At 47.4% G+C, this 57,671-nt stretch carries 57 protein-coding genes and 1 riboswitch (2 of these 58 only partly in view); of the genes, 8 read left to right on the top strand and 49 right to left on the bottom strand.

The window, feature by feature from the left end; genetic code table 11:
- The 5 genes from recA to A4V09_RS03885 all read right to left on the bottom strand — a co-directional run.
- Positions 1–509, bottom strand: the 5' portion of a protein-coding gene (gene recA / locus A4V09_RS03905; protein WP_065541189.1) for a recombinase RecA. Its footprint begins 625 nt before the window's first position; the window shows 509 of its 1,134 coding nt (coding positions 1–509); its start codon is at positions 507–509; the stop codon falls past the left edge of the window.
- Positions 510–871: 362 nt separating this feature from the next.
- Positions 872–1,129 (bottom strand): spore coat protein, encoded by a 258-nt coding sequence (locus A4V09_RS03900; RefSeq protein WP_065541188.1) that lies wholly within the window; start codon positions 1,127–1,129, stop codon positions 872–874.
- A 13-nt stretch (positions 1,130–1,142) separates the two neighbouring features.
- Positions 1,143–1,328: a hypothetical protein gene (locus A4V09_RS03895; protein WP_065541187.1), complete on the bottom strand. Its 186-nt coding sequence runs from the start codon at positions 1,326–1,328 to the stop codon at positions 1,143–1,145.
- Positions 1,329–1,414: 86 nt separating this feature from the next.
- The gene (locus A4V09_RS03890; protein ID WP_065541186.1) at positions 1,415–3,415 is read right to left on the bottom strand and encodes an FtsX-like permease family protein; all 2,001 of its coding nucleotides are present in this window, start codon (positions 3,413–3,415) and stop codon (positions 1,415–1,417) included.
- Positions 3,405–4,172, bottom strand: a complete 768-nt coding sequence (locus A4V09_RS03885) for an ABC transporter ATP-binding protein (protein ID WP_065544624.1) — start codon at positions 4,170–4,172, stop codon at positions 3,405–3,407. Before A4V09_RS03885 ends, A4V09_RS03890 begins: the two co-directional genes overlap by 11 nt.
- A gap of 443 nt (positions 4,173–4,615) precedes the next feature.
- Between A4V09_RS03885 and A4V09_RS03880 the strand changes: the two genes are divergently transcribed.
- Complete coding sequence (locus A4V09_RS03880; RefSeq protein ID WP_065541185.1) at positions 4,616–6,580, top strand: sodium-translocating pyrophosphatase; 1,965 nt, start codon at positions 4,616–4,618, stop codon at positions 6,578–6,580.
- Between the two features lie 62 nt (positions 6,581–6,642).
- Here A4V09_RS03880 and A4V09_RS03875 read toward each other — a convergent pair whose 3' ends face one another.
- From A4V09_RS03875 to A4V09_RS26675, 15 genes are all read right to left on the bottom strand, one after another.
- Positions 6,643–7,659 (bottom strand): sensor histidine kinase, encoded by a 1,017-nt coding sequence (locus A4V09_RS03875; RefSeq protein WP_065541184.1) that lies wholly within the window; start codon positions 7,657–7,659, stop codon positions 6,643–6,645.
- Entirely contained in the window at positions 7,656–8,324 is a 669-nt protein-coding gene (locus A4V09_RS03870; protein WP_065541183.1) for a response regulator transcription factor, read from the bottom strand. The genes A4V09_RS03875 and A4V09_RS03870 overlap by 4 nt, the downstream gene beginning before the upstream one ends.
- Positions 8,325–9,242: 918 nt before the next feature.
- Entirely contained in the window at positions 9,243–10,688 is a 1,446-nt protein-coding gene (glgA, locus tag A4V09_RS03860; RefSeq protein WP_065541182.1) for a glycogen synthase GlgA, read from the bottom strand.
- Between the two features lie 146 nt (positions 10,689–10,834).
- Positions 10,835–11,629, bottom strand: coding sequence for a sporulation transcription factor Spo0A (spo0A, locus tag A4V09_RS03855; RefSeq protein ID WP_033141185.1), 795 nt, complete (start codon positions 11,627–11,629; stop codon positions 10,835–10,837).
- Between the two features lie 199 nt (positions 11,630–11,828).
- On the bottom strand, positions 11,829–13,049 hold the full coding sequence (spoIVB, locus tag A4V09_RS03850) for a SpoIVB peptidase (RefSeq protein WP_456297841.1): 1,221 nt from the start codon (positions 13,047–13,049) through the stop codon (positions 11,829–11,831).
- A gap of 64 nt (positions 13,050–13,113) precedes the next feature.
- A complete protein-coding gene (recN, locus tag A4V09_RS03845) occupies positions 13,114–14,799 on the bottom strand; it encodes a DNA repair protein RecN (protein WP_065541181.1) in 1,686 nt (561 codons plus the stop codon).
- A 5-nt stretch (positions 14,800–14,804) separates the two neighbouring features.
- Positions 14,805–15,275, bottom strand: coding sequence for an arginine repressor (gene argR, locus A4V09_RS03840; RefSeq protein WP_065541180.1), 471 nt, complete (start codon positions 15,273–15,275; stop codon positions 14,805–14,807).
- Positions 15,276–15,360: 85 nt separating this feature from the next.
- Positions 15,361–16,221 (bottom strand): NAD(+)/NADH kinase, encoded by an 861-nt coding sequence (locus tag A4V09_RS03835; RefSeq protein ID WP_065541179.1) that lies wholly within the window; start codon positions 16,219–16,221, stop codon positions 15,361–15,363.
- A 4-nt stretch (positions 16,222–16,225) separates the two neighbouring features.
- Positions 16,226–17,035, bottom strand: a complete 810-nt coding sequence (locus A4V09_RS03830) for a TlyA family RNA methyltransferase (RefSeq protein WP_065541178.1) — start codon at positions 17,033–17,035, stop codon at positions 16,226–16,228.
- A complete protein-coding gene (dxs, locus tag A4V09_RS03825; RefSeq protein ID WP_065541177.1) occupies positions 17,032–18,894 on the bottom strand; it encodes a 1-deoxy-D-xylulose-5-phosphate synthase in 1,863 nt (620 codons plus the stop codon). The genes A4V09_RS03830 and dxs overlap by 4 nt, the downstream gene beginning before the upstream one ends.
- A gap of 14 nt (positions 18,895–18,908) precedes the next feature.
- Positions 18,909–19,811: a polyprenyl synthetase family protein gene (locus tag A4V09_RS03820; protein ID WP_065541176.1), complete on the bottom strand. Its 903-nt coding sequence runs from the start codon at positions 19,809–19,811 to the stop codon at positions 18,909–18,911.
- Positions 19,801–20,022 (bottom strand): exodeoxyribonuclease VII small subunit, encoded by a 222-nt coding sequence (gene xseB / locus A4V09_RS03815; RefSeq protein ID WP_065541175.1) that lies wholly within the window; start codon positions 20,020–20,022, stop codon positions 19,801–19,803. The genes A4V09_RS03820 and xseB overlap by 11 nt, the downstream gene beginning before the upstream one ends.
- A 22-nt stretch (positions 20,023–20,044) precedes the next feature.
- The gene (xseA, locus tag A4V09_RS03810; RefSeq protein ID WP_065541174.1) at positions 20,045–21,340 is read right to left on the bottom strand and encodes an exodeoxyribonuclease VII large subunit; all 1,296 of its coding nucleotides are present in this window, start codon (positions 21,338–21,340) and stop codon (positions 20,045–20,047) included.
- The gene (gene nusB, locus A4V09_RS03805; RefSeq protein WP_065541173.1) at positions 21,337–21,744 is read right to left on the bottom strand and encodes a transcription antitermination factor NusB; all 408 of its coding nucleotides are present in this window, start codon (positions 21,742–21,744) and stop codon (positions 21,337–21,339) included. The genes xseA and nusB overlap by 4 nt, the downstream gene beginning before the upstream one ends.
- 2 nt (positions 21,745–21,746) lie before the next feature.
- A complete protein-coding gene (locus A4V09_RS26675; protein ID WP_408606831.1) occupies positions 21,747–21,854 on the bottom strand; it encodes a DUF6783 domain-containing protein in 108 nt (35 codons plus the stop codon).
- Between the two features lies 1 nt (position 21,855).
- Between A4V09_RS26675 and A4V09_RS26670 the strand changes: the two genes are divergently transcribed.
- The gene (locus A4V09_RS26670) at positions 21,856–21,951 is read left to right on the top strand and encodes a DUF6783 domain-containing protein (RefSeq protein ID WP_369858233.1); all 96 of its coding nucleotides are present in this window, start codon (positions 21,856–21,858) and stop codon (positions 21,949–21,951) included.
- 92 nt (positions 21,952–22,043) lie between these two features.
- Here A4V09_RS26670 and A4V09_RS03795 read toward each other — a convergent pair whose 3' ends face one another.
- From A4V09_RS03795 to spoIIIAA, 11 genes are all read right to left on the bottom strand, one after another.
- Positions 22,044–22,424: an Asp23/Gls24 family envelope stress response protein gene (locus tag A4V09_RS03795; protein ID WP_065541172.1), complete on the bottom strand. Its 381-nt coding sequence runs from the start codon at positions 22,422–22,424 to the stop codon at positions 22,044–22,046.
- A 261-nt stretch (positions 22,425–22,685) separates the two neighbouring features.
- Positions 22,686–23,225 (bottom strand): M48 family metallopeptidase, encoded by a 540-nt coding sequence (locus tag A4V09_RS03790; protein WP_065541171.1) that lies wholly within the window; start codon positions 23,223–23,225, stop codon positions 22,686–22,688.
- A 241-nt stretch (positions 23,226–23,466) separates the two neighbouring features.
- A complete protein-coding gene (locus A4V09_RS03785) occupies positions 23,467–25,059 on the bottom strand; it encodes a peptide chain release factor 3 (protein ID WP_065541170.1) in 1,593 nt (530 codons plus the stop codon).
- A gap of 223 nt (positions 25,060–25,282) precedes the next feature.
- Positions 25,283–26,068: a SpoIIIAH-like family protein gene (locus A4V09_RS03780; RefSeq protein WP_065541169.1), complete on the bottom strand. Its 786-nt coding sequence runs from the start codon at positions 26,066–26,068 to the stop codon at positions 25,283–25,285.
- A 60-nt stretch (positions 26,069–26,128) separates the two neighbouring features.
- Positions 26,129–26,614, bottom strand: a complete 486-nt coding sequence (locus tag A4V09_RS03775; RefSeq protein ID WP_065541168.1) for a SpoIIIAG-related protein — start codon at positions 26,612–26,614, stop codon at positions 26,129–26,131.
- Positions 26,611–26,964 carry a stage III sporulation protein AF gene (locus tag A4V09_RS03770; RefSeq protein WP_065541167.1) on the bottom strand — a complete coding sequence of 118 codons (354 nt, stop codon included), beginning with the start codon at positions 26,962–26,964 and terminating at the stop codon, positions 26,611–26,613. Before A4V09_RS03770 ends, A4V09_RS03775 begins: the two co-directional genes overlap by 4 nt.
- A gap of 30 nt (positions 26,965–26,994) precedes the next feature.
- Positions 26,995–28,479, bottom strand: a complete 1,485-nt coding sequence (locus A4V09_RS03765; RefSeq protein WP_065541166.1) for a stage III sporulation protein AE — start codon at positions 28,477–28,479, stop codon at positions 26,995–26,997.
- Positions 28,476–28,862 (bottom strand): stage III sporulation AC/AD family protein, encoded by a 387-nt coding sequence (locus A4V09_RS03760; RefSeq protein WP_065541165.1) that lies wholly within the window; start codon positions 28,860–28,862, stop codon positions 28,476–28,478. The genes A4V09_RS03765 and A4V09_RS03760 overlap by 4 nt, the downstream gene beginning before the upstream one ends.
- A 19-nt stretch (positions 28,863–28,881) precedes the next feature.
- Positions 28,882–29,076, bottom strand: a complete 195-nt coding sequence (gene spoIIIAC, locus A4V09_RS03755; protein ID WP_026255597.1) for a stage III sporulation protein AC — start codon at positions 29,074–29,076, stop codon at positions 28,882–28,884.
- A gap of 78 nt (positions 29,077–29,154) precedes the next feature.
- Positions 29,155–29,673, bottom strand: coding sequence for a stage III sporulation protein AB (locus A4V09_RS03750; RefSeq protein ID WP_065541164.1), 519 nt, complete (start codon positions 29,671–29,673; stop codon positions 29,155–29,157).
- On the bottom strand, positions 29,667–30,638 hold the full coding sequence (spoIIIAA, locus tag A4V09_RS03745) for a stage III sporulation protein AA (RefSeq protein ID WP_065541163.1): 972 nt from the start codon (positions 30,636–30,638) through the stop codon (positions 29,667–29,669). Before spoIIIAA ends, A4V09_RS03750 begins: the two co-directional genes overlap by 7 nt.
- 203 nt (positions 30,639–30,841) lie before the next feature.
- Here spoIIIAA and A4V09_RS03740 point away from each other — a divergent pair, with 203 nt between their 5' ends.
- A complete protein-coding gene (locus tag A4V09_RS03740; protein ID WP_065541162.1) occupies positions 30,842–31,402 on the top strand; it encodes an HD domain-containing protein in 561 nt (186 codons plus the stop codon).
- A 394-nt stretch (positions 31,403–31,796) separates the two neighbouring features.
- On the opposite strand, the gene A4V09_RS03735 is transcribed toward A4V09_RS03740, so the two are convergent.
- On the bottom strand, positions 31,797–33,740 hold the full coding sequence (locus A4V09_RS03735; protein WP_065541161.1) for a glycoside hydrolase family 127 protein: 1,944 nt from the start codon (positions 33,738–33,740) through the stop codon (positions 31,797–31,799).
- Positions 33,741–33,988: 248 nt separating this feature from the next.
- Between A4V09_RS03735 and A4V09_RS03730 the strand changes: the two genes are divergently transcribed.
- Positions 33,989–34,888, top strand: a complete 900-nt coding sequence (locus tag A4V09_RS03730; protein WP_162291100.1) for an AraC family transcriptional regulator — start codon at positions 33,989–33,991, stop codon at positions 34,886–34,888.
- Between the two features lie 396 nt (positions 34,889–35,284).
- On the opposite strand, the gene A4V09_RS03720 is transcribed toward A4V09_RS03730, so the two are convergent.
- Positions 35,285–35,695, bottom strand: coding sequence for a MerR family transcriptional regulator (locus A4V09_RS03720; protein ID WP_065544622.1), 411 nt, complete (start codon positions 35,693–35,695; stop codon positions 35,285–35,287).
- A 208-nt stretch (positions 35,696–35,903) separates the two neighbouring features.
- Between A4V09_RS03720 and A4V09_RS03715 the strand changes: the two genes are divergently transcribed.
- Positions 35,904–36,890 (top strand): aldo/keto reductase, encoded by a 987-nt coding sequence (locus A4V09_RS03715; RefSeq protein WP_065541158.1) that lies wholly within the window; start codon positions 35,904–35,906, stop codon positions 36,888–36,890.
- A gap of 186 nt (positions 36,891–37,076) precedes the next feature.
- On the opposite strand, the gene A4V09_RS03710 is transcribed toward A4V09_RS03715, so the two are convergent.
- The 8 genes from A4V09_RS03710 to A4V09_RS03675 form a co-directional block, all read right to left on the bottom strand.
- Positions 37,077–37,676 carry a 4'-phosphopantetheinyl transferase family protein gene (locus A4V09_RS03710; RefSeq protein WP_065541157.1) on the bottom strand — a complete coding sequence of 200 codons (600 nt, stop codon included), beginning with the start codon at positions 37,674–37,676 and terminating at the stop codon, positions 37,077–37,079.
- Positions 37,677–37,678: 2 nt separating this feature from the next.
- On the bottom strand, positions 37,679–39,547 hold the full coding sequence (locus tag A4V09_RS03705) for an ATP-dependent helicase (RefSeq protein WP_065541156.1): 1,869 nt from the start codon (positions 39,545–39,547) through the stop codon (positions 37,679–37,681).
- 46 nt (positions 39,548–39,593) lie between these two features.
- Complete coding sequence (gltX, locus tag A4V09_RS03700) at positions 39,594–41,054, bottom strand: glutamate--tRNA ligase (protein WP_065541155.1); 1,461 nt, start codon at positions 41,052–41,054, stop codon at positions 39,594–39,596.
- 111 nt (positions 41,055–41,165) lie between these two features.
- The gene (locus A4V09_RS03695) at positions 41,166–41,426 is read right to left on the bottom strand and encodes a hypothetical protein (RefSeq protein ID WP_065541154.1); all 261 of its coding nucleotides are present in this window, start codon (positions 41,424–41,426) and stop codon (positions 41,166–41,168) included.
- A 133-nt stretch (positions 41,427–41,559) separates the two neighbouring features.
- Positions 41,560–42,192, bottom strand: coding sequence for a YesL family protein (locus tag A4V09_RS03690; RefSeq protein WP_065541153.1), 633 nt, complete (start codon positions 42,190–42,192; stop codon positions 41,560–41,562).
- 24 nt (positions 42,193–42,216) lie between these two features.
- The gene (locus A4V09_RS03685; RefSeq protein ID WP_065541152.1) at positions 42,217–43,050 is read right to left on the bottom strand and encodes a carbohydrate ABC transporter permease; all 834 of its coding nucleotides are present in this window, start codon (positions 43,048–43,050) and stop codon (positions 42,217–42,219) included.
- Positions 43,051–43,065: 15 nt separating this feature from the next.
- Positions 43,066–43,959 carry a carbohydrate ABC transporter permease gene (locus tag A4V09_RS03680; protein WP_084043774.1) on the bottom strand — a complete coding sequence of 298 codons (894 nt, stop codon included), beginning with the start codon at positions 43,957–43,959 and terminating at the stop codon, positions 43,066–43,068.
- Positions 43,960–44,097: 138 nt separating this feature from the next.
- Positions 44,098–45,456, bottom strand: coding sequence for an ABC transporter substrate-binding protein (locus tag A4V09_RS03675; RefSeq protein WP_065541151.1), 1,359 nt, complete (start codon positions 45,454–45,456; stop codon positions 44,098–44,100).
- Between the two features lie 282 nt (positions 45,457–45,738).
- Between A4V09_RS03675 and A4V09_RS03670 the strand changes: the two genes are divergently transcribed.
- Positions 45,739–46,182 (top strand): AraC family ligand binding domain-containing protein, encoded by a 444-nt coding sequence (locus A4V09_RS03670; RefSeq protein WP_198168569.1) that lies wholly within the window; start codon positions 45,739–45,741, stop codon positions 46,180–46,182.
- Positions 46,142–46,639 carry an AraC family transcriptional regulator gene (locus tag A4V09_RS03665; RefSeq protein WP_157123445.1) on the top strand — a complete coding sequence of 166 codons (498 nt, stop codon included), beginning with the start codon at positions 46,142–46,144 and terminating at the stop codon, positions 46,637–46,639. Before A4V09_RS03670 ends, A4V09_RS03665 begins: the two co-directional genes overlap by 41 nt.
- A gap of 51 nt (positions 46,640–46,690) precedes the next feature.
- Here the strand turns inward: A4V09_RS03665 and xdhC are convergent, their stop codons facing one another.
- The 8 genes from xdhC to A4V09_RS03625 all read right to left on the bottom strand — a co-directional run bounded on the left by xdhC (position 46,691) and on the right by A4V09_RS03625 (position 57,417).
- Positions 46,691–47,185, bottom strand: coding sequence for a xanthine dehydrogenase subunit XdhC (gene xdhC, locus A4V09_RS03660; RefSeq protein ID WP_065541150.1), 495 nt, complete (start codon positions 47,183–47,185; stop codon positions 46,691–46,693).
- Positions 47,178–48,071 (bottom strand): xanthine dehydrogenase subunit XdhB, encoded by an 894-nt coding sequence (gene xdhB / locus A4V09_RS03655; RefSeq protein ID WP_065541149.1) that lies wholly within the window; start codon positions 48,069–48,071, stop codon positions 47,178–47,180. The genes xdhC and xdhB overlap by 8 nt, the downstream gene beginning before the upstream one ends.
- Positions 48,064–50,466, bottom strand: coding sequence for a xanthine dehydrogenase subunit XdhA (gene xdhA / locus A4V09_RS03650; RefSeq protein WP_065541148.1), 2,403 nt, complete (start codon positions 50,464–50,466; stop codon positions 48,064–48,066). The genes xdhB and xdhA overlap by 8 nt, the downstream gene beginning before the upstream one ends.
- A 60-nt stretch (positions 50,467–50,526) precedes the next feature.
- Complete coding sequence (locus A4V09_RS03645; RefSeq protein WP_065541147.1) at positions 50,527–51,819, bottom strand: amidohydrolase family protein; 1,293 nt, start codon at positions 51,817–51,819, stop codon at positions 50,527–50,529.
- Positions 51,820–51,889: 70 nt separating this feature from the next.
- A riboswitch (purine riboswitch) is annotated at positions 51,890–51,987 on the bottom strand.
- 71 nt (positions 51,988–52,058) lie between these two features.
- Complete coding sequence (locus A4V09_RS03640; protein WP_065541146.1) at positions 52,059–53,240, bottom strand: trimethylamine corrinoid protein 2; 1,182 nt, start codon at positions 53,238–53,240, stop codon at positions 52,059–52,061.
- Between the two features lie 27 nt (positions 53,241–53,267).
- Positions 53,268–55,697, bottom strand: a complete 2,430-nt coding sequence (locus tag A4V09_RS03635; RefSeq protein WP_065541145.1) for a glycoside hydrolase family 31 protein — start codon at positions 55,695–55,697, stop codon at positions 53,268–53,270.
- A 14-nt stretch (positions 55,698–55,711) separates the two neighbouring features.
- Positions 55,712–56,545: a carbohydrate ABC transporter permease gene (locus tag A4V09_RS03630; RefSeq protein WP_084043423.1), complete on the bottom strand. Its 834-nt coding sequence runs from the start codon at positions 56,543–56,545 to the stop codon at positions 55,712–55,714.
- Complete coding sequence (locus tag A4V09_RS03625) at positions 56,542–57,417, bottom strand: carbohydrate ABC transporter permease (RefSeq protein WP_065541144.1); 876 nt, start codon at positions 57,415–57,417, stop codon at positions 56,542–56,544. Before A4V09_RS03625 ends, A4V09_RS03630 begins: the two co-directional genes overlap by 4 nt.
- Positions 57,418–57,582: 165 nt before the next feature.
- Between A4V09_RS03625 and A4V09_RS03620 the strand changes: the two genes are divergently transcribed.
- Positions 57,583–57,671: the beginning of a cache domain-containing sensor histidine kinase gene (locus tag A4V09_RS03620; protein ID WP_065541143.1), read on the top strand. It continues 1,720 nt past the right edge of the window; 89 of the gene's 1,809 nt are visible here — the first part of the coding sequence; the start codon lies at positions 57,583–57,585; its stop codon lies beyond the right edge, outside the window.

Below are 57,671 nucleotides of genomic sequence, written 5' to 3'. Positions count from 1 at the left end.
CGCGCCTGGAGGCCCACATGGGAATCTCCCATATCACCTTCAATCTCCGCCCTTGGAACCAGAGCTGCAACAGAGTCCACGATCACAATATCCACAGCGCCGGAGCGTACCATGGTCTCTGTAATCTCCAGAGCCTGCTCACCGTTATCCGGCTGGGAGATATAAAGATTGTCCACATCCACACCGATATGTCTGGCATATACAGGGTCCAAAGCGTGCTCCGCATCAATAAAGCCTGCGATTCCGCCCCTCTTCTGCACCTCTGCCACCATATGCAGCGCCACTGTGGTCTTACCACTGGATTCCGGTCCGTAGACTTCCACTACTCTTCCTCTGGGGATACCGCCCAGTCCCAGGGCAATATCAAGGCTCAGGGAGCCTGTTGGTACAGTCTCCACATTCATATGTAAAGAGGAATCGCCCAGTTTCATAACAGAGCCTTTACCAAACTGCTTTTCAATCTGACCCAAAGCCGCGTCCAGGGCTTTTAATTTATCTTCTTTGACCATTTGTTATCTCCTTTATTTGATTGATCTCATGATTTCTTCTTCTGTCATACTCACGAACTTATGTTCGTATTACTGTTATCATAATAGTACACTTTTTCTTCCTTGTCAACTGTTATTTTCCTGCCTGCAATACGCATCACATCCTTTCTGCGCGTTCTTTTTTAAATGGGGATACCGGCGCAGCGGAATGCTGCTTGAATAGATAAAAAGGCAGAACTGCCCTTGACGGTATGTGTTAAGTATGTAGCATCCGGCCGGATTTGTCAAGAAAAAAGGACACCGGATAAGCACCCGATGCCCTTTGCCGTTACACGAGCCGCTGTCCTGGAACCGCAGCCTTTGCTATTCTGTCAATTGGCCTTTTACTGAGCAGATAACTGTGTCAGTACATTCTTTACATGGCTGACCTCTTCCGGAGTCGCTTTTGCAGCAGGAACGTAATAGCTTTTTGCTCTTGCGATCTGATAAATCTCTTCCTGTGACATTTCTGCCTGGTTTCTCATCTGTTTTAAAGTCTGTTTTAACTGAGCATTTTCTGTCTGAGGAATCATTGCACCGTAATGTCCCAGTTCACCGTTGATACCTACCAGGGTATCTGATACCATTGTCTTATCTGTCATCTCTTCTTACCTCCTACTGTAAAAACTGCATAAGCTGCTGTTTGCTTTCCATTGCTGACTGTGCAGCTTTCTGGAAGAACTGTTTCACCTGGGGATCCTGTGCCTCGTGTGCATAATCCTGCATTTTGCAGTGGCTGGTCTCAAATCCGCCGATCAAATGGCGCAGATTCTGTAAGTCAAGTACTGAAAGTTCTGTCATGACATTTTCCTCCTATTTCTGTTTTGGTGGTTCTAACACCGTTTTGTCTACAGAAATAGTATGGCTGGACAAGGTTTTTCTTATTCTCATTTCCCCTGAATAATTCGTTTGCTGCCCAGATATGTGGTCAGAAAATAACCGCCGTAAATCACAAGCAGGATCAGCGCTGTGGTGAAGATGGAACCAAAACGGTTGACTTCTCCCACTGTTATCATCATGATTCTGACAAACTGCAGGCCAAAAATGGAATGCACCACAGCAAGGCTTAAAGGCATCAGGAAGAATATTCCAATTTGTTTGAAAAGGGAGCGGTTAATCATTCTCTCATCCGCACCAATCTTCCGCAGCACCTCATACCGGTCCCTGTTATCAGAACTCTCGGAAAGTTCTTTCAGAGCCAGTATGGCTGCCCCTGAGATAAGGAATATAATACCCAGATAGATGGCTACAAAAGTGACGATCGTGGAAAGTCCCATACTTGCAGACACAATATCTGTCCTGGTGTTGCTGTAAATCCCCAGTTCCCTAGGAACCGCGTTCATTTTAGTGTCCGCGTCCTCCACACCTTTTTTGTCCTGTCTGGCATAATCGGCTGCCAGAAATCCCCTGTTCCTCCACTCTTCTTTCACAGCGTGGTCAGGAAACACATAAATGCCCGGATTTATACGGTTTGTCATCATCTGTAGAAATCCATCCTGGCATTCCCTGTATTTCGGCCAATAGGATATACCATCTAATTGGATCTTCTCTCCTTTTTTCAGCATTTTATCTCTCTGTATCTTTACATCATCCATATTGCACAGGACCAGATATTCGTCATCCTTCAGGTCATACTGGGCATTCCCGTAGAGCTTTGCCAGCCGGTTGTAATCAGACAGCCGGACTATATCCTCCTCCAGCTCAGCACTCAAAAACATAAATTTTTTTGAAACTTCTGACATATTCTCCCCAAGGGTCAGGCCCATAGTAAGCTGCCCGGTACTGTAAATTCCCATTTCCACATAATCATCCTGCAATACATGCAGATCAAAACCTGCATCCTGCAGTTTATCTGTAACAGGAGTCCCGGCGCTCTCCCCGCTTGGGGGCAGATATTCCACATCTACATCCACCGGTGTCAGTTCCATTAAGGATTCCCGGAAAGAATGGTTGATCCCCAGTCCGCTTGACAGGACTGTAATGGTCATAAAAAGCATAATGCATATGATCGTCATGGCAACTACTGTAGTGTTGACCTTGCTGTTGATCTGCCTGAGGACAAAAGCATTCAAACCCTTCAGATAGTATTTTCTGTTTCTTTGCATCATATGCAGAAGGAAGCCTGACAGGGACCAGAAAAAAAGGAACGTCGCCAGACAGCCCAGCGCAATAATGATCCCGTACATACCTGTATCCAGTTTAGTGGGAATACAGGCCACCAGATAGTAAAGGACACCCAAAAGCGCTACAGAAAAAAGAAACAATACCATGCAGACCGCAGGCTTTTTCATCTTAATCTGTTCTGCCTTCTTTCCTGCGGATAGAAGGTCTATCAGGCTGCATTTTGAGATGCTGATGGTATTGAATACCAGCACTGCCAGATACATAAGTCCAAAATATAAAATTGTTTTGAAAAATGCCGTTTTGGAGAATACGAAGACATAAGACTCCATATCCACCTCAAACATCTTTACCACCAGCACAGACATAAACTGTGCCCCCAGTACACCTATAAACAGTCCCACTGCCAGAGACAGAAGGCCGATGAGAAAAGTTTCCCCCACAAGGATCCTGGATATCTGTCCTTTCCCCATTCCCAGTGTCATGTACACACCAAATTCTTTTTTCCTTCTTCTGATCAGAAAATTGTTAGCATAAACGATCAAAAAGGCCAGGATACAGGAGACAAATACAGAGATGCCGCTCAGCATGGTAACCATAAGTGAAATGATCTCCTTTTTGGAGGACGTCAAATCCGTCATAGCCTGCTGGGAATCCAGTGAATTAAACACATAGAATATAGCAACCCCCAGGATCAGTGTTATAAAATAAATGGCATAATCCTTCAAACTCTTTCTGATATTCTTAACCGAAAGTTTAAATAACATCGTTCAGCTCACCTCCCAGGAGAGTAACTACCTCAATGATACGGTTAAAAAACTCTTTTCTGGTATCCCGCCCCTTCACCAGTTCATTAAACAATTTTCCGTCTTTGATGAAGAGGATCCGGCTGGCATAACTGGCGGTGAACGCATCGTGCGTGACCATGAGGATCGTGGCTGCCATCTGCTGGTTTAAATACTGAAAGTTCTCCAAAAGCATTCTGGCTGATTTGGAATCCAAGGCACCGGTTGGCTCATCCGCCATAACCATCTGCGGATTGGTTATCATGGCCCTTGCACAGGCCACACGCTGCTTCTGTCCTCCTGACATCTGATATGGATATTTCTCTAATATGTCTTCAATTCCCAGCTTGTCTGCAATCTCTTTTACTGACTTATGGATCTTAGCCGGGCTGAAGCGCTGGATACTGAGGGCCAGGGAAATATTTTCATAGGCTGTCAGTGTATCCAGAAGATTAAAATCCTGAAAAATAAAACCAAGCGCCTCTCTCCTGAACTGATTAAGATGGTTTCCTTTAAGTCTTGTTACGTCTATATCATTGACAATGATCTTTCCGCTTGTCACACGGTCTATGGTAGAGACACAATTCAGCAGCGTTGTCTTCCCGCTTCCCGAGGCTCCCATGATTCCCACAAATTCCCCTTCCTCCACGGAAAAACTGATTCCGTCCAGGGCTTTTGTCAGATTACTTTTATTTCCATAATATTTTTCCACATTTGCTACTTCTAATACTGTATTCATAATGACAGCTCCTTCCTTGTTCAATGATCCGTAACTGTTCAGTCCCTTCACAGTCACAGGCAGAATCCATGCAGACTCTCCTTCGGCGATGGGATTTTTGCCTAACTGCGAAACGCTTTCTTACGGTCAGCGCAGTGAATGCACGAACCTGCTGAATAATTAGGATGATATTATTATACAGCCATTTAAAGATCCATCCCATTGATTTAACTTACATTTATCTTGCAGATTTGTAAGGTTTCCCAAACATTATCAGTAAAAATTAGCGGATCACCGAAAAATTTCTCATTTTTTTAAGCTTTTTTATGTATTTTATACATATTTGTTATATAATGATATTATAAAAACTTATTTGTGACAGGACGTACGTCCGCGCCGGGTGAAACTCCTCCGCACCCCTGCACAGCCAAATGTCCTCACAGGGAAAGGAAGGGAATTATATTATGGAACAACTGCTTTATCTTGTCCCTGTTATAGGGATGCTGGGACTACTCTTTGCCTTCTTTCTGACCTGCACCATAAAAAAACAGCAGGCCGGGAATGACAGGATGAAGGAGATTGCCTCCTATATTCATGAGGGGGCACAGGCTTTTTTAATGGCTGAGTACCGGATACTGGTTATTTTCGTTGTGGTCTTTTTCCTGATACTGGGGATTGCACTGAAAAGCTGGATGACAGCCGCCGCTTTTCTTATGGGAGCGCTTTTCTCCTCCATATCAGGTTACTGCGGCATGCAGGTGGCCACAAAAGCAAATGTGCGCACAGCCGGTGCTGCAAAGGAATCCGGCATGAAACAGGCACTCTCCGTTGCTTTTTCAGGTGGTTCTGTGATGGGAATGTGTGTGACCGGCCTGGGACTTCTGGGCGTCAGCCTTGTATATCTAGTGACAAAGGACGCAGGCATCATCTCCGGTTTTGGCCTGGGAGCCTCCTCCATCGCCCTCTTCGCCCGTGTAGGCGGCGGTATCTATACAAAAGCTGCGGATGTGGGTGCTGACCTGGTTGGAAAGGTGGAGGCCGGTATTCCTGAGGATGATCCCAGAAATCCGGCTGTTATTGCCGATAATGTAGGGGATAATGTAGGAGATGTGGCAGGTATGGGGGCCGATTTGTTTGAATCCTATGTAGGTTCTCTGGTGTCTGCCATCACGCTGGGTCTTATTTATTTTAAAGGCTCCGGCGCGGTGTTCCCGATGGTACTGGCAGGCGTGGGGATCCTGGCCTCCATGGCCGGAACCTTCCTGGTAAAAGCCAGCAGCAGTACAGACCCGGGTAAGGCGCTGAAAGTGGGGACCTATGGTTCCAGTGTGATCGTCCTGGCCCTTTCCCTTGTGTTAAGCCATATGTTCTTTGGTGATTTTAAAGCGGCTATTGCCATGATCAGCGGACTGATCGTTGGACTGCTGATCGGTATCTCGACAGAATACTATACTTCCGGTGACTATAAACCGGTGCAGAAAATTGCCGCCCAGTCTGAGACAGGAGCAGCGACCACTATCATCAGCGGTCTGTCTGTAGGAATGCGTTCCACCATGCTTCCCATTCTTTTTATTGCAGTGGGCATACTGGCTGCCTATCATTTCAGCGGATTGTACGGCATCGCGCTCTCAGCGGTAGGGATGCTATCCACCGCAGGTATCACCATTGCCATTGATGCTTACGGACCTATTGCAGATAATGCTGGTGGTATCGCGGAGATGGCAGGGCTGGAGGAATCTGTGCGGAATATTACAGATAAGCTGGATTCTGTGGGCAATACCACGGCTGCCATGGGCAAAGGTTTTGCCATAGGCTCCGCAGCGCTCACAGCTCTGGCGCTGTTTGTCTCTTACGCGGAAGCGGTAAAGCTGGATACCATTGATATTTTGAACCCACAGGTTATTGTCGGACTGCTTATCGGCGGTATGCTGCCGTTTTTGTTCTCCGCCCTGACTATGGACTCAGTTTCCAAGGCTGCGAATAAGATGATCGAGGAAGTGCGGAGACAGTTTAAGACCATTCCGGGCATTATGGAAGGGACAGGGAAGCCGGATTATTCTTCCTGTGTGCAGATATCCACACAGGCGGCTTTGAGAGAAATGATGGTTCCCGGCATTATGGCTGTGGCAGCTCCGCTGCTTGTGGGGCTGGTCCTTGGGCCGGCAGCACTGGGCGGGCTATTGGCAGGAGCACTGGTTACCGGTGTGTTAATGGCTGTATTTATGGCAAATTCCGGCGGGGCCTGGGATAATGCCAAGAAGTTTATTGAAGAAGGCGCCCACGGGGGCAAGGGCAGCGAAGCGCATAAAGCAGCGGTTGTTGGTGATACGGTGGGCGATCCCTTTAAGGATACTTCCGGGCCTTCCATCAATATACTGATCAAATTGATGACAATTGTGGCGGTGGTATTTACACCTCTGTTCCTTTGATGTGATCAAAAACAATAAAATATGGGCGGGCCGCTTTGGCGGTTCCGCCCTATTCCGGTCTCTCACTCCAGAAAACTGGTCATGCTTCCCTTGGGAAAGTCTATGAACACTTCACATCCTTCTCCCTCCCTGGAAGTGAGATAAATCCTGTGTCCCATTTTTTCACAGAGTTTTTTGCAGAGATAGAGGCCTATGCCTGTGGACTTTTTACCGGAACGGCCATTAGATCCTGTAAATCCCTTTTCAAAAATACGGCCCTGATCCATGGCAGGAATCCCCATCCCGTTGTCTCTCATACAGAGGATAACCTTTTCCTTTTCTGTAACTGCATACCACTCAATTACCGTTCTGCCTTCTCTCCGGTATTTTATGCTGTTAGCTAATATCTGATTCAGAATATAGGCCAGCCACTTGCTGTCCGAATACACAGATGCGTCTAAATCATGAAGATCAATCATGAATTTTCCTTTTATGAGAGCTTTCTTATTTTTTCGTATCACTTCACGGGCCAATTCTTCCAGGTTCAGTTTTTTCAGAATATAATCCTTTTCCACATAATTGCTCCTGGCATAAAAAAGGGCCTGTTCTGTGAAGTCATCTATTTTGTCAAGTTCCTCCGTAAGGCTGTCACTATAGCTGTCCCTGTTGTTTTCCAGAATCATTTTCCCGGTGGCAATGGGAAGCTTTACTTCATGGACCCACAGTTCGATATATTCTTTATACTCATCGCTCTTGCGCCTATACTCCCCCACGCGCCAGTTCATGGATTCCATCATTTCCTGAAGTGTTTCATACAAAAATCTTCCCTCCAAAAAACCCGGGCTTTCAAGCAGCTCCGGAAGGAGGTATTTCTGGTCCAGATGTGCCAGATGATTCTCCACTGTTTTGTAAAAACTGCGCTTTCTCATATAATCTGTACACCATACAACAAACCAAATACTGACAAATGCGCATCCCACCAACAGCAGGTAAAAGCCGGGAATCATGACCAGCACCCCAAAGAGGAGGATCACGGTCAGCACTGCCAGCAGCAGGGTAAACTGCAGCCAGCGCTCTTTTAAATATTCTCTCAGACTCATTCCAACAGATACCCCTGCCCTCTCTTGGTGTGGATGACACCCTTCTGCCCAATGGATTCCAGTTTTGCCCTAAGCCTGGTAATGTTCACGGTCAGGGTATTGTCATCCACAAACAGTTCACTGTCCCAAAGGTCATTGATCATCACATCCCTGGACACAATTTTTCCCTTATTTTTTGCAAGACAGTACAGGATCCTGCTCTCATTTTTCGTCAGGTCTGCCTCCTTGTCCCCAGCTTTTGCCACTCCCCGTGAAATGTCCAAAATAAAGTCACCGCAGGATATCTCTTCTGACTCCTGCAGTACTCCCTGGCTCCTCTTCAGCACTGCCTCCACATGGGCCAGCAGGATCTGGGGATTAAAGGGCTTTGCTATAAAATCATCTGCCCCGTAATTGAGACAGAGAAGTTCATTCATCTCTGTGTTCTGGCTGGTGATGATAAGAATGGGTATGGGGGAGTACTTTCTTATCTCTTTGCAGATATACTTTCCGTCTGCCTCAGGCAGGGAGAGGTCCAGAAGCAGGATTTGGCCCCCTGCACTACAAATCTCTTCCACTGCATGTTTGTAGTCCGTGATCTCTTCTGTCTCATACCCGTGCATTTTGAAAAACAGTGCCAGTTCAGTGCGCAGTTTATCATCATCTTCCGTCAAAAGAACTTTCATTTCTATAATCCACCTTTCTGCGAAAGGCACCGATAGGGTTATGAAACCCTTCATCTGCTTTCCGCTTTCTAAATCTATTTTCCTTCTGATATTATTCACTTATAAGACTGACACACTACAGAACACGTGGAGGTGAGTGGCGGGGCTGTATAGCGGTGACCTGGCATTTCTATATGTTGTCGGTCATCCGTTAAGGCATCAATGAATGGCGCATACCGTAGCCCGTAAACTTATCTCTTCCAAAGTCGACTCGATTTTGCCGGATGACCAGTCACTGTCAGTTTTATAACAATTAATCTTCAGGAGGTTATTTTGTGTCGTTTGAAATTCTTAAAAACAACTGCTGCGGACCTGATGTCCACAAAACATGGATCTTTGCCTGTATTGGTATTACTGATTCCCACAGTCGTACAGAGTATAAGCAAGCTCGCTTTTCCTCCTTTTCCAAGGGATTACAGCAGTTATGTCACTGGCTTCTGTCATTGCCATCTGTCGTATGCTCCTGACCGCTATCTGGCACATACTTACAGATTTAAAACCTTATACATCAGAAGGCTTTCTTGAACAACGTCTTTGAACGAATCAAAAGTCTTGCCTACTTCACAGGCACTTAATCTGCTTAAACAACGAGGAGTTCTTGGGTAACCTCTACTTCTTTGTTTCAATTTACCTTTTTTCTGTAATACCAGTACAGCGCTGCACAAGTAATACAATAATCTGCCCCCGCTATCCACAACAAGTGCACGCCTGCAAAGACAGCCGTAGTGCCAACTACGCCGTGGCTTCGCAGGCGCACACCTGACGCGGATATCAGCTGTTTACTGCAGGACTTATGCAACGCCGTACTAGAAAACCGGACACAGCCTCTGCCGTATCCGGTTCATTCTCAATTTTATACCAGAACTTATAAGTTCCCTGTCATGATCCAATCAGCCAGTTGTACATTTCCTCATACTGGTTCGCAGAATTGGACCAGGAATAATCCTTGGCCATTGCGCGGTCAATCAATTTGTTCCACTCGCGCTTCTTATCGTAGTATACAGACTCTGCATAGCGAATCATACTGAGCATCTCATTGGCACTGTAATTCGTAAAGCTGAAGCCTGTTCCTGTACTTTCAAATTCATTATATGGTTCTACTGTGTCTTTTAAACCGCCTGTCTCACGCACGATGGGAATGGTTCCATAGCGAAGGCTCATCAGCTGGCTCAAGCCGCAGGGCTCAAACAGCGACGGCATCAGGAACGCATCACATGATGCATAGATTCTGTGAGACAATGCATTGTCATAGAAAATATTGGCGGACACCTTGCCTTGATATTTCCATGCAAAATGGCGGAACATATTCTCATATCGTTCTTCACCAGTTCCCAGCACTACAAGCTGGATCGCATCCTGGCACAGCTCATCCATTACATAAGCGATCAAATCAAGGCCCTTCTGGTCTGTCAGACGTGACACGATACCGATCATCATAGCCTTTGGATCCTGGTTCAGACCCAGTTCGCTCTGCAGAGCTGTCTTGTTCTTTACTTTTTCTTTGCGGAATGTCTTCGCATTGTAATTCTTCGCAATCATACGGTCAGTTTCGGGGTTGTATTCATCATAGTCGATTCCATTTACGATACCGCGCAGGTCATGGGCGCGGGCACGAAGCAGTCCGTCCAGTTTTTCTCCGTAAAATTCTGTCTTGATCTCTTCTGCATAGGTATTACTCACAGTTGTTATGGCATCCGCATACACCAGTCCGCCTTTTAAGAGGTTGCCGTCCTTATATGACTCCAGCTTGTCAGGGGTAAAATAATATGCCGGAAGTCCGGTCAGCTCTCGGATCGTCTTAATATCCCAGGTACCCTGAAACTTCAAATTATGTATGGTCATGATTGTCTTAATTCCCTGATAAAAGGTACCTTCCTGGAACCTGTCTTTTAAATATACCGGTATCAGTCCTGTCTGCCAGTCATGGCAGTGGATCACATCGGGCCTGAAATCGATCACCGGTAGAATGGATAGCGCGGCTTTTGAGAAAAATGCAAATTTCTCAATGTCAAAACGGATATCACCATATGGCTGGTATCCTGAAAAATAGTATTCGTTATCAATGAAATAGAACTGAACACCGTCATATTCCATCTGCATGATGCCCACATATTCTCTGCGGTAGCCTATGTCCATATAAAAATGTGTAACATACTGAAGCTGGTTCTTAAACTCTTCCTTCATGCACATGTATTTGGGGATAATCACCCGCACATCAAAATAATTTTTATCAAAGCACTTGGGCAGCGCGCCGACAACGTCAGCCAGCCCTCCTGTTTTAATAAACGGTACGGCCTCTGAAGCCACAAACAATATCTTCTTCACTGAAATACCCTCCTTCAGTCAGGCAACTCCAAACAAACCTCCCAAGTCTGCCATGCCTGCATATTTTAGACAGTATCTCAACCTGCCTATTATAATGATTATACCCTATTTTCAGTGCAATGAAAAGTGCTTTTTGCGGCGGCTTTTTATTTCTTGTATTCTAATCTGATTTTATCTGCAATTAAGGCAATAAATTCTGAATTGGTTGGTTTGCCTTTTCCTGTGCTCACGGTATAGCCAAACAGCTCGTCTATGGTATCCATTTTCCCTCTGCTCCAGGCCACCTCAATAGCGTGTCGGATTGCCCGTTCTACGCGGCTGGGTGTTGTCTGGTGTTTTTTGGCTATGGTCGGATATAAGATCTTGGTAATGGAATTGAGCATTTCCATGTCATTGACAGAGAGAATAATTGCGTCTCTTAGGTACTGATAGCCCTTGATATGTGCCGGAACACCAATCTCATGGATGATGTTTGTCACATCTGCTTCCAGATTTCTCTCGAAATAAGTACCCTTATCCTCATATGCATTGACTTTGCGCAGTTCCTTCACTCTTGTGTCCCTGGACTGCCTGATGTGCTTGATGCGGGACAGCAGCATCTTGTTGTCAAACGGTTTCATAATATAATAATTGGCCCCCAGATTAAAGGCATCTTCTGTGATCTGTTCCTGCCCAACAGCGGATACTACAATAAAAGCGGGATGTTTTTTCAGGTTGCCGTCCCTACCGACACGTTCCATCACGCTTAAACCGTCCACTTTCGGCATTATGATATCTAAAAGTACAACGTCTGGTTCTTTTTCTCTGATTATATCGTATATATCGGCGCCATTGTTGGCATGACCTACCAATTCCAGCTCTTTATCTTCATTGATGAGATTCCCCAGTAAATCCAACATTTTCTCATTATCATCTGCTATAGCGACATTTAACTTTTCCATAACTCGTCCTCCATGTCATGTTGCTCTTTTTCTTCAGTAAATGACGGGCGCCCTGTTGAATCGTCATTTCTGAAGACTACTTGTATTATATTATCAGTTGTTTTCATAATCAAGCTAAATCATCTTACAACTTTCACCGTATTGCGCCACATTCATCATTTTTTCGACATTCAACCTGATTTTGCAGATATTTTTTTGCCTAATCTTCCAGCATTTTTTCAATAAAAATGCCGTAGCCTTTGGTAGAATCCTGTACAAAAACATGTGTCACAGCGCCAATCAGTTTTCCGTTCTGAACAATAGGACTTCCGCTCATGCCCTGAACGATCCCTCCGGTTGCTGCAAGCAGTTCCGGATCGGTCACCTGTATGGCAAAGGCTTTGTTTGTGTCCGCCTGGTCTCTGTAAATATCCGTGATATTTACCTGATATGCCTTTACCCCGCCTTCCAAATCTGCCAGAATCTGCGCCTCCCCGGTCTCTACCTCCTGTTTGTAGCCCACTTCCATGGAAGTCAGGGGAAGCTTATACATGCATCCCTCACTGACAGAGCCGAATATGCCTTTTTCCGTATTGCTGTCAATGGTTCCTATCTTTTTGCTGTCTTCATAGTCAATGTAACCTGAAAGTTCACCAGGATTACCTTTTGTCCCTTTTAATACAGATACGATCTGTGCCTGATACAGCTCCCCGCCTGATATATCGAGAAGTTCCCCTGTGTCCGTATCACTGATCCCATGGCCCAGCGCACCATAACTGCCGTCCTCCTCCACATAAGTCATAGTCCCGATTCCCTGGGTATTGTCCCTTACCCAGATTCCCAGCTTATACTCCTGGTCTTCACCTAACACCGGATCAATGGAGATAGGCACTTCCTCCTCCCCGCGTCTTACAAGAAGTGTCACTGGTTTTCCCTCACAGTCATGAATCTTGGAAATCAAATCTTTTTTGGAAGAAACAGCTTCCCCATCCACCTGCAGGATGTAATCCCCTGATTTGGCAATGTTAGCGGCCGGTTCACAGGGAATTCCGTCACTGCCTATGATTTCCCCTGTATCCACGATCAAAACACCCTGTGTGTCCATATAAAGGCCTATGGGCATACCGCATACAGATACCCACTTGTCCTCCACAGTCTCCACTTTCACATCCTTCAGCGGAACTACTCCAAGCAGGCTGCAGGGAATCCGGTAGGTGCCGCTGTCCGCCACGTTCAGGGTGTCCGGATAAGTGACCAGAGGATTATCCAGCATTTTGCTGATCCCATCCTCATTTCCTGAACGGACATACAAGTTGTCCGGTATGGAGTCTTTAACCTCCTTATATCCCATTGTGCCGGCTGCAATAATATCTGCTATTAAGAATACGAAAAGAAGGCGCCGATAATTACGCTTTTTCGACAAAAAATCACATCCTTTCATAATTTTTTTAAAAAAGAAAAAAGGATACACTCTTGTGTACCCTTTTTAGTATGTGATGATTCATCTATTTCAATCTTGTATTTTTTTGTTGACGTGCCAAATCTTTCATTTCAGAAGCATTGGATAATACGGCGTCCGTGATCCTGTCACCGCCCAGCATCCTTGCAAGTTCTCTTACAGACTCCTGCCTGCCGAGCTTCTGTATCCTGGTCCGTGTGCCCATATTTTCCACATTTTTTTCAATCAGAAAATGAAAATCCGCCTGGGCCGCGATCTGGGGCAGATGGGTGATGCACAATACCTGATGCTGCCTTCCGATGACCGCCATCTTTTCTGACACCTTCCAGGCTGTTCTTCCGCTGATCCCCGTGTCAATCTCATCGAAGATCAGAGTCTCCTTCTCGTCCTTGTCAGCCAGAATGGTCTTGATAGCAAGCATGATCCTGGAAAGCTCACCGCCGGATACCACCTTTGTCAGATCTTTCACCGGTTCCCCGGGATTGGTGGATATCATGAAGCAGATACGGTCCACACCGTTTTCCGTGAAGACTTCCTTTTTAGCAAAATCAATACGAAATTCCACTTCCAGAAAATTCAAATCTTTCAGCGCCTGGGTTATCTTGCGTTCCAGCTTACCTGCCCAGGTTTTTCTGGCTCTTGTCAGAGCTTCGCTTTTCTTTGTGAGTGCCTCCGCTTTCCCGGACAGCTCATGTTTCAGCTGCTCTTTGTAATGTTCAAAGTTCCGGAGACGTTCCAGTTCTTTTTCTTTCTCTTCTTTATAAAGAAAAACATCAGAAATGGTTTTTCCGTATTTTGCCTTTAAATGATTCACCAGGTTCAGTCTCTCCTCAAGCTGTAAAAACTCTTCCTGGGAGAAAGAGAAATCATTTAGATAAGAGGACAGTTCCCTGTTAAAATCACTTAAAAGCGCATCCACATCACTCAATGAGGCGTACAGCCCGGAAAGATTTTCGTCAAATTCTGTAACCTGGGCAAGGCGCCGCACAGCTCTTCCGATCCTGTCCGCGCTTCCATCCCTCTCATATCCGGTCTGTTCATATATCTCATCCAGTGCTTCCGTGATTTTTTTACTGTTTATCAGGCGGCGGTATTTTGTCTCAAGAGCTTCATCCCCGCCTTCCTTTAACTGGGCATCCTCAATCTCACCAATCTCAAATGCAAGAAAATCCATCTCCCGCTTCCGCTGTTCCTCGTCAAGCTGGTAGGTGGAAAGCTCCTTTTTCATATCTGCATATTCTCTGTACAGCTTAGCTGTCTTTTCCCTGACCGGCCAAATATCCTCCCTGCCATAGGCATCCAGAATATCCATTTGTTTTTCCGGATATAATAAGGATTGGTGTTCATGCTGACCATGGATATCCAGCAGATAAGAGGCAGCTTCTTTAACCAGAGATACGGTACAGGTTTCCCCGTTAATTTTGCAGATACTTCTGCTTCCGGTGATTTTCCTGCTGATAATAATCTGCCCATCTTCAGGAAAAATATCCATGGCCTTCAAATGTGCCGCTGTTTTTTCATTCACCTCGAAAACCAGCTCCACAAAAGCAAATTCCGCGCCGTCCCGTATCATCTCTTTGGAAGCCTTCTGTCCCAATGCCAGATTGACGGAACCGATGAGGACCGATTTACCGGCGCCTGTCTCACCTGTGAGAATATTCAGGCCTTCCGCAAAATCCACTTCTATCTCGTCAATCAGCGCCAGATTTTTTACATGTAAATGTACCAGCATACTTTTTACCTTGTACTCTCTTCATAAGCATGGATTATTTTTTTGATCTTATCCATTAAAATGATAGTATCATCTGTACTCCTGTTGATGCAGGCAATGGTGTCATCCCCGGCAATACAGCCCACCACTTCGCTGTAATTCATATTGTCCAGGGCTGCGCCCGCAGCATTTGCCATACCGGAAACCGTTTTGATCACCAGAATATTTTGTGCCATCTCCATGGATACAAAAGCATCTTTGAGAACCCTTATGTATTTCTCGCTGTTCTGGCTGTCCCTGGGTCCCATGACCGTATACCTGGAGCCTCCGTCCGGCTTGGCGATCTTCATCAGCTTCAGTTCCCGGATATCACGTGATACGGTGGCCTGCGTTACCGCAAAGCCGGCCTCCTGCAGTTTTGCAGCCAATTCTTCCTGTGTCTCAATATCATATTGGTTGATCAGATCAATGATCTTTGAATGTCTGGCAATCTTCATGGTTCCCTCCTTCTATAAAATTTCACTTATTCCATATTTGAACACTCTGCTGCCGTCAATTCGTAACCGCATAGACAGCTAAACATCAGTTCTTCATTTTCCGCCGCAGCACTTCCAGGAAACTGATATTGCTGATCTTTACGATCTGGGTATCCCGAATCGAACGCCTGATCACAATCCTGTCCCCGGTTGTCATGATCACATTGGTATCTCCGTCAAAGGAGGCCACCGCCCGTGCCATGCCCTTCTGCCTGCCCTCACCGATCTCCACGGTTATCTCGTCGTCCGCCGGGAAGATCACGCTTCTGGTGTTCAGGGTATGAGGCGCTACCGGCGTCATGATCAGAATATTGGTCTCCGGAGATACAATGGGTCCCCCTGCGGAGAGGCTGTATCCTGTGGACCCTGTTGCCGTGGAAATAATAATGCCGTCCGCTGTGTAGGAGTTTAAAAATTCCCCATTTACAAAATTGTGAAACCGGGTAACGCGAAGAGGGCCTTCTCTCCCGATCACAATATCATTGAGCGCCACGTCCTCAGCCACGAGTTCTCCCTCATGGAATACCCTGCCGCTTAACATCATCCGTTTTTCAATGGTATACTCATCAAGCATCAGGTGGTTCAGGGCTGACTCAATATTGGAGTGGTCAATCTCAGCCAGATATCCCAGGGTTCCCAGGTTAATACCCAGAAGAGGGATCTGCCTGTCCACCACGTCCCTGGCTGCATGGAGCAGTGTACCGTCCCCGCCCAAAACAATAACGCACTCCACCCCTTCCGGAATGGCAGACGCGTCTGTATAGTGGTTATTGGCATCTCTTTCACAGGATTTCTCTGCCCCGATGGTGCACATTTTCCCCTTGCTTTTGAGATAAGCCTCCGCCTTTTTGGAAATTTTCAGTCCCTCGTCTTTTTCACAGTTGGCTATGATAAAAAATTTTTCCATTCGTCTATTTGTCCAGCTCTCTGTGCGCCTCGCTTACCACTGTGTGAACGTCCAGAGCGGCATCTTCTGCTGGTTCTTCTCCATCTTTTTTCTTTAAGTGCAATAGGTACTCAATGTTGCCTTCCGGTCCTTTGATCGGTGAAAATTCCAGGTGCAGGGCAGCAAATCCAATACTTTTTGCATATTCCATGACTTTTTCGATCACTTCTTCATGTACCTTGGGGTCTCTGACCACACCTTTTTTGCCCACCTTTTCTCTTCCCGCCTCAAACTGGGGCTTGATCAGGCAGACGATCTCACCGCCTTCAAGCAGCAGTTCCCGAATAGGCAGAAGTACCTTAGTCAAGGAGATAAAGGATACGTCTATGGAGGAAAAACCGGCGCTCTCCCCCAGGTCCTTTGGCACCACATAGCGGATGTTTGTCCGCTCCATGCAGACCACCCGCTCATCATTTCTAAGCTTCCAGTCAAGCTGTCCGTGTCCCACGTCAATGGCGTAGACTTTCACAGCCCCGTTTTGAAGCATACAGTCCGTAAACCCTCCTGTGGAGGAGCCTACATCCATGCACACTTTGCCTTCCAGGGTCACGCCGAAGCGCTCCATAGCCTTCTCCAGCTTCAGTCCGCCGCGGCTTACATACTTCAGCGTACTGCCCCTTACCTCTAACTTTACGGTATCGGCAAACATGGAGCCTGCCTTATCTTCTTTCTGATTGTCCACATAGACATTGCCTGACATAATTATGGCCTTTGCCTTCTCTCTCGACGGTGCAAGCCCTTGTTTTACCAGCATCACATCCAGACGCTCTTTCATCCTTTGTATGCCTCCTTGATCTTCTTATATATGGACAGAGCATCAATACCCACTTCTTTTTTCAGCACATCCGGACTGCCGTGGGAAATAAACGCATCCGGAACTGCCGCGATCACCACACGGATCTGAGGATGCCTCTCATGCATATAGGCCAGCACGGCGCTGCCGAAGCCTCCGGATTTTACATTTTCCTCCATGGTCACAATCATTTTGTGGTCATCAGCCAGGCTGTCCAGCATTTTTGTATCCAGAGGTTTTACGAACCTGGCATTTACCAGTGTTGGGTTTTTCTCTTCCTCTTTCAGCAAATGGTATACTTCCTCCCCAGTCTTTACCATACTCCCCACCGGAAGCAGTGCAATGTCCTTTCCCTTATAAATCATCTCACTCTTACCGTACACCATTGGTTCCCTGTACTCTTCCAGGCCGTCATAGGCCGCGCCCCGCGGATAGCGGACTGCAATGGGACCGTTGTGGCGCACCGCAAACTTCATCATATCGGAAAGCTCCCATTTGTTTTTCGGAGCCATGACTGTCATATTGGGAATCATAGACAGGTAGGATAGATCAAAGCATCCCTGATGGGTCTCCCCGTCACTTCCCACAATGCCTGCCCGGTCCACGGCAAATATCACATGCAGATTCTGGAGACAGACATCCTCGATCACCTGGTCCATGGCTCTTTGCAAAAAAGAGGAATAGACTGCCACCACGGGGATCAATCCCCCAAGGGCAAGACCTGCCGCAAAAGTCACGGCGTGTTCCTCGGCGATCCCCACATCAAAGAAGCGCTCCGGGAACATATTGCGGAACCGTTTCAGCCCTGTCCCGTCCGGCATGGCGGCTGTGACAGCTACCACCTTTTTTTCCCTGTCGCCGAATTTTCTCATGACTGTGGAAAAAATATCCGTGTAATTGGCCTTCCCTCTGTTCGCCAGGGGAATTCCATGTTCCAGGTCAAACGCTGCTGTTCCGTGAAATCTGGCCGGATGGCGCATGGCAGGTTCATATCCCCTGCCCTTCTCTGTGAGCACATGGACCAGCACCGGGCCTTCCACCTTCCTGGCTTCATTGAGCACCTGGATCATACGGCCGCAGTCATGACCACTGATGGGTCCCAGGTATTTGATACCCATATCCTCAAAAAACATGCCCGGAATGAACAGTTGTTTGATACTGTCCTTTGTCTTGTGGATTCTCTGCACCATGGCAGGGCCAATGCCGGGCACCTTATTCAGTGTGCGCTTTACTTCTGTCTTCAGCCCTGTGTAGGAATCTGCTGTGCGCAGATTACTCAGGTACTGGGAAATACCTCCCACATTTTCGGAAATGGACATTTTATTGTCATTGAGCACAATGATAAAATTCCTTTTTAGCTGCGCTGCGTTGTTGAGGGCTTCATAAGCCAGACCGCCTGTCAGGGCACCATCCCCGATGACGGAGACTACCCGGTAGTCCTCATTTGACAAATCCCGCGCGCTGACATACCCCACCCCGGCAGAAATGGAAGTGGAGCTGTGTCCTGTATCATAAGCGTCACATGAGCTCTCCGACCTTTTGGGGAAACCGCTCAGTCCGCCGAATTTTCTAAGTTCGTCAAAGCCTTCTTTCCGCCCGGTCAGGATCTTATGGGTATAGGACTGATGCCCCACATCCCAGATAATCTTATCTTTTGGCAAATCAAAGACATAGTGGAGAGCCATTGTCAGCTCCACAGCTCCCAGATTGGAAGCCAGATGCCCCCCGGTCCTGCTTAAATGCTCCAGCAGGAATTCCCTGATCTCCTGTGCAAGCTGCGGGAAATTCTCAGGCGGGATCCTCTTGATATCATTTTCTTTTTTTATCTGCTCTAACAGCATTTCTTACTGCACCTCTATTTTCTGCGGGTGCATAGTGAGATCAGCAATTCTGTGAGAAACTCTTTTTCTCCGGGCAGCTCCTGCAAAAGCCCAATGGCTTCATCTGTCAGAATTCTGACCTTCTCTCCCGCTTTTTCCATTCCTTCCAGGGTCACATATGTGGTTTTATGGTTTTTCTCATCGCTGCCCACAGCCTTTCCAAGCTCTTTCGTGCTGCCTGTCACATCCAGGATATCGTCCTGGATCTGGAAGGCAATGCCAATACGGCCTGCCGCCTGTTCTATTTTTTCTGTCTCCTCTTTGGATGCCCCTGCAAGCACTGCGCCGATCATCATGGCGCACTCAATAAGCGCTGATGTCTTATTCTCATATATATAGTCAAGCATTTCCCTGGTAAGGGGTTTTCCGTCGTTTTCCACGTCCACGCCCTGACCGCCCAGCATTCCGTATATACCGGTTTTTCTGCCCAGTATCTTGAGAGCCTGGGTGATTCTAGTCTGCATAGACGCCCCGCATGCGCAGGTCATATCAAAAGCGGCAAATGCCGTTTCATAGGCGTAATTCAACAGGGCATCCCCTGCCAGTATGGCTGCAGATTCCCCGTAGACCACATGTGTGGTTTTTCGTCCCCTGCGGTACTCGTCATTGTCAAGGGCAGGAAGGTCATCATGGATCAGAGAGTGTGTATGCACCATCTCCATGGCTGCCATAAAAGGCTCCACAAGTTCCTCCCTGCCTCCGAACATGCGGTATGTCTCATACATAAAAACAGGACGCAGGCGCTTTCCCCCTGCCAGCATACTATAGTTCACTGCCTCAGCCATATTTTTAGAAAACCCTGACTCCTCCGGCAGATATTTTCGTATGACCTGTTCAGCCAGAAACGTTTTCTTCTGTAATTCTTCTTTAAAATTCACTTAATTCACCATTCTCATTCATCTTGAGCATCTTTTTTTCCACAGTATCAATTTTACCGCTGCACTGTTTTAAAAGCTCCATCCCCTGCTGGTACATGGTAAAGGAGTCCTCCAGGGAAATTTCCCTGCTCTCCAGCTTTTCCACAATGGTGTCCAGTTCTTTTAAGGATTCTTCGATCGTCTTTTCTTCTGCTTCTTTTTTCGTTGCCAAATGTCACACCTCTTCCCGGTTTTTACTCTGTTTCGTCTGCTTTACATTTACCATCTTCCTTCGGTTTTCCTGTGGCACAAGCACGCATCTCTTTCTCACAGCCGCCCCGGTTAGCTCTGCCCAAAGCCTGTGTGTATGTCACATCCGCAGATATACATCCGTCGCTGACCTGTATATGCAGAGTATCGTCCACCTTTACCTGCGCTATGCTGGTCACTGCATGGTGTCTTATATCTTCCACATAGGAAAATCCCTGATTCAGCTTTTCAAGGGGAGACAATCCCTTTATCCTCTCAATGTAAATATCCAGACTTCTTCTTGCCATATAGATCTGATTCTTCATGGCAGCCTCCATCTTATCCTCCAGATCCATCAGATGCTGGCGTTTTTCCCGAATCTGGTTCTCGGGACTTAAAAAACGCAGCTTATTCTGATAGAGGCGCAGATGCTGCCGAAGAAGCAGAACCTTGTTTTCCACACTTCTGGAAAGTTTTTCCCGGTAATCCTCAAAAGTTTTTAACAACATACGCACATCGCCAACCGCCAGCTCTGCCGCCGCAGAAGGCGTGGGGGCCCGCAGATCTGCCACATAGTCCACAATGGTGGTGTCTGTCTCATGCCCAACGGCTGATATCACAGGCGTCTTACAGTTGAAAATGGCACGCGCTACTTCCTCCTCATTAAAAGCCCACAAATCCTCAATGGAACCGCCGCCTCTTCCCACGATCATCACGTCCACGCCATAGTCATCCAGCATCCGGATCCCCTTCACAATGCTTTCTTTGGCTCCATCCCCCTGTACAAGAGCTGGGTAAAGGATGATCTGCACGTATGGATTTCTTCTGCCTGCCACATTCCGTATATCCTGCACGGCTGCCCCTGTGGGAGCGGTGACCACGCCCAGGATACGGATATGCTTTGGAATGGGCTGTTTATAATCCTGGGCAAACATCCCCATCTCCTCCAGCTCACGTTTCAGAGCCAGATAGCGCTCATATAAAAGGCCGGCCCCTTCCAGGGTGATCTCTTTTGCATAGAGCTGGTATTTGCCGTCTCTTTCGTATACATTCACACTGCCGCCCACAATTACCTTGTCCCCGTTTTTCATCTGGAAGGCCAGGCCTTTTCTGGCTCCTGCAAACATTACACAAGCCATGGCTCCCGTCTCATCCTTCAGGGAAAAATAAATATGACCGGAAGTATGGTACTTACAGTTGGATACTTCCCCTTTTATATAGATTTTATTTAAAAGGAAGTCCTGCGTGAACATATTTTTAATGTAGGTGTTCACCTGTCCTACGGAGTAGACGCTGTTCATGACAGCTCCTTGGCAATCTTTCCTAAAATACCATTTACAAAAGAGGAAGAATCATCGCCGCCGAATTTTTTTGCCAGCTCTACTGCCTCATTGATCGCCACCTTCACAGGCACATCCTCATCGTATTTCATTTCATAGACCGCAAGGCGCAGGATATTCACATCCACCTTGCTCATGCGGCTCACTTTCCATCCGGAGGACGCCTGGTTCAATGTCCCGTCAATCTCATCCAGATGTTCCAGAATCTTCTCGTATTTGTTCTGCATATAGGCTTCGTTTATGGGAGCCAGTTCCTCCAGGGATTCAAAATACATCCGAATCTGATCCGGCATCTCCTCTGACGGATTAAATTCTCTTAAAAACAGGAGCTTAAAAATATGCTCCCTCATTTCTCTTCTACCCATGGTTATCCTCCGTTTGTGTTTGTAATTATTCCAGAGTGTGTCTGAAAATTGCTTTCGGCAAGCTGTGCGTCACACTTTGTGGGAGGTTTGCCCCGGTGAGGAAGGCGCAGTGTGGGCTGCGTTGACCGGATTGGGGCTAAATATACCGCGAAGTGGGGCGTGCAGATTGCCGGAATGAATTTTCAGACACGCTCTAATCCTCTATAAAGAAAAGGTGCCCTTTTTGTAAAAGACACCTTTTCATTTTTCACTTCAAAATGCTGTGCTTCACTTGTCAGGGTACTGAAGGGTTTTTCACCTTATTTGGTCTTTTCCATCTCCACACTGGCAATCCGCACATTTACATCGGAAACATTCAGACCTGTCATATTTTCAATCGCAGATTTTACTCTCTCCTGCACCTTTTTGCTGGTATCCAGGATATTGAAACCATATTCAATATTCAGGGCTAAATCCACACAGACAACATCCTCAAGCACGTCCACTTTGACGCCCTTGGAAAGGTTTTTCATGCCCAGCTTACCTACCAGTTCATTGGTGATATTTCCTGCCATGGAGCCAACACCGTCAACTTCTGTAGCAGCCAGTCCTGCAATGATAGCGACTACTTCATCAGCAATCTGCACTTCACCCAGCGAACCGTTATCATGTATCTTATAAATATTTCTGTCTTCCGCCATAGTTTCAACCTCCTATAGGAAAATCTCCTGGTTGTTATTATACCAAATTCCTATGGAAATTAAAAGAGAAATTTTTATGCTGGAAAATCATATGGGTATCAAGGGCGGACGGAAGCGGATGAGGGCGGGCCGGGGTGGGATAAACTTTGAGCGAAGCGTTCCGCTGCCACGGAGCTAACCTGCTCCGTTTCCATAAAACAGCAATGGAGGTAAAGCCTTTTCACAGCTTTACCTCCACGATTCAGCAGATACATACTCTGTTTACTCACGGCTCCATAACAAAATGGACCGTTCCTTCAGCCATTGCTTCCATACCTGGAAGTCCGGCATAACCTGTTCCACCATCCTGATAGTTAAAAAGGGATAATTTTTCACACGGGCCAGTGTGTTGATGACCACATAGTCCAGCACCTCCTCCGGTGCCAGGATCAGTCTCCAGTTAAAAAGGAGTCTGCCGTCTTTTGTGCATTTTCCCCATTGGCCGTATTTTTCCGTGACCTCGATCTGCGCGTAAGAAATCCCCATGAGCGCAGCATAGTAATCTGCTTTCACGGTGAAGATTTCCAGGGCAGAGTTAAGGTACTGCACCTTTTCCTCCTTCTGGTATGGCTGGGCATTGATATACCAGGCATCTGTTTTCCTGCCCTCTGCCTTTTTATGTATCCATTCTTTTTTCATTCGTACAAACTGTCTGATCTTACGCTTAGGGTAATGCCGGGGTGCCCTGACTACCACATGCCCTTCCGGTGTGATCTGGATTCCCAGCGTTGTCCTATTGCCGTATATTATTTGGTATTCCATTTTATAACCCCCGTTGCTGTGCACTCTCCCCTCTCTGTTTTGCAGTTGCGGTCCACGGCGTGGACAATATCCTTTGGCGAAATTACTGCCTTTTCATTATACTGTATTTTTACTCCCGTGAAAACAGGTAATTATATAAAAAAAATCCCTGTTTCCGACAGTTTCTGCCAAAAGGCATCCTTCTATCTTGGGACGCCTCCCGGCAGCTTCTGGGCAGGGATTTTATTATAATTTCTTTTTGCTAGTTTCTGCTGAACTCCGCAAGCTCCAGACCTTCGTTTCTGTCCAATGTCATGCCAACGCTCCAGGCATTGACAAACAGAAGCAGCGGATTTCCTCTCATATCTTTTACTTTCTTCATGTCTGAGGTACCTGTCAGCTTTTCTATATCCACAGATTCCTTGTTGGCGATCCAGCGGATATGTTCATATGGCAGGCTCTCCAGACGTATTTCCACGTTATATTCATTTTCCAGTCTGTATTTCAGCACATCAAACTGCAGGACACCTACAACACCTACAATGATCTCCTCCATGCCTCCCATAAACTCCTGGAAAATCTGGATGGCACCTTCCTGGGCAATCTGGTTGACACCTTTGACAAACTGCTTTCTCTTCATGCTGTCCATGAGGCGCACCCTGGCAAAATGCTCCGGTGCGAAGGTGGGAATCCCCTCATAGGCATATTTTTTCCCCGGCGTACATACCGTATCTCCGATGGCGAAAATGCCCGGATCAAAGACACCGATAATGTCGCCTGCATAGGCTTCCTCCACCACATGCCGGTCTGAAGCCATCATCTGCTGGGGCTGGGAAAGGCGCATTTTTTTATTTCCCTGGACATGGAACACTTCCCGGGAAGCATCAAATTTTCCGGAACAGATACGCATAAAGGCAATTCTGTCCCTGTGGTTTTTGTTCATATTTGCCTGAATCTTAAATACAAAAGCAGAGAATTCTTCCTTCACGGGGTCAATGACACCAATATCTGCAGTTCTCGGCAGAGGGGAGGATGTCATTTTCAGGAAATGCTCAAGGAATGTCTCTACACCAAAGTTGGTGAGGGCGGAGCCAAAAAATACGGGAGACAGTTTTCCCTCATTGACCAGATCCTGGTCAAATTCCGCACTCGCACCATCCAGCAGTTCGATCTCTTCCAGAAGCTGTTCCTTCTGTTCCGCATCCAGCACCTCATCCAGGCGGGGCTCGTCGACGCTGATCTCTTCCCCAATACCCTCTTTTGTGCCTTTCATGGTATCAGAGAAGGTGAGTACCTTCCTGGTATCTCTGTCATACACACCTCTGAATTTCTTGCCGGAACCAATAGGCCAGTTGATGGGACAGGTGGGAATCCCCAGTTCCTTTTCAATGTCATCCAGCAGATCAAAGGTATCGTTGGCATCTCTATCCAGCTTGTTGATAAAAGTAAAAATAGGGATATGACGCATGGCACAGACTTTGAACAGCTTTCTGGTCTGGGCCTCCACACCTTTTGAGGCATCAATGACCATGACTGCAGAATCCGCTGCCATCAGGGTACGATATGTGTCTTCCGAGAAATCCTGATGTCCCGGAGTATCCAATATGTTAATGCAATAACCATCATAGTTAAACTGCAGTACAGAGGAAGTAACAGAAATACCCCTCTCTTTTTCAATTTCCATCCAGTCAGAAACCGCATGGCGTGAAGTTGCCTTTCCTTTCACACTTCCCGCCAGATTAATCGCACCTCCGTAGAGAAGGAATTTTTCCGTCAGGGTCGTTTTACCGGCATCGGGATGGGATATAATTGCAAATGTACGTCTTTTCGTAATTTCTTTCGTATAGTCAGCCACTTGAGGGACCTCCTTATTCTTTTACACGCTTAAAACATTTTAGTATACCGGGAATATGGTGTCAAGGCTTTCTTACACTTTCTCCACACTTCATTAGTTACTGTTCACTCCGTTCTCAGTAACACGCTTGGCGATGCAAAAATTGCATTTTGGCACTGGCTAACTTGGGATTTTGCTCCGCAAAACACCTCGCGGAACCGTGACTTTTGAACATCAACTTTCATTATTCCCCGTCAGAAGTCCCCTCATCCATAGGTGTGATCACAATATTCTCTACAGGAACGCTTGTTTTCCGTTTTACGATGTCCTCAATCTGGGCACGCTTGTCATCTGCCATATACTCTTGGGGAACGATCACGTCCGCGGAATCGTTTGTCAGATTCACTACCACGTTCTCAAATCCTTTTGCGTCCAGCAGCAGTTCCGCAGCTTCCTCCTGCTCTGCCAGGTCTGTCATTTTGACCATGGAGGCAATGGCTTCCTGTTTCTGCTCGTCTCCAATGTTTTCATTGTTGATGATCTCAAGAAGAGTCTCTTTATTGGCGGAGCGCACCTGTTCCCTGCTCACTTTTGCCTGTGCCACAAAGTTGGAAGCCCCTGTCAGCACTGCCTCACCTGGTGTCTCGGCCGAAGCATCTTTGCTGTCTGCATTGTTGTCTGTTGTGTTTCCGTCTTCCCCTGTGGTGGTTCCGTCTGTGGATGAGGAACTCTGGTCCTGTGTTGTATTCTGGTCTTCCGTGGTACTTGTGTCCCCGTTTTCTGCCGCTGCATTCTCCTCCAGTAATGCGGATTCGTCTGTGAGGTCGTAATCCAGACTGTCAATATCCTCCACGATCCCGTCTGCGTCCGCTGTCTCTTTGCTCTTATCATCCGCTGTGTTTGTGCTGGCTTTCTTCAGTGTTTTGTCAATCCCCAGATGGTTATCTGAATAATTGATGTACCCGGCAACCGCAATCATGATTGCCAGCGCGGTGATAATGACCTGATTCTTCTTAAAGATTTTTTTCATGCGAGCTACTCCTTTAATTCTTTTTAGCAACTGCCCTGCCGAAAGACACGCGCTTAGACGTCAGCGGCCAGTCACCATCTTCATTACTTTAATTTTATGGGCTTCCACCTGAAATAATGCCTGCACAGCCTCCTGAATATTCTGAATTACGTGGGGGTCTTCCCCGCCCTCTGCCACAACCACCACGCCGCTGATCTTCGGATAGCGCTCATTGGACAAATAAGGCTCCTGGTTGCCTTTGGAATCCTTGGAATATACTGTGTCTGTGCCGTCTTTCTCCACCACCTTCTCCCCCGTATCCTCAAATGTGACGAAAACGTCTGTCTTCCCTATCCCCTTTACCTCAGCCAGGACTTCTTTCAGCCGATCCTGAAGCCGGTCCTCATAATTGGCTCGCTGGCTGGTTTCACTTGCCGGTGTACTCTTCTGCGTCTGCTCCTCCGTATCCTTTTTCTTTACAGGCATGGCAATGATAAGCAGCAGGATCCCTGCCAGCAGCACTACCACAATCTGCTCTTTTTTCAGCATTTCCGGAAATGGCTTCATGGATCCACCGCTCCTTCCTGCAGGGAATTATCTTCCTGCTGTTGTTCTGCCTCTGGGCTGCTACCGTCTTTGCTCCACCCGTACTCCTCCTCGATTTCCCGTGCATAATTCTCCCATTCCTCCCGGTCCCGCTCCTCCTCTTCCATATACTGGTCCACCCCTGCATCAATTTTATTTTCCAGATGAAGAAAATCCAGGACAGGTGAGAGTAAAAGGAGTATCAGCAGCAATCCCATATAAAACTGAATGTACTTTTTATAATTGTTGTCCGGCAGAAAATGCATCACCGCGGATAAGAATATGAAGTAACACGCCAGGTTCCGCATCCAGCCGTAAAGTGTCTCTGTCATATTGCCTGCCTCCTCCCTGGAATGTTTGGGCTAATGCCCAATAAAAGAAATGGTGAGAACTGCAATGGTTATCAAAAACAGCAGCTCCATAGTCAGCAGTACCTTTAACAGCAGCATACAGCCATCTCCGATGGTAGCCAAAGCCCCCACCATTCTCTTGTCAGATATGGGCTGTACAATGGCTGCCAGCAGTTTGTAGAGCAGGGTTGTCATTCCCAGACGGATGACAGGGGGAAGTCCAACACACAGGATAACGATCATGCCGATCACCCCCAGCCCGTTTCTCACCAGAACCGCAGTCCCCAGGGCCACCTCCGTCACACCGTTTATAGCATTTCCAATGCCGGGAATGGCGGCCGCAGTCTTGCCGATGACATCCCGCTTGAGTGTGTCTATGGCAGGACCTATCATGTTCTGAATGATCTGCATCCCTATCACAACCGCGATACAGGTGCGCATGGTCCATTCCACCACAGTCCTCACGAGCTCTGCCATCTTGGAAAGAAAGTCCTCACTGTGCAGAAAGTTTACAAGCTGCAGCAGCACGTATATATGGATGCCCGGCAGAACACCTTTTAAAAAAATAACCTGTACCACATACACCAATACCAGGACCACCTCGTAAAATACCATGGCCGTGGCACTTCCCGTGGCTGCTGTGACAGCCAGGAAGTAGGAGGGCATAAGCGCCTTCATAAAAGTGACAAAGCCTGTCAGCCCCTCACTTATCTCTATGCTGAGTGTGCCGAAGGAATGCACCAAAGCTGCCAGAAGAAGCATGTATACAATATAAAAACTGATTTCCCCCATCTGGCCATTGTTGAATACATTGGAAAAATTGGAAAAAAGTGCTGCCATAAGGACCAGCAGGACCACATGGATCATGGTATCCCTCTCAGCGGCCAGGTTTTTGTAGAGGAAATTTTTTATAAGGGTCATGAAATATTCTTTTGAAAATAATTTATCTCCGCTTAAAATCTTGTGCAGGGCATCCTCCAGACTAAAACTCTCTTCTCCCAAAAGCTCATTGATGGCATCCTGCATCTGCTCCATCTCCATGTCGTCCATGAGTTTCTCTGCTGTGGCGCTCTGGGTGTCCTGCCTGATCTCCTCCTCTGACTTTTCTTCCTCCGGTTCCGCTGTATCCTCATCCTCTCCTATGGCTTCTCCTGCTGCACTTCCGTCCTCTTCTTTGGCTTCTCCTGCTGCACTTCCGTCCTCTTCTTTGGCTTCTCCTGCTGCACTTCCGTCCTCTTCTTTGGCTTCTCCTGCTGCACTCCCGTCCTCTCCTTTGGCTTCTCCTGCGATATCTTCTTGTGCTGTCTTATTCTTCGCTTCCTCATTTGGCTGTCCATCCTGTGATGCTGTCCCCTGAGGCTGGTTCTTCATCACTTCTTGTCCCGCATTTGCCGAAAAAAAAGAGGCTTTCACCTCCACTGCTGCAGACAATACCAGAAACAGCACTGCCAGCACACATGCTGCTGCCTTGACTCTTTTTCCAATCCCCCCTTTCATACCAAAAACCCGTAAATGGCCTCCATCAGAGCCAGAAGCACCGGCATGGACATTACCATGATATAGAGTTTAACGAAAATCTCAATCTGGTTCCCAATGGCTCCGTATCCCGCGTCCTTGCAAATACTGGCTGAAAACTGGCCGATGTAGGCTGCCCCTATCATCTTCAGCAGTATGGTCAGATACTTTGTATCCACCGGCACATATTCCTGGATCTTCAGCACAGAGTCCAGCAGATAGGAGAGCTTCTGCGCCATGAAGGTAAAGATGCAGATTCCCACTGCCAGGCTCAGATACAGGGAGTATTCCGGCTTTGTCTCTTTTAAAAACAGAGCCAGCACCACTCCTGTCATGCCCAGCATGACGATTTTCACCACTTCCATCCAAAGCCCTCCTTTCCCTCTACAGCGCAAATAACTCCTGTATGGTCTGGAATAGATCATTGATATAAGGCAGCACCCAGAACAGTACCAGTAAAAGTCCGGCAAGGCTTGTCAAAAAAGCCAGTTCTTCCCGCTGGCTGTGTTTTAAAATCTGGCACAGCACAGAGACCAGGATCCCCACTGCACCGATTTTGAATAAAATTGTCACCTCCAAGATTCTTCCTCCCTTCCTCTCACCTTCTGTCCCGTGTGCCTTGCCTTTTTCGTCTGCTGTTTTCCCGTTTTCTTACATTCAGATAAGAGTGATCGCCAAAAAAATTCCGCCAAGTACCCCAAGACTTTGATAAAGCCTCTTTTTTGCAGGGATTTCAGACTGGATCAACTGGATCTTCCGTTCCAATTCCTGCTGAAATAAAGCCATGGCATTTTCTTGCTGGGTGATGTCAAGGTATCCCAGATACTGTCCCAGTTGTCTTAGTTCCTCCTTATCCTCTTTTGTAAATGCGCTGTCCCTGAATGCGGATTCTGCCTCCTGCATAAAAATATCGGCAAATACGATTCCGTCGTAGGCATCCGCCCGTTTTGCAACTTTCTTCAAAAAATCTGAGAACGGCGGGGTCAATCTGCCCGCAGCCCGCAAAAGAGCCTCAGGAAGGGCCTCCTTGCGGTAGCTGATCTCTCCCTTTATGAGAAGCGCCATCCGCTGAAGTTCCCGAAGGCCGGCAAGCCTTCTGGTAAGCCTCAGGCTTCTCTCAAAGCCCAGAGCCGTACAGGAGAGTACCACAAGACAGACGCCCAGCACTTTCAGCATAGGGTTCCTCTCCTCCTTTTTTCATCAAACAGGCAGGTGCCTCTCTCATCGAACACGGCCTTGACTTTTCCTGCCTTGTCCTTATTATACAGGATAATGTACCGCTCAAATATTTTTTCCTGCACCAGACGCTGCATGAGGGGCTTTCTCTTAATATCCTCAATCGAGCTTCCGTGGACCGTGGCAAACAGTTTGCATCCGCAGTGGATAACTGATTCTATGGCGTGGATATCCTCATAATCCCCAAGCTCATCCACTGCCACCACTTCCGGGGACATGGAACGGATCAGCATCATCATGCCCTCTGCCTTTGGACAGCAGTCCAAAATATCGGTCCGTATCCCCAGATCATTCTGGGGAATCCCCTGATAGGAGCCTGCGATCTCTGAACGCTCATCCACCACCCCGACAGACATACCCGGCAGGTAGGAATTGCCGTCACTGACCTGACGTATCAGGTCACGAAGCAGAGTGGTCTTCCCGCACATGGGCGGGGAAATAATCAATGTGTGGCACACATTTCCCTTATTGACCACATAGGGAAGAATCTGGTTGGCACATCCCTTTATCTGGTGTGATAGTCTCAGATTCATATAAGATATGTATTTCAGGCTTTTGATCTTTGCTCCGTCCAGTACCGTTTTACCGGCAATTCCCACACGGTGGCCTCCCTGAATGGTGATGAATCCCTGCCGGATCTCTTCCTCAAATGCGTACATGGAGTAATTGCTCACGTACTCCATGGTTTCCCGCAGGTCCTTTGCCTCCACCTGGCAGACATCCTGCATCTGCTTGGTCAGTTTTCCATCCTTTGTAAGAAAATACTCATTCCCTTTGTAAATTAAAATCAGTGGTGCATTCACCCTGAGCCGTATCTCATACAGATGCTCCATATCAAACTCCGCATGTTCCAGGGCTGTTCTGATCTTTTGGGGAAATAAACGTATAATATCCCTTTCTCTCATTGTCTCACCTCTTTAAAATAATATATGAGGACAATCCCTATTTCATACGAGAAATATCGTTACTGTTCACTCTGTTCTCAATGAAATGCTTCTATTAGCACGGAAACTATTGACCTTTTTTTCTTCTTATCTTATGCTGGTAATATCTTTGCAAGTCCAAATATTTTTATTTTTCATAACTTATTCAGGGAGGATGGTAGACAATGAAAGAAACCATAGACGCCTATTTGGCTTTTATGAAAGAAACAGAACTGTTAAAGTCTGTACTGAGAACAGCATGGACAAGGACCGGCGAACAGGAAAGCACCGCGGAACACTCCTGGCACCTGGCCCTCTTTGCCGGTATCATGCTGGAGCAATATCCGAAGCTGGACGCCGGAAGGACACTGCTTATGTGTCTTCTTCACGATATGGGAGAAATCTATGAAGGCGATATCTCCGCCGCACTTCTTCCTGACAGTTCCCAGAAATATCAGGAGGAATACCGTGCTGTCCACAAGGTATTCTCTCTTCTGCCGGAGAAACAAAGAGAACATTTTATATCTGTCTGGCAGGAATACGAGGATGGCAAAACGCCTGAGGCAAAGCTTGTAAAAGCTCTGGATAAGGCTGAGACTATAATCCAGCATAATATAGGAAAAAATCCGCCGGACTTTGATTATGACTTTAATCTGCAGTATGGGAAACCGTATTTTATGGAGGATGCCCTGCTTGAGGAAATGCGGAGCGCTCTGGATGAGGAGACAGAGGGACATTTATTGTAACCTTAGGGTAGCTATTTAATGGATCTGCATAGACTGTTGCTTGTAACTATGAGAGTAGTGGACAAGGAGTCAAGCTAACAGGCCATGGCTGATATAATGACACATTTCAGCTATGGCCTGATTTATGGTATAAAGCAAAAAATCGGGATATCTCCAGAGCGTGTTAAACACTTTTTTGCAATGCCCAGATTATGGAGGGTCCGCAAATTGGCATTTCACGCATAAATCCTGACGGAAATATGCTCTCCCATCCTTGCTCCTCTCCGAGTCTGAACGATGGAAAATATTGTATCTGTTCCACAGGTCTGCACATTCGCTGCACTGACCTTAAAAAAGTCCCATTTTGGAAGAACCTTCGGCAGACAGGCAGACAAATCTATGCGCTCCGCTGTTCTCAGATCCTAACCCATACCAGCATCTCTCCCACTGTCCTGTTTGTCCAGGCATAGTAAGGTATGAATTTCAATGTCTGAGGCATAAATTTTCTGCCCGTATAAGGTTTATAAAGTGTCTTTTCATCCCACGCTTCCTCTGAGAGGCGTTTTCCCTCTGTGGTCAGTGTCACCACACCTTTCAGTAAATCCTTTTCGTATTTCACCACAAATTCCGGATTTTCACTCAGGTATAATTCCTGAAGCTGGTCTTGGTTGTCTGCTTCCTCCAGGCAATATACAACAGGTCCCCGCATAACCGCCACTTTGCCAATGTCCTCCCGGACTCTTGGATTGGCGGTCACCAGTTCCACCGGCATTTCCATGGAAAAGACAATCTCATCCCCATTTTTCCAACAGCGCTCCATAAGGAGATATCCGTTCTCCACAGGACATTTAACTGCCTCCCCGTTTAACTTCAGGCTATAACCGCGGCACCAGCCAGGCACACGGATAGCATAGGTAAATCCTGTATCCGCTTCGTTTTCAACCTGTATTTTCACATGGCCGTTCCATGGATATTCGGTCTCCACCCTGAACTGATTCTCTTTTCCGTCCAGAACCGCATGCATGCTGCCGCCGATAAAAAGGTTCATGAAAAATTCCTTTTCATTATATTCATAGGCATAGCCGCCGATAGAAGAGAGAAGACGCGCCACATTCGGCGGACAGCAGGCACAGCCAAACCATTTCTGGCGTTCCACTTTTACATGTTTTTTATAAAAGTCCTTCTCGGATGCTTCCGGCACGGCTTCCAGGGGATTTACATAGAAGAATTTTTTGCCGTCCAAAGACATGCCGCTGATGACTCCGTTATAAAGGCAGCGCTCCATCACATCCGCATATCTGCTGTCCCGGGTAATTTCAAACATTCTTCTGGCAAAGAATATCAGGCCGATCGCAGCACACGTTTCCGCGTAAACCGTATCATTGGGCAGATCGTAATCAAACGTGAACGCCTCCCCGTACTGGGAGGAACCAATCGCACCTGTTACATACATCTGTTTTTCCACAATGTTGTTCCAGATTCTTTGGCAGGCTTCAAATAATTCCATGTCCTCGGACGCACTGGCCACCTCAGCCATTCCCGTATACAGATATACGGCACGCACTGCATGGCCTTCCGCCCTGTCCTGCAGGCGGACCGGTTTGCCGGCCTGGTAATACTGATCCTGGAAATAGCTGTCTTTCCAGAAGAAGTCATTCTTGTTCTTTTCTCTCTCCTGGGCAAAATACAGAGGTGCCTGTCCTCTCTGGTCAATGAAATATTTGGCAAGCTCCAGATGCTTTGGATCCTTGGTCACTTCATAGAGTGCCGCCAGAGCCATCTCAGCCACTTCGTGTCCTGGATATCCGGGTTTCTTACCCGGTTCCTTCCCTATATTATCGTAGACACAATTTACATAGCCAATGGCTGTATCCAGAAATTTTCTCTTTCCGGTTGCTTTATAATAAGCCACAGCCCCTTCCACCATATGTCCCAGGCAGTAAAGCTCATGGTGGTCCATAAGATTGGTAAAGCGCTTCTCCAGGCCATTCAGGATATAATAGGTGTCCAGATAACCGTCCGGCTGCTGTGCCGCACTGATAATTTCAATAGCCTGGTCTGCCGTTGCCTCCAATGTCTCGTCAGGGTGCCACATCAGAGAGTAGGCCACAGCTTCCAGCCATTTATAGGCATCACTGTCCTGGAAAACCATTCCCTGGAAACTTCCCTCCTCCATTTTCGCCGCAACCCGGAAATTCTGCATACAGTAACTGGGTTCTGCTCCATCGATCCTGTCATTTAAAGCTTCCCACTGGTAAGGGATCACATGCTTTCTCACCAGTTCCATATACTCTTTCCAAAAATCATCCTGAATGGAAACATCGCCCAGGGGCATCATTTTCACTTTCTTTTCTAACATGCTGTACCTCCTAAATATCTTATTATTTTAATCCACATGCAGCCCTGCCAGAGCGTGTTTGAAAATTCGCACATCTTGCCGCAAGCAATTTTCAAACACGCTCTGATCTGTTGAATTCCAAGATTCTTTGTGCTATCATAGAGCGATGGAAAACAATCCACAGCAGCGGCTGTATCCTTGAAATGATTGTACCATTTTCCGTTTTTGATACAACTTATAAAACAAAAGAAAAGGTGGTCATATCCCAGATGTTATCTTGTATTTGTGACGCTTCAAAGCCAGCAGAATATCTGACCTGCGGAAATCTTGTCAGCGAGAATGGATTTGTGCATCTCCACAGAACCCTGGATTTTTTTGTTTTGATCTTAGTGCAGGAGGGAACTCTGCACATATGTCAAAATAACAGGACGTATGATGTCCGCTCCGGTGAATTTTTTCTCCTTTTTCCCGGAAGTACCCATTACGGCTATAAGCCAACCCAGGGATCCCTCTCCTACTGCTGGGTACATTTTGTGCTGCCGGGCAGTCCGGCAGATACCGTCAAAAGTCTGCCCCGTTCTTCCGAAGATCATTATCCGACAGAAAGCATCCGCCATTTCAATTCCGCGTTAAAGGAACGGATATGCCTTCCGGAACACGGCAAAATCTCCCCAGAGAAACGTTCCCAGCTCCTGTTTCTTCAACTTTTGGACTTAGCAAAGCGGAATCGTTATCAGATCACCTGGAGCTGCCATCACGCACTGAATCTGCTGCTTCTGGAAATGAGCTGTGAATACCAGCAGGCTGAATACTTTGGCCTGGACATGCTGCCAACTTCTGTGCAGGATATTATGGAATGGGTGCAGAGTCATTTTGACCAGCCTTTGACGGTCAGCGGCCTGGCGGAAAAGTTCGGATACCATCCCACTTATTTGTCCGCATTGATCAAACAATACACGGGCTATCCCCTTATCACTTACATTAACCGCACCCGCATCCACGTATCAAAAAATCTGCTGAACAGTCATACCCTGACCATCCGGCAGATTTCCTCCATGTGCGGATTCACCGATGAAAAGCATTTCATGAAACTGTTCCGGCAGTTTGAGGGCATGACACCAACACAGTACCGAAAAGCCTTTAACCAGAAAAAGATCAATACCCTTTAGTGCTGGCGGTCTTGTTTCTGGCCGGATACATGAAAACACCTCCCCCCCCCCCATCCAGATTTTCCGCACAAAAAAGCGCCCTGCATATACGATACAAAGCGCCTTTTACCACATTTCTGCGATAGCATCTTATTCAGCTTTTTATCAAAACCTGCACCCTCATCTCCCAATCCCCTTTGCCTTGCAATCAGAATGCAGTCCACAAAATCAAGGGGTATATCTGAAAACAGAGACAGTGCCTCACACATCATTTCCTGATTTTCGACTGCCGCTCCATTAAGAAAATCTATCAGCGTTCTTCCAATCTCATCCCGTTCTGTCTTGTATAGGCCTTTCAGCAATCTTTTGTCAATAGTATATGCCTATCGCTCTTATCAATAAGCCCTTTACTCCAAACTATTTCCAATAGTCAGCCCAGCAAGGATACGCACTGCCGTTGTCCATGGACTTCTTAATGTCCTTGTAATAGTTCAGCTTGCGATTTAACTGCTTCTGGGCAGACATTAGTTTTTCTATCTGCCCGGCTACATGCTTTTCCTGCTCTCTGAGAAGGACTAAAATCTCATCAATGTGCTCCTGTTCCTGCTCTTCATATGTAAAAAACTCCAAGAGCTTTGCCATGGACATGCCTGTCTCCTTAAAACAGCAGACTGCTCCCAGACGGTTTATGTGTTCTTCTGTATAAATACGCTGTTTTGCCTTCGTCTTCTCCACAACAGGCAGGAGGCCAATCTCCTCATAATACCTCAGTGTAGATGCAGGAAGTCCAAACATCTGAGAAACTTGTTTTATTGTGTATGCTGCCATAATAACCTCCTTATTTTCCGTAAATGTGACGAAATTCAGATTTTCATTGACTTCAAGTATACTTGAGGTGATAGACTTTGTAAAGACAGAACAGATGGGCTGGATACTTACTGCTGCCACGCATTCATACGATCCGTGCAGTAAATACACAGACCTGTCTGAAATGATACCAAAAGAATGCATCATCATTGAGTAAAGGAGAACGCACATGTACAGAGCAAACGACAGACGATATGATACTATAAAATACAACCGCTGCGGATACAGCGGCTTAAAGCTTCCGGAAGTCTCCCTGGGCTTGTGGCATAATTTCGGAGACACCGCAGTGTATGACAACATGAAAAAACTTTGTTTCACTGCTTTTGACAACGGGATCACCCACTTTGACCTGGCTAACAATTACGGCCCCGAACCAGGAAGCGCGGAGAAGAACTTCGGCAGGATCGTAAAGGAGAACTTTCTTCCTTACAGAGATGAAATGATCATCAGCACCAAGGCTGGCTATGATATGTGGCCGGGTCCTTACGGCGACTGGGGCAGTAAAAAATATCTGACTGCCAGCCTGGACCAGAGCCTGATGCGTATGGGCCTTGCGTATGTGGATATTTTCTACCACCACAGAATGGACCCGGAAACGCCCCTTGAGGAGACTATGGAGGCCCTGAACCAAGCGGTAAGAAGCGGAAAAGCCCTGTATGTTGGTCTCTCCAACTACGATGGGGAAACTATGAAAAAAGCTGCAGCCATACTAAAGGATCTGAAATGCCCCTTTATCATTAATCAGAATTCCTATAACATTTTCAACCGTACCATAGAAAAAAATGGTCTGAAAGATGCCTGTGCCGAGGAGAAAAAAGGGATCATCTCCTTCAGCCCCCTGGCCCAGGGCATGCTGACGGACCGTTATCTGAAAGGAATCCCCTCTGACAGCAGGATCGTTACAGACGGGCGTTTCCTAAATGCAGACCAGCTCTCTGACAGCCGTCTTGCCTGTATCCGGGGTCTTGACCGGATCGCATCCGAAAGAGGGGAAAGTCTTGCACAGATGGCGCTGAAATGGGTATTAAAAGATAATGTGGTGACCAGTGTACTTGTGGGCGCATCCAAACCCGAACAGATCCTTGATAATTTGAAGGTCATAAAAAGCGCACCGTTTACAGAAGAGGAACTGAAGAAAATAGACGAATTTTCGTAACAGTTCAGACAGGTCTGCGCATTTACTGCGCAAACCGTGAGAAAACGTAGTGACAGCAGGCATCCGGCCCATCGCAAAGGGATTTTATTGGCCGGATGCGGTAACAGTTTAGGCTTGTCTGAACTGTTACGAATTTTCGTAACAGTTCAGCTCTTGGGTGTACATAGCATATTGCCGCTGCACAGTTCAAAGGCTGTGAAGCGGTAATTTTATTTTTTCCCAATGAAACGGTACGGCTGCGCAGACCTGGCAGACATATCCTTTTTCAATGGGGATCTCCTCCATAACCGCATGTTCCATGGAAAGTTTTGAAAGGTCCCTGGTAATCCCCTCCCCGCTCCATTTGAGATAGCTCTCCTTCTGTGCCCAGAAAACCGCAAATGTCATTTCCGGGTCATCCGCACTTCTGATCACTTCCTGTTCCCGGATATTCATGGTCCGTTCCAAAAGTCTTCTGCCTCGCACCGGCTGTCTTATCTGCACGTCGATCCCTACCGGAACCCCCGCCGCAGCACAGACCGCATATGCGCCGGAATGGCTGATATTAAAATGGATTTCCGGGTAACCGTGCAGATAAGGTTTTCCGTTTTTTCCCTTTGACAGCATACGCTCCAGCTGCGCAAGCCCTTCTTCCCCTTTGGGCAGGTACAATCCGTACACCTCTTTCAGGGCATGGCAAAGAAGCAGCCTTCCGGCCCGCGTTTCATACTTTCCCTTTTCCCCTCCTGCCTCCGCTTTACCGGATAATGCATCTGTTTTCCCATAAAAAATCCAAACCTTTTCCATGATCACTGCCCTCTTTTCAACTCTTCCGGCACCAGCCCGCTTTCCACCAGAAATCTGGACACTTCCAAATCCTTATCATGCCGGCTTTTTGCATAGAGTATGTAAAGCTCTTTCCTGGCTCTTGTCATGCCCACGTAAAAGAGCCTCCGCTCCTCCTCAATACTGCTGTCCGAAACTGCTTTGTGATACGGTATTGTCCCTTCATTTACATCCATGAGAAATACCCTGTCATATTCCAGTCCCTTGATGCTGTGAAGCGTGGATACGGTAACGCCTTTCTTCTCCATATCCTGCTTCTTTGCCTGCTTTTTCAGCTTTTCCGTGTAGTCTGCTATGTGGTCAAACCATTCTCCGAAGCTTTTATATCCCTTTGCACTCTCAGCCAGCTCCTCCATAACCTCATACAAGTCATCCACTTTGATCTTACGGTAAGACGCGTAATCTTTCAGATATTCTTCATATCCGATCCCATACCGGATATAGTTGACCGCGCCGTATGGGGTCATGGGCTTTAATGTGTTCAAATCTTCCTCCAGTTTGTCAATCCTGTCGCACATCCAGTCCTTTCCCTCGTAAAACCAGCGCAGGCCTTCAAAAGAAACGGTGGCATCGTCAAGGGATTCCCTGGATATATAACGGTTCGGACGGTTCATCACTTGTAAAAATTCCCGGCGGCTCCGGTCACCCTGGGCCAGTTTTATATAGGAGATGATATTCCTGGAAATCCAGTGTTCATACAGATTTGGCAGGGCATCCCGCATCTGGAATGGGATCTGGTATTCCATCAGTGTCTCCACCAGAAATCTGGCCCCAAGATTGGTTCGGTAGAGTATAGCGATCTCTTCATAAGGAGTCCCCTCTTTCACCGCTTTCCGGATACACTCTTTCACAAAAAGCTCCTCCTCCTTGCCATCCTCAAATCCACGTACCGTTACTGGTTTTCCCTCCTCATTATCCGTAAAAAACTCTTTTGGATAACGGTTCTTATTCTTCCCGATCACTCTTTTGGAAGTCTCTACGATCCGCTTTGTGGAGCGGTAATTACAGGCCAGCAGTTCTCTCCCCGCATCCGGAAAGTCCTTTGGGAAATGCAGCATGATCTCCGGTTTCGCTCCCCTGAACGCGTAGATAGACTGGTCATCGTCCCCCACAATAAAAAGATTATTCTGCGGCGCTGCCAAAAGCTTTATAATGTCATACTGAAGCTGGTTGATATCCTGAAACTCATCCACAAGCACATACTGAAACTTTCCCTGCCATCCCGCCAGAATATCTTTTCTCTTTGTGAGAAGATCATAGCAATACAGTAGCATATCATCAAAATCTAAAAGCCTGGACTGCCTGCAGGCCTCCACATAAGAATGGTATATCTTCCGGAATGTATCGTCCGGGCAGTTGGCGGAGTAGTAATGTTCTATGGGCATTCTGCCGTTCTTAACAATTGAGATCTCCTGTACCAGACCTTCAAAAAATTCTTTCTCATCATCAATCCGCATTTTCTGGCGGTAAACGATCTCTTTCAGGATGTGGTATTTCCGCTCATCACCCAGAATATTTTTTGCGGACAGCCGGTAGGCATGGCGCAGGATCCCGTAAAAGATACCGTGAAAGGTGCCGAAGGTCACCTCCCTGTATGCGCCCTGCATTCCCTCCTCTTCACACAGGCGTAAAAAACGCTCCTTCATCTCCCTGGAAGCCGCTTTTGTAAACGTCACCACCAGTATGGACGAAGGAGTCACCTGATATTTCTTTATTAAATCAGCCACCCTCCTGGTGATGGTGGTGGTCTTCCCGGAACCTGGGCCTGCAAGAAGCATCATGGGGCCCTGGTTATGGGAAACTGCTCGTTCCTGTGCGGAATTTTTCTGCATATATGGGTTACTCCATTATCGGTTTGTTTATGCCTGGCTTAAAATGTTACACACACTCTAACTTTTCCACTGCTGCGTGCAGGCGTTTCATGGACTCCTCTTTTCCCAGCACTTCCAGGATTTCGGTAGCACCGGCGGGTGTCATCTGTTTGCCGGAAAGCGCGGTACGGATCGGCCAGAGGATCTGTCCGTTTTTATAACCGTTTTCTTTCGCGAAACCGCAGAGCAGATCATACAGCGCATCGTTTGTATAGTCCTCGAAGTCCTCCAGGACAGGAAGGATTTTCTTTAGAACTTCCAGTGAAAGCTCAGGGTTTGTTTTCATTTTCTTGTGTGTGTACATGGACACGTCATACTCCGGTACTTCCTCGAAAAAGTCAATTAGTGCCGGAATATCCGGAAATACTTCGATTCTTGTTTTAACCATCTGAACGATTTTCTTTAAGTCCAGATCACTTTTTACAGCCTCTTTCACAAACGGAAGTGCCATGTCACAGAACTTGTCAAAGTCCATAGCCTTGATGTACTCCCCGTTCATCCATTTCAATTTTGTCATATCAAATACTGCCGGGGATTTGCTCATGTGATGATAGTCAAACTCTTTCACCAGCTCTTCCAGACTGAAGATCTCACGGTTGTCCTCCGGGCACCATCCAAGCAGCGCCACATAATTCACAATAGCCTCTGTGAGAAATCCCTGGTCTGTCAAGTCCTCATAGGAAGAGTGTCCGGAACGCTTGCTCAGCTTTTTGTGTTCCTCATTGGTGATCAAAGGACAGTGGACATAGGTGGGGATCTCCCAGCCAAATGCCTCATATATCCTGTTGTATTTCGGTGAGGAAGACAGGTATTCATTTCCGCGCACCACATGGGTGATTCCCATCAGGTGGTCATCAATAACATTTGCAAAATTGTAGGTGGGATATCCGTCGGATTTAATTAAGATCAGGTCATCCAATTCATTGTTCGGCACCGTAATGTCACCGTAAATATCGTCATGGAAGGTTGTATTTCCCTCTGTGGGCATATTAAAACGGATCACATGAGGTTCTCCCGCCGCAAGCTTTGCTTCCACCTCTTCCCTGCTAAGATGCAGGCAGTGCTTATCATAGACCGCGATCTCTTTGCCGTCCTCTCCCACGCTGGCTTTCAGGGAATCCAGGCGCTCTTTTGTACAGAAGCAGTAATAGGCATCTCCCTGCTCGATCAGTTGTTTTGCATAGTTCAGATAAATACCCTGGGCATTTCTCTCACTCTGGACATAAGGGCCGTATCCGCCGTCTTTGTCCGGTCCCTCGTCATGGATAAGTCCTGTTTTAGCCAGTGTGCGGTAAATGATCTCCAGCGCGCCGTCCACAAAACGTTCCTGGTCTGTATCCTCAATACGGAGCATAAAGCTTCCGTTCTCATGCTTTGCGATGAGATAAGCATATAAAGCGGTTCTCAAATTTCCCACATGCATTCTTCCTGTGGGACTTGGGGCAAATCTTGTTCTTACGGTACTCATTATCATTAATCTCCTTATCGGTTCCTGTTTTGTTCTGGTTTTTCCACAAAAAAGGGGTACATGGACATTGGCCAAATACCCCATATCATTGAGATTATACCGTAAGGTTTTCTACTTTTCAAGTGGGGAATCATGATTTTTCCCTTTAAGCGGAAAATAAATTTGATATTCCTCATACCCCACCTGACGGAGCGGAACAAACCGGATGCCTGTGTCCTGCCCGATGGTCTTATATGTATTCTGCCAGTAAGCCCACTCCCTCTCATTGTCACTGACCAGAACCTGCTCCGGTTCCTGCGGATCCACGTACAAGGTGCGCTCCTCCCCGCACAGCCCGGCCAGCACCACAGGTCCGTCCAGAAAAGCAGCCATATCCGGCCTGCCCGGCAGATGATCTACATGGATTCCTTTCGGGATCGGCGGCGTACCAACTCAGGGTCAAAGACTTTGACCTGACAGCCTTTTGCCATTTTTAATTTACTCATATTTCATCTCCAATCTTATTTTACTGCTCCGCGTACCAGCCGCATTTTTCTGTTTCAGGCGTGTAGCGAATCAGAATTTTTTCCATAAAAACAGAGAATAACAGTGTTCCCACAACAGGAAGGCAAAAAGCGGACAAGGGGATATACCACATGACCACCGCACACAATACCACAGTCAGGACCATGAGGAGCGTATACGGAAAATGTTTTACCATTAACCCGGCAGAAAACCGCAGTATCTCAAAACATTTCATACTGCATCTGGATAGAACGGGAAATGCATAACATCCAATGGATAATACGGCAAAGGCCAGGCATCCATAAACTGTTGTGGTAAAAAACCGGAAACTCTCATCCCTGATCGCTGCCGCAAATATAAAATTCATATAGAATAATAAAATCCCCAGCAGATACAGGACCCAGATACCCAATGCGGGAAAAAAGTTCATTCTGAATGCATGAAAAAATGTCCTGGTCACATATCCCCTGTTCTTTCGGACCGCTTTCACCGATGTGTAGTAAAGGGCCGTGGTGGATGCCCCTATGGTCACAACCGGCAGACAGCAGAGAAACCACAGGAGGCTGAGCCATAAGATATCCGTCACCTTGCCAATCCCTGCCATAACCGGGGAATCATATTCCATAAAACTCATCGTATCATCTCCCTTTCCTGTATATCAGTCTTTCATTCCCGACATCATAACACCTTTTACAAAGGCATCCTGGGCGCATAAAAATGCGATCAGCACCGGCAGTACCGCGATCACTGAGGACGCCATGAGCACAGGCCAGTCCGTGGAATACATGCCCTTCATGCTGGCAAGTCCCAGAGGCAGCGTATATTTTCTGGCGTCATTAATGTAAATAAGCGGTGTAAAATAATCGTTCCAAACATTCATAAAACAGAAAATACACAGCGTGGCAATGGTGGACTTTGCCATGGGAAACGCAATCCTTAAGAATGTCACAATGGGATTGCAGCCGTCAATTTTGGCAGCCTCCACCAGCTCATTTGGCACAGTGATAAAAAACTGCCGCATAAGGAACGTTCCGAAGGCAGAAACAGATGCAGGAAGCATCAGGGACCACAGGGTGTTCACCAGCCCATACATAGACATCTGCAGGAAGTTTGTGATAACCGTTACATGGAACGGGATCATCATAGTTGCCAGATACAACGTAAAAATTTTATCCCTGCCCTTAAAATTCATCTTCGCGAACACATAACCTGCCGTGGCAGATGTAAACACCTGAAAAAACACAACCCAGGCAGACACTTTTACACTGTTCAGGAAATATGCGAAATAATCAAACCTGCCGGAAATCTGCGTGTAATTTTCCCACACCAGACGCTCTCCAAACAAAGTCGGCGGGAATACAAACACTTCCCCAAGACTTTTAAAAGATGAAGACAGCATCCAGAAAAAGGGAACCAGCATGATCACAGACCCCAAGATCAGGATCAGATGAGCTGTCACTTTACCAATCAGCTTTTTTTTCTTATTACTCATGACCCGATCCCCCCTCTAATAAATTTCCCGCATGTTCTTTTCCATGCGCATATTGAACACTGTTATGATCATAACAATGAAAAACAGCAGATACGCGATCGCACAGGCATAGCCCAGTTTAAAATACTGGAAGGCATTCTGATACAGATAATGTACCAAAACAGAGGAAGAACGTCCCGGCCCGCCCTTTGTCATAAGCATTACCTGGTCAAATACCTGGAAGGAGCTGATAATGGACATGACAAAAATAAAGAAGGTTGTAGGGCGCAGCATAGGCAAGGTTATATACCTGAACTGCTGCCATTTATTTGCCCCGTCCAGTTCTGATGCTTCATAATAACTGGTGGAGATGCCCTGGAGTCCTGACAGGAAAATGATCATATTGTAGCCTGCATTTTTCCATATCCCCACGATCGCCAGGGAAATCAGGGATGTGGAACTGTTTAACAGCCATTTTGGCCCCTGAATCCCAAACAGGGATAACACGTAATTCAAAATACCGTAGTCCGGGTTATAAATCCACTGCCACACAATGGCAACAACAACCATGGATGTAATTGCCGGAAGAAAAAACGCCGCCCTGTAAAATCTGCGGAATCCGATCTCACGGTCCAGCATAACCGCCAAAAGCAAAGAAAAACACATGCCGATAGGTACGGTGATCACTGTATAAATAATGGTATTTTTCGTTACTTCCCAGATAATAGGGTCTTTTGCCATGTTAATGTAGTTCTGAAGCCCTATAAATTGGGGCGTTGTCAGCATATCATATTTCGTAAAGCTGAGGACCAGGGTTGCCACCACCGGTATCAGCATAAATAACAAGAATCCGATCACATTTGGAGCCAGCATGAGCCAGGCCCATTTGCTGTCATCCTTTAACTTACTTATTTTCTTTGTATTTCCCACTCTTACCCTCCTGTCCCAGACCGGTACTGCGGTGCGTAAATCTGTTCCCGATTCATGACACACGCAGTGCCAGACACCTGTCCGCATAAAAATGCATCCTGCACAAAGCAGTGTGCAGGATGCATCAAATTTTACCACTTACTGCTGTAATGCGTCTTGAATTGCCTCGTCGATTCTGGTATCCATATTCTCTAATGTCAAATCAATATCCTGGTCCTGTTTAAAGTACATATCCGTCTCTTCCGCAATAATATCCCTTGCCTGTGAGGTGAGCTGTAAGGCTGTGGGGTCAACAACTGCATCTTTGAAATATGTAAGCATCTGTTTGTAGCTGTCCCCATGTACTTTCTCATCATACCACTGTGCCACTGCGTCATCCTCATACATAGAATAGCGGTTGGGCATCCACAGTCCGCTCTTTACAAGTGCTCCCTGATAATCCATTCCAGACAGGAACTGAAGGAATTTCCAGGCCTCCTCTTTATGTTTGCTGGTATCTGAAATACAATGCAGATGGGCCTGCCCTGTGGTTAGCACTTTTCCGTAAGACGGAAGGGGAGCCATCCCAATATTCATATCGGATGCAGCCAGCTCCTGAAGGGACCAGGAACCATCCACCAGCATCGCTACTTTACCTGTCTGAAGCATCTGTTTTGCGGACATTCCCACAGCGTCTAAGGTGGAAGCATCCGGCGCGGAACCGTCCTCCGTACGGATCGCCTTGATGGTCTCAAACACTTCTTTGTTCTCCGGGGAGTTCATTGTGCTCTTGGTGTAATCTTCATTGTATCTGGTCCCCCCGTTTGAAAGGAGCTGTGCGTTCAAAGTATCTGCCACCGTTTCCAGTCCGTACACACCGTATATATCATCTGATGTGAGCTTTTTCGCAATATCCCTGAATTCCTCAATGGTCCAGCAATTCTCCGGGTCTGCACTGGGATATTCCAGTCCTTCTGCGTCAAATACATCTTTATTGTAGTAGACTATGGGAGATACGGTACAGGATGAGATCCCATACACATGCCCGTCCACCTCCATGATCTGGCGGGAGGAATCTATGAAATCATCCAGCGGATAATTTTCATCAAACTGATCTGTAATATCCCACAGTGCCCCTTTTGAGACAATGGTACGGTAACTCTCCGCTGCCACGAACATAACATCCGGCAGGGAACCGGCGGCTGCCGAGGAAAGCAGTTTTGCATTGTATTCAGAACCGGCAAGTCCAGGTGTATAATTTACCTCTATATTAGGGTTCTCTTTTTCAAAAGCCGCAATGCCGTCCTTCACGGCCTGGGTTTCCAGAGGGGACGCCTCCCACCCCATAAAGGTAAGTTCCACCACACCATCTTTTGACTCTCCACCCGGATCAGAGGAAGCATCTGTACTGCCTGCCTCACCGGAGCCGTCCGGTCTGGACGGCGCACCACAGCCTGTTACAGCCGCTGCTGCCATTGCTGCTGCCAGAGCTAACGCCATGATCTGTCTCTTTTTCATGTTATAAACCCTCCTGATCTATCATTCTTATTATCAGTTCCTCTGCTTGCAAGCGCTTTTTTATTTGATGACATTATGTTACCATACTGAAATTCTCAAACAACGTACAATACACAAGAAAAAGTGGTCATTTCCAATTATCTGCCATTTTCCCTGTTCATAGTCTGCGATTTTGTGATACTATAAAACAAGACAAGAGTGTGTTTGAAAATTGCTTTCGGCAAAATGGGGCGTGCAGATTTGTGGGAATGCATTTTCAAACACACTCCAGGAGGGGATACCATGCTCTATTTTATTTCTGATGCCAGCAAACCGGTGGAATATATCTCCTGCGGCAACCTGGCAAGCAAAGATGGTTTTGTACACCCAAAAAGAAACATTGATTCTTTTGTTTTGATCATTGTAATAAAAGGGACCCTGCACATTACCCAAAACATGACAAATTATGACGTGAGGGAGAACGAATTCATCCTGCTTTTTCCTGATACGCTCCATTACGGATACCGTCAGACAGAGGGGGAACTGTCTTATTACTGGGTGCACTTCTATGTAAAAGACCCGGATTATTCCATCTATAACAGGGGCAGTCTTCTGAGGAACCGCCCTATTTTCAAGGAATCTACAGATATCACTTCTACCCCCCCCCAGGGAAAATTTTCTACTTCCCGAATACGGGGAGTTATCTGTGGAGAAGCGTTCACGGCTTCTCTTCGTGCAGCTTCTTGATATTGCCAAAAGGGAAAATTATATGCCCACATGGCGGTGCCACTATGCTCTGAACCTGCTCCTCATGGAAGCTACAAATGAATCTTTCCAGATCAACCGTTTTCTGGATTCCAGCGTTCCCGTCCATGTTCTGGATGTCATAGAATGGATCCGCACCCATTACGACCAGCCGCTCAGCGTAGCTTCCATTGCGGAACAATTCGGGTATCATCCCACTTATCTGACCAATATTTTCAAGAAATACACCGGATATCCCATTCTCACATATGTGAACCGTACACGGATCGCCGTGGCAAAAAATCTGCTCACCAACCGTACCCTGTCTATTTACCGGATTGCGGATATGTGCGGGTTCTCAGATGAGAAATATTTTATGAAGCTGTTTAAACGCTATGAGGGGATCACCCCCACGCAATACAGAAAGGCCTTTCATCAGAAAAAGATCAATCTGACATAAAAAGGGGGACACGCTGCCTGTATGCAGACGTGTCCCGCTGAAACATTTTTATTAAATTCTGTTACTGTTCACTGTCCGGTAAGTCTCCTCCACGATCCGTTCCATGGCATTCAGAATATTTTCATATCCTGTACAGCGGCACAGATGACCGGATATGAGCTTTTTCAGTTCCTCTCTGCTGTATCTTTTCCCTGTTCCCACGATCTCCACAGCGCTCATAATGAGACCCGGCGTGCAGAAGCCGCACTGGACTGCCGCCTCCTCCACAAAAGCTCTCTGGATGGGGGAAAGCTCCCCGTCTCTGCCCTTTAAGCCCTCAACCGTCATGATATGCTTTCCCTCTGCCCACATGGTCAGATAAATACAGGAATCAATTGCCTCTCCATCCACTAAAACGGTACAGGCTCCGCACTCCCCCACTTCACAGCCCCGTTTTACACTGGTAAGTGCCAGCCGGTTTCTCAGTGTATCCAGAAGTGCTTCCCTGTCATCAACAGCCAGTTCTGTCTCCTTGCCGTTGACCGTCATGGTTATGATCTTAAGCATCCGCCTCACCTCCCGCTGCTTTTTCTATGGCTTCTTTTGCAGTACGCACAGACAGCTCACGCACAAGCTGAAGGCGGAATTCCCTGGATGCGCGCCAGCTTGAACGGGGTGTCACCTCCGATACTGCCCCTTCCCGTATCCTCTCGTATAATTCCGGGTTTGTTATATCCATGCCTTTTACCCTTTTCTCCGTCTGATAACAGCGTATGGGTGTAGGCGCAGCCACCCCGAACCCCAGCCGGAAGTCTTCCATTTGTTTTTTATCTTCACTTAATTTCACATGTACCGCACAGCCCAGGGTGGCGATCTCCATAGCATTCCGTTTTCCATATTTAGTATAATGCCCGTAAAATCCTTCGTAGTTTTCCCTGGTGATTTTAATAGCGGTAAGAATCTCTGCGTGTTCCCGTACCGTCCGGCCCGGACCGGTATAAAACTCTGTAACAGGCACCTTTCTCGTGCCCTCTTCACCTGTCAGTTCCAAAACCGCGTTCAGCGTAAAGAGAACCGCGGCGCTGTCCGCGCTGGTCACACCGTTACAGACATTTCCCCCAATGGTTCCTATATTCCGTATCTGGGGGCCTCCCACCTGGTCCACAGCCCAGCCAAGTGCAGGAATATACTGCCGGATGACAGGGTCATAGGTGAGGTGGGAAAATGTGGTGGCAGGACCAATCACAACGGTCCCGTCCCCCTCCATCCTGACCCCATTCAGAGCCGGAATCCCATGGATACTCACAAGTGAACAGCCGGCAAGTTTTCCTTCCCTGATTTTGATCAGCACATCACTTCCGCCGGAGATCACTACGGCATCCCTATCTGCCTCAAGCGCTCTCACAGCGTCTTTTACATCTCTGGCCTGATAATATTTTTCAATGTCATACATGTGTCCCGCCCCCTTTCACAGCACCCTTTTCTCCCCCGATCAGCCCCTCTTTCAGAAACCGTTCCACCAGTTTCTGGGGTGACAGAGGCAGGGAATCAAAAGGGATCCCCGTGGCATGAAGCACTGCATTCCTGATAGCCGGAGCCACCGGAATAGCCGGCGGTTCACCCAGGGCTTTGTTTCCGAAAGGACCTGTAGGGTCATCTAATTCCACAAAATCCATATGCAGCCCGGGGGTATCCATGGCTGTGGGTATCTTATAGTCCAGCAGGTTGGCATTCAGCGGTCTTCCTGTCTTCCCGTCCACCAGCAGTTCTTCACTCAGGGCATACCCCATGCCCATGCTCATCCCTCCGTGTACCTGGGCTCTGGCAAGGCCGGGATTTATCAGTTTCCCGCTGTCGTGCACATTGATAATATCCAGCACCCGGATTCTGCCAAGCGGCATATCCACTTCCACCTCTGCAAAACAGACGCCTGAAGCAAAGGAATTTTCTTTGCAGTGGCTGGTGGTCTCCGCCGTGATATGCACCGATTTTTCCAGGCTGTAAAGCGCTTCTTCCGCCAGTTCCGCAAGGGAAAGCAGGACCTCCCCCGAAGCTTTGTCAATTACCTGATCTTCCTTTATATTCAGCATCTTCCAGGCCGTAGTCTCTGTACTTTTGCCGGATGTTCCAGAATCCTCCGCTGCGGCTGCCGGCCCATCTTCTTTTGGCAGTTTCAATTTAAATGCCGCATATTCCAGTATTCTCTGTTTGAACAATTCACCTGTCTTTTTAACCGCTTTTCCGCTCACATATGTCTGTCTGGAAGCATAGGCCCCCGTGTCGAAAGGTGTGGTATCCGTATCCTGCACGGTCTCAATATGTATCCTGTCCTCCGTGATCCCGGTGACCTCTGCCGCCATCTGGGTAAACACCGTATCAGCACCCTGACCGATTTCTGTCGCCCCCATGAAAAGCTGCATGGAACCGTCCTGATTCAGGACCATACGGCAGGATGAAGTCTCAAGGGAGATGGGATAAACCCCTGTCTTATAATTGAAAATCGCCATCCCCACGCCTCTTCTCACAGGCCCGGACTGCTTTTCATAAGTCTTCCTTTTCTCCTCCCAGCGGATATAGTCCTTTCCCTTTTCAATACAGGCTTTCAGTCCGTAAGAATGGAACGCAATGCCCAGATGAGGGTCAATGTATCCCTCTTTCACACAATTTTTCAGCCGGAATGCCAGAGGATCCATGCCCACTGCATGGGCGAGATCATCCGCCACACACTCGGTCACAAAATCCCCCTGCGGAATCCCGTATCCCCGCATGGCTCCGCCTGTCATCAGGTTTGTGTAGACCGTGTAGCTGTCAGATTCCAGAACCTTCTCATCCCGGTAAAGCTGTTTAAAAATATTGGCCGCGTTGGCTGCAATGGCGTGGGCATGGGATGCATATGCACCCTGGTTGGAATATGCCACATATTTCCGTGCTACCAGTGTGCCGTCTTCCCGCACTGCACCCTTGATCTTCCAGGTAAATGCATGGCGCACACGGGTACAGCCAAGGGTCTCCTCCCTGGACAGTTCCAGCCTGACGCCGTGACCGCCTGTCTGGGTACATAAAAATGCGTTCAGAGGCTCGTAAAGCACATCCTGCTTGTTGCCGAAACCGCCTCCTATATAAGGCTTTATCACCCGGATCTGACCGACGGGGATCCCAAGAGCCTGACTGACCACCCGTCTCACAATATGGGGGATTTGGGTGGAGGTCACAATAACGATCCGCCCTTTCTCCATATAGGCATAGGAAACCGGCACCTCTATATGGCAGTGCTGAACCGGCTGGGTTCTGTATTCCTTTTCTATTATGGTCAGACCTTGCTCTTTTACAGCCTCTTCAAAGCTTTCGTCTCCCAGCACAAAACCGGTGTGTGCGATCACGTTTCCCGGCTTCTCCTCATGCAGAAGAGGCGCGCCCTCTTTCATGGATGCCTCCGGATCCAAAATCACCGGGTATTCTTCATACTCCACTTTGATCTTATCCGCTGCCCGCCTGGCTGCGATCTCATCCTCCGCGATGACAGCCGCAATATCATCCCCGTACATGCGAACCCGTCGGTTTAACAGCTTTCTGTCCTTGATATCCTGGTGCGCCTTCTCCACGGACCAGGGGTGCCCCGGTGTGGGAAACTGGATATCCGGCACATCAAAACAGGTGACGATCTTTATCACACCGGGTACCTTCAAAGCATCCTCCAGATCAAAACTTTTTACCCATCCGTTCCCAATGGTGCTGTGCACCACTTTTGCCGTATACAAATTCTGCGGCATCAAATCTGCCGTGTATTTCGCCTGACCCGTGACCTTCTCCCAGGCGTCCACACGATTCATTGAACTGCCAACTCCCATACATCATCCCTCTTTTCCGGCGGTGAACAGCCAGTATCTCCTGTACACCGTATAAAATAATTAAATGATCCTTCTCCCTGCCGCATATTTCCCGGCTATATCCCTGTCATCTGACAGATATACCACACGCTCCAGACGCTCTTTCAAAGACAGTTCCCTGGGCGTCTCCAATCTGGTGTCATCCACGATCACCGCGTCAAATTCATATCCTTTTTCAAAGCTTCCCACCTGTCCAAAGAAGGCACCGCCTCCCTTTGTACCCATATAAAACACTTCCTCTACCATGAGCGGCTTTTGTGTTTCATCCAGCAGCCGCCAGCGGAGTTTGGAAGCCTGCACAGCCCCCACCATCACCTGAAACAGGGAGAGCACATGGCCCCCGGCAATATCACTCCCCAGTCCCACGCGTATGCCTTCCTTAAGATATCTCCGAATGGGTGCGGCCCCGGAAGACAAATCCGTGTTGGAGTGAGGACAATGAGCGGCAAAGACTTGGTTTTTCTTCATAAGTGCGATCTCTTCCTCCGTAGGATGCACACAGTGTGCCATGACAGCCGGATAGGTTCCCCCGAACATGCCGAACCGCTCATACGCATCCCCGTAAAAAGAAGACCAGGGGCAAAGCTCCTTCACCCATGTGATCTCTCCTTTATTTTCAGAGAGGTGGGACTGCACCGGAAGGTCATATTCCCTGCGGATCTCACTCAGCATTTCCATCAGACGGTCCGAACAGCTTGGAATAAACCGGGGGGTAAGGATTGGTTTTACATTCTTGTATTTCCCCTTTACTTCCCTCAGCCACAAAAGGGTGTCCTCCGCGGATTTTTCCGGGCTGTCCTCACAGAGATAGTCCGGCGCATTCCGGTCCATATTTACTTTTCCCACCATTGCCTGCAGACCTGCCTCCTCCAGCATATCCATCAAGAGAATGGTAGCCGGAACATGGCGTGTGGCAAAGATACAAGCCCTGGTGGTTGCGCTTTTTTTCAGATCTTCTGTAAAAATACGGTATGCTTTTTGGGCATATTCCATATCCCCGTACCTGCCCTCCTCGGGAAATGTCCTGGTATCCAGCCACTCCAGAAGCTCCATATCCATGCCAAGCCCTGTAAACGCATACTGGGGTGCATGCAGGTGCAGATCCACCAGCCCGGGAAGGATCAGCGCATCCCCGTAATCTGTCAGGGGATACTCTTTGTAATCATCCGGCAGACTCTCAAATACGCCCTGGCAGATGCCGTCCCTGCATACCAGATATGCATGGGGGATTGTAGTTACTTCTTTTTCGGTCTTGCTGTAGCAGATATTTCCTTTCAATATAAAGGTATCTGCCTTTTTTCCCTCTTTTCTCATGTCACTTCCTCCTATATGAGGAGCCTTTGCCAACAATAAAAAACCAGCCACCAAAGCCAGACTGCAAAGCCCCCAAGATCAGGGGACTTATAGTCAGCTATTTCGGTAGCTGGTAGAAACGTTCAACCCGCATTATGAACATATATAAGTCCTGTTTTCACCGTATTACTACGGCGAACTACTATTATCAGTATAGTATACACAGGTGTAAAAGTCAATATTCATGAAACAGGATTCTTTCAATTGCCAAATGTGCCCTTTACATCACTCCAGTGTTCATCCGCGTAAGCCAGCAGTGTCTGTGCCTGTTCCATAGACATCTCCGGGAAGAGGAGGAAAAGGCTGTGGGAGCCGTATTTCTGTACAATTCTGTCTACATTTTTTATCCAGTCCTCAAACTCTCCGGAATAAACCTTGATCCACAAGGATTTTCCTGCTGCCCTTGCTTTATCGTAAATAACATCCCAATCCTCAAGTGTTCCGTCCGGGCCTGCATCGCCGCTGGTCCACTGGAGGGCAGAAATGCCTTCCACCTCCAAAACAGCGTCCAGATGTTTGATGGCATCCGGTCCGTCCAGATGATAGAGCACCTGGTCTGCCTTTGCTGCCTGGTTTCTCAGCGGCTCCAGGATAAAATCCCTGAAATTTGTGGGAGACATCATGGCTGAAAAATCACATTGCAGTTTTACCGTCCGGCCCGGCCCCCAAATCTGGAATACGGTATAGGCATTCCCCCCCTGGGGATCCTTGATGATCTCATAAAATCTGTCATAATATTCATAGTAAATTTTCTCTATCTGTTTTACTCTCTCCTCAATGATCTCCGGTTCGTCGATCATATCGTACAGTATATCCTGTGCACCCCGCAGAGATGCCAGCACATCTATATTTTCCATCAGATCCGGCATGTCGATCAGGAAATCATCCCCAACCAGTTCTTTGCACCGCTTCACAAATTCCAGATGCTTTTGAAACCATTTGCTGTCCGGGTCATACTTAAATTCCGGCACATCCTCCCAATCCTCCAGGCAGGATTTGAACCATACCGTGTCCTCCTTAAATCCAATATCCGAGCCAAGATATGCCGCCAGGGAGCCGGGGCCGAAATCCACGTCCAGATTCGGGAAGCTTTCTCCTAAAAATTCATGGGTTTCGCAGAATTGACGATACCTTGCAACCACTCTGTCCGCATCCAAATACTTGTCATCCATGTCCTTCCACTTTAATTCTTCCGGCAGGTTATAGTATTTCCCCTGGCAGATGACGTCACGGCAGCCGCCCTCCACCGGTTTTCCTTGGGAATACGGCTCAATCTCTGGCTTTCTTGCGATCACGCACATGAGCGGCCTTCCTGTGTTCTGCTGTTTCCAGTAATTTTTAAATTTCTCCCGGGTCTGTTCCCAGTTCTCCTTATACATCATAACTTCTTTCCTCCATCTTCCTGTTTTCTACAGGGAAACCTTCATAGGTTCCCCTTTGTAAATAAATTCTTTTCTTATCCCGCTGCACACAGCCACGCATTTTCTGTGCTTTATACTCTGCAGAAAGTCGTATTGCGCTGCCCCTATTTCCAGAAGTCTTTCCCCGTCCGTCCACTTAAGGGAAATCCGGTTGCATCTGCCCTGTTCATAGTCATATCCGTCCCCTGCATCCTCATAGAGGGTGAAGCAGACATCCCTGCCCGGATAGATATGGAATTCTAACGCACTGTCCACTTCCTCCTGGGCATAGGTAAGCCCCCGTTCCATAGGAAGAATACTGCCGGCTTTCACAAACACAGGGATAGACGAGATATCCGCTTTTGCCTCTATCCACTGCCCTCCCTCATAATAGTTTCCATCCTGCAGACCATACCACCCTGCACCTTTGGGCAGATAACACTTCCAGGTCTTCTCCCTGTTTAAAGGCCTGCTCTCCTTCTCATAGTACATAGGCTCCGTCACAGGACAGATCAGCAGACTGCTGCCAAACATAAACTCACGATCCACCCTCCCTGCTGTCTTATCCTGGGAAAAATCAAAGAGCAGGCTTCTGAGCATGGTATAATCCTCCCAGTAAACCATTCCGGCCAGGGAGTAAATATATGGCATCAGGCGGTATCGCAGATGCAGTGCTGAAAGAAGCGCGTCGTAAAACATCTCCCCCGGTTCCCCAAAGTTCCAGATTTCTCTGGGGGTGTCTGTGCCGTGTGAGCGGAACATAGGCAGAAATGCGCCGTACTGAAACCAGCGTACATACAGCTCCCGGTATCCCAGGTCCCTGACTCCCTCCTCGTAATCCCCCTTCCAGAACCATTTGGGAGCCGGGTCCGTGTTACAGCTGCATCCCCGGTTCTGCCATTTTTCCCTGACGGTGAAGAATCCTCCGATATCCAGCGTCCAGTAAGGCATTCCACTCATACAGAAATTCAGTCCCTCTGTGATCTGTATTTTAAAATTCTTCCAGGTGGCACATGTGTCCCCTGACCATAAAACCGTGCCGTACCGCTGGGAGGAGGCATAGCCGGAACGGGTTAGATTTAATACCCTCTTATCCGGTGCCGCCATTCTCTGGTTTTCGTAAATTCCCTTTGCGTGGGCTGCAGCGTAAAGGTTTGCCTTTAAAGGCCCCAGAAATTTTTTATGTTCTCCCCCTACCAGTGCGTACCGCTCCCAGGGTTCTCTTAATTCTCCTCCATTCCAGTCCGCCCCGCTGAAAGGCTCTGTGGAATCACACCACCAGGAATCAAATCCGCCAAAGAACAAATCCTTTTCCGCCTGCTTCCAGTACATTTTCCTTGCTTCTTCCTGAAATGCATCATAGGTGGAAAGGTCGTGTAGCAGGTATCCCGCCTCCTCAAATTCTTTATGGTTCTCTGTTCCCCCATTCATATTCGGCCAAACTGATACCATGGTGTGCACATGCATCCTGTGGAGCTCTTCCATAGCTTGAGGCAAGTCCGGATACCGGGTCTTATCCACCACTTTATTGCCCCAGCAGCCATCTTCCCAGGTAAGCCAGTCCTGTACAATACAGTCCAGGGGCACCTTTCTTTTTCTGTATTCCTTTGCCACATCCACAAGTTCCTGCTGGCTTTTATAAGCCTCCTTTGACTGTACATAACCGAATGCCCACTTAGGAAGCATGACCGCTTTGCCGGTCAGCGTCCGAAAGCCCGACACAATCTCATCCAGGGTATCACCTGCAATAAAATAATAATCGAGCTGTTCCACAGTATCCAGAAACAGATAGGAACCTCTGGCATCATCCCCGAATGTCATAAGGGAACCGCAGTCAGCTAAAATGCCATATCCCCTGTCTGATACCAGAAACGGTATGGGTATACGCATATTATGCTGGTAGAGGTACTGGACATTCCCTCTGTAGTCGTAAATGCCTTCCTCCCCCTGTCCCAGCCCGTGGATCTGCTCCTCGTCCTGCCAGGAAAAATACAGTTTTGCTCTGTATGCCATATGGTCCGTACGGGGCGCCAGGTTTTTCACAAAGCTTCTCTCACCATCCACGGTCTTTACCCGCTCAATGACCGGCTTCTCTTTACCTGTGGAATACACTTCCACAGGGGTATCCGACAACTCCTGCCCGCTCAGTTCCAATAGAAGCGTTCCGTCCGGCTTTCTAAATGTGAACTGCCCGGTCTTTTTACAGATCTCCAGACTGGCTTTTTGCGCCCGGATCCGCAGTCCGTCCCCCTCCCCGCTGACTTTCAGAGGAGGACATGAGGGCCGTCTGATAGTAAGGGCTGACTCCTGCAGAATCCTGTCCTTTTTCGTATACACACAGCGCAGTATTTTAGGACCGCATCCCTGGATAAAAAAACGTCCGTCTTCTGTGAAGATCACTACACCGTCATCTGTCTTTTCATAGCTTGTTATTTTCATCTTTTTTCTCCTTCTCAGCCTTTGACAGCTCCGGCCGTCTGTCCGCCCACAATGTATTTCTGACATACCAGATACATGATGATAACCGGCGCACAGGTCAGCAGAATGTCAGCGCAGATCAGGTTCCAGCTCTTCTGGAACTGTCCGAAAAAGTTATAAACCGCCAGTGTCATCGGCCATTTTGTGGAAGAATTCAGGAAATACAAGGGCATTACAAACTCATTCCAGTCGTTCAAAAAACACAGGACACCTGCAGTCACCATTGCCGGTTTCAGCATGGGAAGCACGATTTTGAAAAACAGCCTTCCCGGCCCGCACCCGTCTATGACAGCCGCCTCATCCAGCTCCACAGGTACCTTGCCTACAAATCCGTATATGAGGAAGACCATAAACGGAAGCTGCACCGCCACATACAGCAGGATGATCCCAATACTGGTATTGTTCAGGTGTGTAATCTGCATGACTTTCATGAGTGCCACATAGTTGATCGGAATCACGATCCCCAATACCATGTACATGTAAAGAGCCTGATTGCCCTTGCCGCTTCTTCTGGAGAAAACATAAGCTGCCATGGCTGCCAGAAATACCGTGATGAGCGTTGCGCTGCACGCATACAGCATACTGTTAAAAAAGCTGGTAAGAAGCTTTCCCTTTTCAATGACCACTGCAAAGTTGGTAAATACCCACTCGGTGGGAAGCTTTAAGGTCATAGTCATGGCCTCCGCATCTGATTTGAATGCGTTGATGATGATCAGAAACAGCGGAATGAGCATGATCAGGGAAATGATCCATGACAAAATATTTTTCAGTATACTGTAAATCATTTTCTTTGTCTTGTTGTTCATCATTCTTTCACCTCATTTCCGGTGAGCACCCGGATCATAAAGAACCCGATGATCACCATAAATACGAACATAATGGAGCTGATCGTGGTTCCCACCGCGTACATACCCTGGGAGAACTGTTTGAACACTGCTGTGTACATCACCTCTGTAGTGTGGCCCGGTCCTCCGTTTGTCAGGGCATACACCATATCGAAAACCTTCAGGCCATACAGCACATTCAGCACAAGAGTGACTGCCAGTGTAGGCCTAAGCAGCGGCAGAGTGATTTTTGTGAACTTCTTAAATCCGCCTGCCCCGTCAATGCCTGCAGCCTCGTAATAGGTAGTGGATATGGATAAAATACCCACGATCAGGATGGTCATAATATACCCGGTCCCTCTCCAGACATCCACGCCCATAACAGAGAAAAATGCGATCTTAGGGTCTGTGAGCCATTTCTGGGTCATCCCCTCCATACCGATAGTCCTCAGAAATTCATTGAGAAGCCCTGTCTTGGGATTGAGGATGGAAGTAAACACAAGGCCAATGATCAGGATAGAGAGTACAGAGGGCATGTACATAACACCTCTGTGGAAATTTTTCAGTTTGATGTCTTTTGAGAGGGCCAATGCAAATATAAGCGCCAGGCCTGTCTTCATCACTGTAGTCACAACTGTAAATAAAAGCGTGTTTCCTATGTACTTCATATAGTTTTCACTGCTTCCCAGAATCTGCCTGAAATTCTCCAGCCCTACGAAATGCACTTCCGTGGAATAGGATGACCAGTCTGTAAAAGAATACCCGATACCGACCAGTCCGGGCAGCACATAAAGCGCTGAATAAATAAGTAAGGCTCCAAGGGCAAAATACCATGGATAAATTTTTGACTTTTTCACTAAAATACCTCCCTGTTTTCCTTTTGATACTGTAATCTTACCTCTTAATCCCTTTCCCTCACATGGGCAGGAATAATCAATTTATGTATTTTTTTAACCATATATTGACATTCCTTCAGCAAATGTGCCATACTTCTTCCAGTGATCATTTTCAAGGGAGTGCATATGAAAAAAAAGAACAAATCACCTAAGAGCATTGAGAAAATCCTCAGAAAAAGTTTTCTTGCCACCATGCTGTTCGTGCTTTTATCCGC

Origin of the sequence: Blautia pseudococcoides, assembly GCF_001689125.2 — a bacterium.
In the GTDB taxonomy this organism is placed as follows: domain Bacteria; phylum Bacillota; class Clostridia; order Lachnospirales; family Lachnospiraceae; genus Blautia; species Blautia pseudococcoides.
This window is presented reverse-complemented; position numbering and strand designations above follow the sequence as displayed.

What these genes read in the sequence shown, in the direction of transcription:
- xdhA (WP_065541148.1), bottom strand. Translation starts at nt 50,466, where the DNA reads ATGGGAGTTGGCAGTTCAATGAATCGTGTGGACGCCTGGGAGAAGGTC.
- spoIVB (WP_456297841.1), bottom strand. Translation starts at nt 13,049, where the DNA reads ATGAAAGGATGTGATTTTTTGTCGAAAAAGCGTAATTATCGGCGCCTT.
- A4V09_RS03795 (WP_065541172.1), bottom strand. Translation starts at nt 22,424, where the DNA reads ATGGCGGAAGACAGAAATATTTATAAGATACATGATAACGGTTCGCTG.
- A4V09_RS03765 (WP_065541166.1), bottom strand. Translation starts at nt 28,479, where the DNA reads ATGAAAGGGGGGATTGGAAAAAGAGTCAAGGCAGCAGCATGTGTGCTG.
- A4V09_RS03885 (WP_065544624.1), bottom strand. Translation starts at nt 4,172, where the DNA reads ATGAATACAGTATTAGAAGTAGCAAATGTGGAAAAATATTATGGAAAT.
- xseA (WP_065541174.1), bottom strand. Translation starts at nt 21,340, where the DNA reads ATGAACAGCGTCTACTCCGTAGGACAGGTGAACACCTACATTAAAAAT.
- dxs (WP_065541177.1), bottom strand. Translation starts at nt 18,894, where the DNA reads ATGCTGTTAGAGCAGATAAAAAAAGAAAATGATATCAAGAGGATCCCG.
- A4V09_RS03720 (WP_065544622.1), bottom strand. Translation starts at nt 35,695, where the DNA reads ATGGCAGCATACACAATAAAACAAGTTTCTCAGATGTTTGGACTTCCT.
- A4V09_RS03630 (WP_084043423.1), bottom strand. Translation starts at nt 56,545, where the DNA reads ATGATGAACAACAAGACAAAGAAAATGATTTACAGTATACTGAAAAAT.
- A4V09_RS03760 (WP_065541165.1), bottom strand. Translation starts at nt 28,862, where the DNA reads ATGGAAGTGGTGAAAATCGTCATGCTGGGCATGACAGGAGTGGTGCTG.
- A4V09_RS03875 (WP_065541184.1), bottom strand. Translation starts at nt 7,659, where the DNA reads ATGAGTCTGAGAGAATATTTAAAAGAGCGCTGGCTGCAGTTTACCCTG.
- A4V09_RS03685 (WP_065541152.1), bottom strand. Translation starts at nt 43,050, where the DNA reads ATGAGTAATAAGAAAAAAAAGCTGATTGGTAAAGTGACAGCTCATCTG.
- A4V09_RS03715 (WP_065541158.1), top strand. Translation starts at nt 35,904, where the DNA reads ATGTACAGAGCAAACGACAGACGATATGATACTATAAAATACAACCGC.
- A4V09_RS03830 (WP_065541178.1), bottom strand. Translation starts at nt 17,035, where the DNA reads ATGAAAGAGCGTCTGGATGTGATGCTGGTAAAACAAGGGCTTGCACCG.
- A4V09_RS03835 (WP_065541179.1), bottom strand. Translation starts at nt 16,221, where the DNA reads ATGGAAAAATTTTTTATCATAGCCAACTGTGAAAAAGACGAGGGACTG.
- A4V09_RS03645 (WP_065541147.1), bottom strand. Translation starts at nt 51,819, where the DNA reads ATGAGAAAAGAGGGAAAAAAGGCAGATACCTTTATATTGAAAGGAAAT.
- A4V09_RS03870 (WP_065541183.1), bottom strand. Translation starts at nt 8,324, where the DNA reads ATGAAAGTTCTTTTGACGGAAGATGATGATAAACTGCGCACTGAACTG.
- A4V09_RS03675 (WP_065541151.1), bottom strand. Translation starts at nt 45,456, where the DNA reads ATGAAAAAGAGACAGATCATGGCGTTAGCTCTGGCAGCAGCAATGGCA.
- xdhB (WP_065541149.1), bottom strand. Translation starts at nt 48,071, where the DNA reads ATGTATGACATTGAAAAATATTATCAGGCCAGAGATGTAAAAGACGCT.
- xdhC (WP_065541150.1), bottom strand. Translation starts at nt 47,185, where the DNA reads ATGCTTAAGATCATAACCATGACGGTCAACGGCAAGGAGACAGAACTG.
- A4V09_RS03705 (WP_065541156.1), bottom strand. Translation starts at nt 39,547, where the DNA reads ATGCAGAAAAATTCCGCACAGGAACGAGCAGTTTCCCATAACCAGGGC.
- A4V09_RS03880 (WP_065541185.1), top strand. Translation starts at nt 4,616, where the DNA reads ATGGAACAACTGCTTTATCTTGTCCCTGTTATAGGGATGCTGGGACTA.
- A4V09_RS03710 (WP_065541157.1), bottom strand. Translation starts at nt 37,676, where the DNA reads ATGGAAAAGGTTTGGATTTTTTATGGGAAAACAGATGCATTATCCGGT.
- A4V09_RS03695 (WP_065541154.1), bottom strand. Translation starts at nt 41,426, where the DNA reads ATGGCTGCTTTTCTGGACGGACCTGTGGTGCTGGCCGGGCTGTGCGGG.
- A4V09_RS03690 (WP_065541153.1), bottom strand. Translation starts at nt 42,192, where the DNA reads ATGAGTTTTATGGAATATGATTCCCCGGTTATGGCAGGGATTGGCAAG.
- spoIIIAA (WP_065541163.1), bottom strand. Translation starts at nt 30,638, where the DNA reads ATGAGAGAAAGGGATATTATACGTTTATTTCCCCAAAAGATCAGAACA.
- A4V09_RS03735 (WP_065541161.1), bottom strand. Translation starts at nt 33,740, where the DNA reads ATGTTAGAAAAGAAAGTGAAAATGATGCCCCTGGGCGATGTTTCCATT.
- spo0A (WP_033141185.1), bottom strand. Translation starts at nt 11,629, where the DNA reads ATGGAAAAGTTAAATGTCGCTATAGCAGATGATAATGAGAAAATGTTG.
- A4V09_RS03775 (WP_065541168.1), bottom strand. Translation starts at nt 26,614, where the DNA reads ATGAAGCCATTTCCGGAAATGCTGAAAAAAGAGCAGATTGTGGTAGTG.
- A4V09_RS03740 (WP_065541162.1), top strand. Translation starts at nt 30,842, where the DNA reads ATGAAAGAAACCATAGACGCCTATTTGGCTTTTATGAAAGAAACAGAA.
- argR (WP_065541180.1), bottom strand. Translation starts at nt 15,275, where the DNA reads ATGAAGATTGCCAGACATTCAAAGATCATTGATCTGATCAACCAATAT.
- A4V09_RS03750 (WP_065541164.1), bottom strand. Translation starts at nt 29,673, where the DNA reads ATGCTGAAAGTGCTGGGCGTCTGTCTTGTGGTACTCTCCTGTACGGCT.
- A4V09_RS03640 (WP_065541146.1), bottom strand. Translation starts at nt 53,240, where the DNA reads ATGATGTATAAGGAGAACTGGGAACAGACCCGGGAGAAATTTAAAAAT.
- A4V09_RS03635 (WP_065541145.1), bottom strand. Translation starts at nt 55,697, where the DNA reads ATGAAAATAACAAGCTATGAAAAGACAGATGACGGTGTAGTGATCTTC.
- A4V09_RS03890 (WP_065541186.1), bottom strand. Translation starts at nt 3,415, where the DNA reads ATGTTATTTAAACTTTCGGTTAAGAATATCAGAAAGAGTTTGAAGGAT.
- A4V09_RS03730 (WP_162291100.1), top strand. Translation starts at nt 33,989, where the DNA reads ATGTTATCTTGTATTTGTGACGCTTCAAAGCCAGCAGAATATCTGACC.
- A4V09_RS03770 (WP_065541167.1), bottom strand. Translation starts at nt 26,964, where the DNA reads ATGACAGAGACACTTTACGGCTGGATGCGGAACCTGGCGTGTTACTTC.
- A4V09_RS03790 (WP_065541171.1), bottom strand. Translation starts at nt 23,225, where the DNA reads ATGGAATACCAAATAATATACGGCAATAGGACAACGCTGGGAATCCAG.
- A4V09_RS03670 (WP_198168569.1), top strand. Translation starts at nt 45,739, where the DNA reads ATGCTCTATTTTATTTCTGATGCCAGCAAACCGGTGGAATATATCTCC.
- nusB (WP_065541173.1), bottom strand. Translation starts at nt 21,744, where the DNA reads ATGGGTAGAAGAGAAATGAGGGAGCATATTTTTAAGCTCCTGTTTTTA.
- A4V09_RS03900 (WP_065541188.1), bottom strand. Translation starts at nt 1,129, where the DNA reads ATGACAGATAAGACAATGGTATCAGATACCCTGGTAGGTATCAACGGT.
- A4V09_RS03895 (WP_065541187.1), bottom strand. Translation starts at nt 1,328, where the DNA reads ATGACAGAACTTTCAGTACTTGACTTACAGAATCTGCGCCATTTGATC.
- recN (WP_065541181.1), bottom strand. Translation starts at nt 14,799, where the DNA reads ATGCTGGTACATTTACATGTAAAAAATCTGGCGCTGATTGACGAGATA.
- gltX (WP_065541155.1), bottom strand. Translation starts at nt 41,054, where the DNA reads ATGAGTACCGTAAGAACAAGATTTGCCCCAAGTCCCACAGGAAGAATG.
- A4V09_RS03780 (WP_065541169.1), bottom strand. Translation starts at nt 26,068, where the DNA reads ATGAAAAAAATCTTTAAGAAGAATCAGGTCATTATCACCGCGCTGGCA.